At 38.5% G+C, this 57,671-nt stretch carries 52 protein-coding genes and 1 pseudogene (2 of these 53 cut by a window edge); 21 read left to right on the top strand and 32 right to left on the bottom strand.

Annotation, left to right across the window (positions count from 1 at the left end):
- Positions 1-326: the 3' portion of a M28 family metallopeptidase gene (locus tag H4J67_RS07385; protein WP_220471619.1), read on the top strand. Its footprint begins 784 nt before the window's first position; 326 of the gene's 1,110 nt are visible here — the last part of the coding sequence; the start codon falls outside the window, past its left edge; its stop codon occupies positions 324-326.
- 67 nt (positions 327-393) lie between these two features.
- On the opposite strand, the gene H4J67_RS07380 is transcribed toward H4J67_RS07385, so the two are convergent.
- A complete protein-coding gene (locus tag H4J67_RS07380; protein ID WP_182203299.1) occupies positions 394-2,826 on the bottom strand; it encodes a zinc-dependent metalloprotease in 2,433 nt (810 codons plus the stop codon).
- Between the two features lie 226 nt (positions 2,827-3,052).
- Between H4J67_RS07380 and H4J67_RS07375 the strand changes: the two genes are divergently transcribed.
- The 4 genes from H4J67_RS07375 (at position 3,053) to H4J67_RS07360 (ending at position 7,306) form a co-directional block, all read left to right on the top strand.
- Positions 3,053-4,021: a class 1 fructose-bisphosphatase gene (locus H4J67_RS07375; protein WP_182203297.1), complete on the top strand. Its 969-nt coding sequence runs from the start codon at positions 3,053-3,055 to the stop codon at positions 4,019-4,021.
- 478 nt (positions 4,022-4,499) lie between these two features.
- Entirely contained in the window at positions 4,500-5,690 is a 1,191-nt protein-coding gene (gene chrA / locus H4J67_RS07370) for a chromate efflux transporter (RefSeq protein WP_182176427.1), read from the top strand.
- A gap of 153 nt (positions 5,691-5,843) precedes the next feature.
- Positions 5,844-6,764 (top strand): manganese-dependent inorganic pyrophosphatase, encoded by a 921-nt coding sequence (locus H4J67_RS07365; RefSeq protein ID WP_182203295.1) that lies wholly within the window; start codon positions 5,844-5,846, stop codon positions 6,762-6,764.
- A gap of 2 nt (positions 6,765-6,766) precedes the next feature.
- Positions 6,767-7,306 carry a GNAT family N-acetyltransferase gene (locus H4J67_RS07360; RefSeq protein ID WP_182203293.1) on the top strand — a complete coding sequence of 180 codons (540 nt, stop codon included), beginning with the start codon at positions 6,767-6,769 and terminating at the stop codon, positions 7,304-7,306.
- A 433-nt stretch (positions 7,307-7,739) separates the two neighbouring features.
- Here H4J67_RS07360 and fadA read toward each other — a convergent pair whose 3' ends face one another.
- Both fadA and fadB read right to left on the bottom strand, forming a co-directional pair.
- Positions 7,740-8,903: an acetyl-CoA C-acyltransferase FadA gene (gene fadA, locus H4J67_RS07355; RefSeq protein ID WP_182203291.1), complete on the bottom strand. Its 1,164-nt coding sequence runs from the start codon at positions 8,901-8,903 to the stop codon at positions 7,740-7,742.
- A 15-nt stretch (positions 8,904-8,918) separates the two neighbouring features.
- Positions 8,919-11,087, bottom strand: coding sequence for a fatty acid oxidation complex subunit alpha FadB (gene fadB, locus H4J67_RS07350; RefSeq protein WP_182203290.1), 2,169 nt, complete (start codon positions 11,085-11,087; stop codon positions 8,919-8,921).
- Between the two features lie 394 nt (positions 11,088-11,481).
- Here fadB and H4J67_RS07345 point away from each other — a divergent pair, with 394 nt between their 5' ends.
- A complete protein-coding gene (locus H4J67_RS07345) occupies positions 11,482-12,660 on the top strand; it encodes an MFS transporter (RefSeq protein WP_182176432.1) in 1,179 nt (392 codons plus the stop codon).
- Between the two features lie 76 nt (positions 12,661-12,736).
- On the opposite strand, the gene H4J67_RS07340 is transcribed toward H4J67_RS07345, so the two are convergent.
- Positions 12,737-14,959, bottom strand: a complete 2,223-nt coding sequence (locus H4J67_RS07340) for an EAL domain-containing protein (RefSeq protein ID WP_182176433.1) — start codon at positions 14,957-14,959, stop codon at positions 12,737-12,739.
- Between the two features lie 266 nt (positions 14,960-15,225).
- On the opposite strand from H4J67_RS07340, the gene H4J67_RS07335 reads away from it, so the two are divergent.
- Complete coding sequence (locus tag H4J67_RS07335) at positions 15,226-16,140, top strand: TIGR03899 family protein (RefSeq protein WP_182176434.1); 915 nt, start codon at positions 15,226-15,228, stop codon at positions 16,138-16,140.
- Between the two features lie 684 nt (positions 16,141-16,824).
- Here H4J67_RS07335 and H4J67_RS07330 read toward each other — a convergent pair.
- The 4 genes from H4J67_RS07330 to fkpA form a co-directional block, all read right to left on the bottom strand.
- Complete coding sequence (locus tag H4J67_RS07330; protein ID WP_182176435.1) at positions 16,825-17,601, bottom strand: phosphoadenylyl-sulfate reductase; 777 nt, start codon at positions 17,599-17,601, stop codon at positions 16,825-16,827.
- A complete protein-coding gene (cysI, locus tag H4J67_RS07325; protein ID WP_182176436.1) occupies positions 17,594-19,342 on the bottom strand; it encodes an assimilatory sulfite reductase (NADPH) hemoprotein subunit in 1,749 nt (582 codons plus the stop codon). Before cysI ends, H4J67_RS07330 begins: the two co-directional genes overlap by 8 nt.
- Complete coding sequence (locus H4J67_RS07320) at positions 19,342-21,135, bottom strand: assimilatory sulfite reductase (NADPH) flavoprotein subunit (RefSeq protein ID WP_182176437.1); 1,794 nt, start codon at positions 21,133-21,135, stop codon at positions 19,342-19,344. Before H4J67_RS07320 ends, cysI begins: the two co-directional genes overlap by 1 nt.
- Before the next feature lie 638 nt (positions 21,136-21,773).
- The gene (gene fkpA, locus H4J67_RS07315; RefSeq protein WP_070374931.1) at positions 21,774-22,529 is read right to left on the bottom strand and encodes an FKBP-type peptidyl-prolyl cis-trans isomerase; all 756 of its coding nucleotides are present in this window, start codon (positions 22,527-22,529) and stop codon (positions 21,774-21,776) included.
- Between the two features lie 131 nt (positions 22,530-22,660).
- On the opposite strand from fkpA, the gene H4J67_RS07310 reads away from it, so the two are divergent.
- Together H4J67_RS07310 and H4J67_RS07305 are read left to right on the top strand one after the other, a co-directional pair.
- Positions 22,661-23,659: a hypothetical protein gene (locus H4J67_RS07310; RefSeq protein ID WP_310740540.1), complete on the top strand. Its 999-nt coding sequence runs from the start codon at positions 22,661-22,663 to the stop codon at positions 23,657-23,659.
- Positions 23,660-23,671: 12 nt separating this feature from the next.
- Positions 23,672-23,908 carry a SlyX family protein gene (locus H4J67_RS07305; protein WP_182176438.1) on the top strand — a complete coding sequence of 79 codons (237 nt, stop codon included), beginning with the start codon at positions 23,672-23,674 and terminating at the stop codon, positions 23,906-23,908.
- A 67-nt stretch (positions 23,909-23,975) separates the two neighbouring features.
- Here H4J67_RS07305 and H4J67_RS07300 read toward each other — a convergent pair whose 3' ends face one another.
- Positions 23,976-24,170 (bottom strand): YheV family putative zinc ribbon protein, encoded by a 195-nt coding sequence (locus H4J67_RS07300; protein WP_070374933.1) that lies wholly within the window; start codon positions 24,168-24,170, stop codon positions 23,976-23,978.
- 102 nt (positions 24,171-24,272) lie between these two features.
- Here H4J67_RS07300 and H4J67_RS07295 point away from each other — a divergent pair, with 102 nt between their 5' ends.
- From H4J67_RS07295 to H4J67_RS07265, 8 genes are all read left to right on the top strand, one after another.
- Positions 24,273-26,180: an ATP-binding cassette domain-containing protein gene (locus tag H4J67_RS07295; RefSeq protein WP_182203286.1), complete on the top strand. Its 1,908-nt coding sequence runs from the start codon at positions 24,273-24,275 to the stop codon at positions 26,178-26,180.
- A gap of 67 nt (positions 26,181-26,247) precedes the next feature.
- Complete coding sequence (locus H4J67_RS07290; protein ID WP_182203284.1) at positions 26,248-26,970, top strand: tetratricopeptide repeat protein; 723 nt, start codon at positions 26,248-26,250, stop codon at positions 26,968-26,970.
- Between the two features lie 143 nt (positions 26,971-27,113).
- A complete protein-coding gene (locus H4J67_RS07285; RefSeq protein ID WP_310740539.1) occupies positions 27,114-27,254 on the top strand; it encodes a DUF3149 domain-containing protein in 141 nt (46 codons plus the stop codon).
- A 441-nt stretch (positions 27,255-27,695) separates the two neighbouring features.
- Positions 27,696-30,071 carry a heavy metal translocating P-type ATPase gene (locus H4J67_RS07280; protein WP_182203282.1) on the top strand — a complete coding sequence of 792 codons (2,376 nt, stop codon included), beginning with the start codon at positions 27,696-27,698 and terminating at the stop codon, positions 30,069-30,071.
- Between the two features lies 1 nt (position 30,072).
- Positions 30,073-30,207: a MerR family DNA-binding transcriptional regulator gene (locus H4J67_RS20520; protein ID WP_259368519.1), complete on the top strand. Its 135-nt coding sequence runs from the start codon at positions 30,073-30,075 to the stop codon at positions 30,205-30,207.
- Between the two features lie 54 nt (positions 30,208-30,261).
- A complete protein-coding gene (locus H4J67_RS20515) occupies positions 30,262-30,483 on the top strand; it encodes a MerR family DNA-binding protein (RefSeq protein WP_259368518.1) in 222 nt (73 codons plus the stop codon).
- A gap of 340 nt (positions 30,484-30,823) precedes the next feature.
- Entirely contained in the window at positions 30,824-31,807 is a 984-nt protein-coding gene (locus H4J67_RS07270; RefSeq protein ID WP_182176443.1) for a hydrolase, read from the top strand.
- Complete coding sequence (locus H4J67_RS07265; protein WP_182176444.1) at positions 31,804-32,055, top strand: YheU family protein; 252 nt, start codon at positions 31,804-31,806, stop codon at positions 32,053-32,055. Before H4J67_RS07270 ends, H4J67_RS07265 begins: the two co-directional genes overlap by 4 nt.
- A gap of 46 nt (positions 32,056-32,101) precedes the next feature.
- Here the strand turns inward: H4J67_RS07265 and H4J67_RS07260 are convergent, their stop codons facing one another.
- The 3 genes from H4J67_RS07260 to nudE are packed head-to-tail and all read right to left on the bottom strand — an operon-like array spanning position 32,102 to position 34,123.
- Positions 32,102-32,680: a YceI family protein gene (locus H4J67_RS07260; protein WP_182176445.1), complete on the bottom strand. Its 579-nt coding sequence runs from the start codon at positions 32,678-32,680 to the stop codon at positions 32,102-32,104.
- A gap of 28 nt (positions 32,681-32,708) precedes the next feature.
- Positions 32,709-33,533, bottom strand: coding sequence for a 3'(2'),5'-bisphosphate nucleotidase CysQ (gene cysQ, locus H4J67_RS07255; RefSeq protein WP_182176446.1), 825 nt, complete (start codon positions 33,531-33,533; stop codon positions 32,709-32,711).
- A 29-nt stretch (positions 33,534-33,562) separates the two neighbouring features.
- Positions 33,563-34,123 carry an ADP compounds hydrolase NudE gene (nudE, locus tag H4J67_RS07250; protein WP_182176447.1) on the bottom strand — a complete coding sequence of 187 codons (561 nt, stop codon included), beginning with the start codon at positions 34,121-34,123 and terminating at the stop codon, positions 33,563-33,565.
- A 99-nt stretch (positions 34,124-34,222) separates the two neighbouring features.
- Here nudE and yrfG point away from each other — a divergent pair, with 99 nt between their 5' ends.
- Positions 34,223-34,897 carry a GMP/IMP nucleotidase gene (gene yrfG, locus H4J67_RS07245; RefSeq protein ID WP_182176448.1) on the top strand — a complete coding sequence of 225 codons (675 nt, stop codon included), beginning with the start codon at positions 34,223-34,225 and terminating at the stop codon, positions 34,895-34,897.
- Between the two features lie 78 nt (positions 34,898-34,975).
- Here yrfG and H4J67_RS07240 read toward each other — a convergent pair whose 3' ends face one another.
- The 12 genes from H4J67_RS07240 to gspC all read right to left on the bottom strand — a co-directional run bounded on the left by H4J67_RS07240 (position 34,976) and on the right by gspC (position 46,647).
- Positions 34,976-35,719, bottom strand: coding sequence for a type II secretion system protein N (locus tag H4J67_RS07240; protein ID WP_182176449.1), 744 nt, complete (start codon positions 35,717-35,719; stop codon positions 34,976-34,978).
- Positions 35,719-36,189, bottom strand: a complete 471-nt coding sequence (gene gspM / locus H4J67_RS07235) for a type II secretion system protein GspM (RefSeq protein WP_070374943.1) — start codon at positions 36,187-36,189, stop codon at positions 35,719-35,721. Before gspM ends, H4J67_RS07240 begins: the two co-directional genes overlap by 1 nt.
- Positions 36,189-37,520 carry a type II secretion system protein GspL gene (gene gspL / locus H4J67_RS07230; RefSeq protein WP_182203280.1) on the bottom strand — a complete coding sequence of 444 codons (1,332 nt, stop codon included), beginning with the start codon at positions 37,518-37,520 and terminating at the stop codon, positions 36,189-36,191. The genes gspM and gspL overlap by 1 nt, the downstream gene beginning before the upstream one ends.
- Positions 37,520-38,548: a type II secretion system minor pseudopilin GspK gene (gene gspK / locus H4J67_RS07225; protein ID WP_259368517.1), complete on the bottom strand. Its 1,029-nt coding sequence runs from the start codon at positions 38,546-38,548 to the stop codon at positions 37,520-37,522. Before gspK ends, gspL begins: the two co-directional genes overlap by 1 nt.
- 36 nt (positions 38,549-38,584) lie before the next feature.
- Positions 38,585-39,199 (bottom strand): type II secretion system minor pseudopilin GspJ, encoded by a 615-nt coding sequence (gene gspJ, locus H4J67_RS07220; RefSeq protein ID WP_220463354.1) that lies wholly within the window; start codon positions 39,197-39,199, stop codon positions 38,585-38,587.
- Positions 39,200-39,210: 11 nt separating this feature from the next.
- Positions 39,211-39,609, bottom strand: coding sequence for a type II secretion system minor pseudopilin GspI (gspI, locus tag H4J67_RS07215; protein ID WP_182203278.1), 399 nt, complete (start codon positions 39,607-39,609; stop codon positions 39,211-39,213).
- Positions 39,599-40,240 carry a type II secretion system minor pseudopilin GspH gene (gene gspH, locus H4J67_RS07210; RefSeq protein WP_182176453.1) on the bottom strand — a complete coding sequence of 214 codons (642 nt, stop codon included), beginning with the start codon at positions 40,238-40,240 and terminating at the stop codon, positions 39,599-39,601. The genes gspI and gspH overlap by 11 nt, the downstream gene beginning before the upstream one ends.
- A gap of 18 nt (positions 40,241-40,258) precedes the next feature.
- Positions 40,259-40,693: a type II secretion system major pseudopilin GspG gene (gene gspG / locus H4J67_RS07205; RefSeq protein WP_070377070.1), complete on the bottom strand. Its 435-nt coding sequence runs from the start codon at positions 40,691-40,693 to the stop codon at positions 40,259-40,261.
- Positions 40,694-40,715: 22 nt separating this feature from the next.
- Entirely contained in the window at positions 40,716-41,939 is a 1,224-nt protein-coding gene (gene gspF, locus H4J67_RS07200) for a type II secretion system inner membrane protein GspF (RefSeq protein ID WP_070374947.1), read from the bottom strand.
- 13 nt (positions 41,940-41,952) lie between these two features.
- On the bottom strand, positions 41,953-43,509 hold the full coding sequence (gene gspE / locus H4J67_RS07195; protein ID WP_182176454.1) for a type II secretion system ATPase GspE: 1,557 nt from the start codon (positions 43,507-43,509) through the stop codon (positions 41,953-41,955).
- Between the two features lies 1 nt (position 43,510).
- Positions 43,511-45,583: a type II secretion system secretin GspD gene (gspD, locus tag H4J67_RS07190; RefSeq protein ID WP_259368521.1), complete on the bottom strand. Its 2,073-nt coding sequence runs from the start codon at positions 45,581-45,583 to the stop codon at positions 43,511-43,513.
- 110 nt (positions 45,584-45,693) lie between these two features.
- Complete coding sequence (gene gspC / locus H4J67_RS07185) at positions 45,694-46,647, bottom strand: type II secretion system protein GspC (protein WP_182176456.1); 954 nt, start codon at positions 46,645-46,647, stop codon at positions 45,694-45,696.
- Positions 46,648-46,879: 232 nt separating this feature from the next.
- On the opposite strand from gspC, the gene hslR reads away from it, so the two are divergent.
- Both hslR and hslO read left to right on the top strand, forming a co-directional pair.
- Positions 46,880-47,287, top strand: coding sequence for a ribosome-associated heat shock protein Hsp15 (gene hslR, locus H4J67_RS07180; RefSeq protein WP_070374949.1), 408 nt, complete (start codon positions 46,880-46,882; stop codon positions 47,285-47,287).
- 2 nt (positions 47,288-47,289) lie between these two features.
- A complete protein-coding gene (gene hslO / locus H4J67_RS07175; RefSeq protein ID WP_182176457.1) occupies positions 47,290-48,153 on the top strand; it encodes an Hsp33 family molecular chaperone HslO in 864 nt (287 codons plus the stop codon).
- A 42-nt stretch (positions 48,154-48,195) separates the two neighbouring features.
- Here hslO and H4J67_RS07170 read toward each other — a convergent pair whose 3' ends face one another.
- The 5 genes from H4J67_RS07170 to H4J67_RS07150 form a co-directional block, all read right to left on the bottom strand.
- Positions 48,196-48,768, bottom strand: a complete 573-nt coding sequence (locus H4J67_RS07170) for a hypothetical protein (RefSeq protein WP_182176458.1) — start codon at positions 48,766-48,768, stop codon at positions 48,196-48,198.
- 118 nt (positions 48,769-48,886) lie between these two features.
- The gene (locus H4J67_RS07165) at positions 48,887-52,801 is read right to left on the bottom strand and encodes a rhombosortase-dependent M36 family metallopeptidase (RefSeq protein ID WP_182176459.1); all 3,915 of its coding nucleotides are present in this window, start codon (positions 52,799-52,801) and stop codon (positions 48,887-48,889) included.
- Positions 52,802-53,250: 449 nt separating this feature from the next.
- Positions 53,251-54,009 carry a TIGR04219 family outer membrane beta-barrel protein gene (locus tag H4J67_RS07160; RefSeq protein ID WP_182176460.1) on the bottom strand — a complete coding sequence of 253 codons (759 nt, stop codon included), beginning with the start codon at positions 54,007-54,009 and terminating at the stop codon, positions 53,251-53,253.
- Between the two features lie 13 nt (positions 54,010-54,022).
- A complete protein-coding gene (locus H4J67_RS07155; protein WP_182176461.1) occupies positions 54,023-55,015 on the bottom strand; it encodes a DUF2333 family protein in 993 nt (330 codons plus the stop codon).
- A gap of 9 nt (positions 55,016-55,024) precedes the next feature.
- Positions 55,025-55,504, bottom strand: a complete 480-nt coding sequence (locus H4J67_RS07150) for a copper chaperone PCu(A)C (protein ID WP_182176462.1) — start codon at positions 55,502-55,504, stop codon at positions 55,025-55,027.
- A 70-nt stretch (positions 55,505-55,574) separates the two neighbouring features.
- On the opposite strand from H4J67_RS07150, the pseudogene H4J67_RS07145 reads away from it, so the two are divergent.
- A pseudogene (locus H4J67_RS07145) lies at positions 55,575-56,309 on the top strand (enoyl-CoA hydratase/isomerase family protein).
- A gap of 54 nt (positions 56,310-56,363) precedes the next feature.
- Here the strand turns inward: H4J67_RS07145 and H4J67_RS07140 are convergent.
- The 3 genes from H4J67_RS07140 to pspA form a co-directional block, all read right to left on the bottom strand.
- Entirely contained in the window at positions 56,364-56,699 is a 336-nt protein-coding gene (locus H4J67_RS07140) for a hypothetical protein (protein WP_182176463.1), read from the bottom strand.
- A gap of 82 nt (positions 56,700-56,781) precedes the next feature.
- Positions 56,782-56,994, bottom strand: a complete 213-nt coding sequence (locus tag H4J67_RS07135; RefSeq protein WP_182176464.1) for a PspC domain-containing protein — start codon at positions 56,992-56,994, stop codon at positions 56,782-56,784.
- Positions 56,995-57,114: 120 nt separating this feature from the next.
- A protein-coding gene (pspA, locus tag H4J67_RS07130) for a phage shock protein PspA (RefSeq protein WP_182176465.1) crosses the window boundary here: on the bottom strand, positions 57,115-57,671 show its 3' portion. 106 nt of this gene lie beyond the right edge of the window; the window shows 557 of its 663 coding nt (coding positions 107-663); its start codon lies off the right edge, out of view; it ends in the stop codon at positions 57,115-57,117.

The following is a 57,671-nucleotide window of genomic DNA, read 5'->3' as shown; positions in this document are numbered from 1 at the left end:
GGTCTGATCATGCTAGTTTTGCCTGTGCTGGTATTCCTATCGCGTATGTAGAATCAACCAACTTTTCAATTAATGGCCAGAATGGCTTTGATGGTTACTCTCAATCAACCGCAAAAAAATTGTGGACTTGTTATGATAAAAAGAATTTAACAGCTTGTGATAATAAAGCTGAGAAAAACTGGGGAAATATTTGGCATACTCAATTTGACCGTTTAGATAAACTTGATGAAATATTTCCGGGACGTGTTAAGCAGCAGCTTAATAATAATGTTGAGGTGCTAATTGAATTATTAGCTGATCCTGATAAATATTTACCTGCAAAGTAAAAGATAAAATAATCTTTTAAAGTGGTGGGTGGTTTTATTAAGACTCAAGCCACCCACACTTCAATAATTAACTACCAATAGGTGAACCCGGCGGCATGGTAATATTAGCAGCAGGATGAACAAGTTTTCCTTGCTCAAGACTATGGGTGATTTGCGCTGCTAACAACATAAACTGAGCAGCTAAGCGCTTGTACTTTTTAGAGTCATAATTATCATTTAACCATTCTTTTATATTAAGTAAAGCCATATAAACTTCTGCACGCACCTCTGTTACTAAATTTTTGTTATGCCAAAGTGCTAATAAATGCTCAATAACTTGTTGATTAACACGCTGTTGAACCAACAAAGCCAAGCCCTTTTCAGCCGGTACTTTAATTGACTGCTTTATTAAAGCGTCAATCAATTCTTGCACACTCAAGATACGCTTATCTATTACTGACTGTTGTTGTAAACGCGCTAAACGTTGCTCATTTAAAAGCAAAGACACCGTATGTTTAGCACTCGCCTGTGCAGCAGAAACCGGGTCAAAAGTAAGCCCCGTATTACCAGTAAAGCTCTCACGATTACGATAATAACCATAAGCTTTTGGTGGAATAAGTTTCACTATGTGTTCTGGCAAGGTTAATATTTTTGTATCTAGAGTGGCTAACAAAACCTGCAGCGCTTTTCGCTGCTGTTTACCTGAGACTACCTCCAATGGCTTTAGAACATTTTCTTCTCGCAGTTGATAGCGATAGTCTATACCTGAAATTAATTTTGCGGCGGCGGTAACTTGAAAACGATGAAAGTTATAGATGGGCACCAAAACCTCTTCAATTTCTGACAAGGGTCGCCCTAGAGGAATACTATTTAAACCAAAGTCTATGAGCGCTTTTTCACGTATTTTTAAGACTTTATTAAGCTCATCGGCGGCATCTACTCCGTTGTCCCACAAATGTGCGCGGCTATGTGTACTTGAAGAAGAACGCGCATCTGAGTCTGACATATACAGCAAATCTGCTTGTTGCGCACTTGCTATAACTTTCGCTAAATACTCGGCTTCTTGATCAGCCGCTATATCAGCATAACCATAAGCAATAACTGATTTGTCCCAGCGACCAATATCTGTAGCGTAGGCATTTGATAAATCAATTTCGCCATTTTTCAAGGTAATTAACGGGTGAGGATAATCCATTACTGAAGCGCGATTATTAGCACTTGCGGCAAAATTATGCGCGATACCCAAAGTGTGCCCAACTTCATGAGCCGACAATTGACGAATACGTGCTAAAGCCATTTTTTTCATTGGTGAAGTGTCTGTTATAGATGACTTAAAAGGAGATGTTAAGCCCAAAGCGATGAGATAATCTTGACGAACACGTAGAGAGCCCAGCGTGACATGCCCCTTTAATATTTCTCCTGTTCTTGGGTCTATCACTGATGAACCATAAGACCAACCTCTTGTTGCTCGATGTACCCATTGAATAACGTTATAACGAACATCCATAGGGTCTGCGTCGGCTGGTAACATTTTTACCTGAAAAGCATTTTTATAACCGATGGCTGAAAATGCTTGGTCCCACCAACGAGCGCCATCCAGTAAAGCACTTTTTATAGGTTCAGGTACGCCGGCATCTAAATAATAAATAATAGGTTCAACCGCTTCGCTGACCTCAAGATTTCTATCTTTTTTGTTTAAGCGATGACGTGGAATATTACGCTGAATTAACGGTTGGTCGATAGCACTGGCGTAATCGGCATAACTATTTGACCAAAAGCCACTGTAAGGATGAAAAGTACGTGCTTGGTATTTGTCGTCTGGTAATTTAATCAGCGAATGATGTAAGTTCACCGTAACAGCGGTTGAGTCTGGCGTTACTGAGCGTAAGTATTTACCTGCATCCGTTCCTTGGTAAGTCACTGTTGCTTCAAGCTCAGTGTTATTAGGAAAGGCCTTGCTGCGTTTTATGTAGATGCCACTTCGGCTTTCATCAATTTTGAAGTTACCTTGTTGACGTTGTTTAAGTTTACTGGATAATTGATGAATATCAGATAAAAGAAAGGGTGTATAATCAATTAATACTTTTTTACCATCCTTACTTTCTTTGGCAACTTTAAACCCCCAAATAATAGAGCTAGCAAATGCCTCGCTAACGGCTTTTTTTTCTAAGTTGTTTTCAGTATCCGCTCGATAATAAGTATTAAGTTGGCGGAGAAAAACCTTCTCTCCTACTTTTTCAAAGCGTACTAGACGGGTATCACCTAATTGGCCTCTATCAAGCCCAATATCATTAGAACCGACTCCTTGAGGTAAACCGCTTTGAAATAAAAAGTCTTGTTCAAATTGCTGGATCTCTAAATAAACATTGCCCTTTTTTTTATCATGATAAAAAGAAAAATAGCCTTGCTGGTGATCTTTACCTTTAACAAAGTCATTATAACTGATTATTTCTTCGCTGAGCGCGGCTATTGAAAAGGTACTACAAATAAATATTAAAAAGACACCTAGCGTCAGTTTCATCGTTTTTCCCTATTTGATTTTTGGTTCTATAAATATATATTCAAGTCATTCCATTATTTTTGTTATCATTAACCTTACAGGTGAGGTGATGGCTTTCATCGTCACCTCTAACCGTAAAATAATGTAATATGTAGCTGTTATTATTTTTTATTTTACGGTATTAAATAACCAACAATTTTATGACTCAATTTTTAAGAGTCTTACTCTAAATCAATTAGGTAACCCGATGCAACGACTAGCACCAGCTTTACGTCAAGATAATGTTCCACTCGATTTAATTTCGCTGATCAAAACGATTTTAGCGGCAACTAAAGAAATTTCATTTCGTGTTAGCCAAGGTCACTTAAGTGACTTGATGGGTTCAACTTTGGATGAAAATATTCAAGGTGAAGTGCAGAAAGAATTAGATGTTGTTGCAAATGAATTACTTAAAGATATTTTATTAGAGTCTGGCTTTGTTAAGGCTATTTCTTCTGAAGAAGAAGATAGCTCTGTTGCAGGTGAAAAAAATGGTAAGTATCTAGTTTCTTTCGATCCACTTGATGGCAGCTCTAATATCGAAATCAACTCATTAATTGGCACAATTTTCTCTATTCATGAAGCACCAAGTGATATGGATGCTAGTGATCCAGACATGTTTAAGCAAGCGGGTAACAAACAACTTTGTGCGGGTTATGTCTTATATGGTCCGTCAACTATGTTGGTAATGACTACGGGGCGCGGCACACACTTTTATGTACTTGACCGCACCCATGGTGGTTTTTTATTAGTTGAACGTAATGTTCAAGTGCCTACGGACACACAAGAATTTGCTGTTAACATGTCAAATCAACGTTTTTGGCAAGCGCCTATGCAGAATTACATTAGTGATTTACTTGCTGGTGATACCGGCCCTCGTGGCAAAAATTTCAATATGCGTTGGATTGCCGCTATGGTTGGTGACATTCATCGTGTATTAACACGTGGTGGTATTTTTACTTATCCACAAGACAGTAAAAACCCGCAACAACCACACAAGCTACGCTTAATGTATGAAGCGAATCCAATGAGTTTTCTCATTGAACAAGCCGGTGGACTGGCAATGACCAGTGAAGGACGCATTATGGATATGGAACCGAATAGCATTCATCAGCGTGTCGAAGTAATTATGGGCTCAAAAAACGAAGTAGAAGCCTGTCTAGCTTATTACAAATAATCAAAAATTAGCATGCATCAACATGTCGAAGTCCAATTAACAGGTTTCTAAAAACAAAGATGAAGCCTGTCTAGCTTATTACAAATAATCAAAAATTAGCATGCGTCAACATGTCGAAGTCCAATTAACAGGTTTCTAAAAACAAAGATGAAGCCTGTTTAGCTTATTACAAATAATCAAAAATTAGCATGCGTCAACATGTCGAAGTCCAATTAACAGGTTTCTAAAAGCAAAGATGAAGCCTGTTTAGCTTATTACAAATAATAAAAATTAGCATGCATCAACATGTCGAAGTCCAATTAGCAAGTTTCTAAAAACAAAGATGAAGCCTGTTTAGATTATTAAAAGTCACTAACATTTTCTTATGTCGGTAAAAAAGCTCAATTCATTGAGCTTTTTTACCGTTAAATTTAATATTCCCTTCATACTTTTACGATATAATAGTTAATATAATTGACTGGCTTTTAACGACATTGTTATGAAAAAACTATTTGAAGTATTTTGGCGTTTTCTTTTTTTAGGTTGTATCAGTTTTGGTGGACCTGCCGCACATATTGGCTATTTTCAAAAAACATTTGTCGATAAACTAAAGTGGTTAGATCAAACAAGTTATGCAAATTTAATCTCGTTAAGCCAATTTTTACCGGGCCCTGGCTCTAGTCAATTAGGTTTTGCTATTGGATTGAGGCAAGCTGGACTGCCTGGCGGCATTGCCGCATTTATCGGCTTTACCTTACCGTCATTTATTCTTATCTATTTACTCGCCACTAATATTAGCGGCGCTGAACAACCTTGGGTTTTTCATGTTATAAGTGGTTTAAAATTACTGGCTGTGGTGGTAGTGGCTGACGCTTGCTTAACTATGTTTAAAAGTTTCTGTAATAATAACACCCACAGACTTATTGCGGGTATAGCAGCGATTACTTTAATCACGTTACCGAGTTTAACGACGCAAATTTTCATACTGACTATCGCAGCAAGCTTTGGTTTTTTTGTTAATCCATCGTTAAAATCAGTCACCACTGAAGTTGCCCAACCCTCAGCTCTAACCTCAAGACAGTTTAAAATACTGCCATTGATGTTGTTCTTAATCATCGTCTTTGCTTTACCACTAGCAACCGTATTTGGAGCACCGATTGACTCAGCCAAGATCATGGTCTTATTCAATCAGTTTTTTCAAGCGGGTAGTATGGTCTTTGGTGGCGGACACGTCGTCTTGCCACTGTTACAACAAACAATTGGTGAAGCGTTATCGAACGATGTTTTTCTTACCGGTTATGCCGCAGCGCAAGCCGTTCCTGGCCCAATGTTTACCTTAGCGACTTTTCTGGGTGCAGAGCTATTTCCACAAGCCCCTTTAATAGGAGCGACAGTCGCAACCTTAGCAATATTTTTACCTGGATTTTTATTGGTACTCACCTTTGAAAGTACTTGGCAATCATTAGCAACAAAGCCCAAAGTCGCCGGTGCGATTATGGCGGTAAATGCCGCTGTGGTTGGCCTATTATTTTCTGCGCTTTATCACCCTATTTTTACTAGTGCTGTTAGTTCACTATTTGACTTATTTTCTGTGCTTATTGGTTTTTATTTATTACGCATAGTCAAACTGCCTATTATTGTTTTAGTGGTGACATTTGTTGGCGTCGGTTTATTAACGCAATTCTACTAAGTCGGATATTACAGAGTAATAAGCGCCTGAGTGCTATTGATATGATTTAGTGCCGATAATGTAAGCTTTAACTTTTCACCGCCATGGTTTATTTGCTAAAATATCGCCAATGTAAAATATAGCCTCAATATAAACGCTAATACGAGAAAACTTATGCCTAATTATGCTGTTGGACACAAAACACCTGATTCAGATTCAATCTGTTCAGCTATCGCCCTTTCCTATTTAAAAACCACGCTAGGTGAAGAAACCGTCCCAGCTCGTTTAGGAGAGCTTTCACCAGAAACTTTATTTATTTTAGACAAATTTGGTTTTGAGCAACCCGAATTAAAAACAAGTTTTGCAGGCGAAGGTATCTATATTGTTGACCATTCAGACCGTATTCAAGGACCTGATGATATCGATGAAGCGACAATATTAGGTATTATCGACCATCATAAATTAGGCGATATTACTACCTCTACCCCATTAGAAATTTGGGTTCGTCCTGTTGGCTGTACCAATACCATCATTAAAATGATGTACGATTTCTATGATGTAGAAATTCCAAAAAATATTGCTGGTGCAATGATGTGCGCTATTTTGTCTGATACGGTTATTTTTAAATCACCCACCTGTACCACTGCTGATATAAAATGTGTTGAAGCATTAGCTGAAATTGCAGGCATTAGCGACGCAAAAGCCTTGGGTATGGAAATGTTTGAGGTAAAATCTGCCGTATTAGGTACGCCTATACGTGACCTAATTTTACGTGATTTTAAAGACTTTAACATGCATGGCAACTTAGTGGGTATCGGTCAGTTGGAAGTACTTGACCTCGCCATCTTTGATGATATGAAGCTTGAATTATTTGCTGACATTGCAAAATTAAAAGCCGAAGGTAGCCGACACACGGTTCTATTATTACTGACAGACATTATGAAAGAAGGCTCTGAAATGTTAGTTATTAGCGACAATGCTGATTTAACAGAAAAAGCTTATGGCAAACCACTTGTTGACGGTAAAGTATGGTTAGATGGCGTATTGAGCCGTAAAAAACAAGTTGTACCACCTCTACAAGATTCATTAGCTTAAAAATGAAAATCAATAACTCTGCACGGCTAAGCTACAGATTAATGTCTGCTGACGATGCAGAGTTATTGTATCAACTTGACCAAGACCCAGAAGTGATGCGTTTTATCAGTGATGGTAACCCGTCGTCACGCGAGACCATTACAAACGTGTTATTGCCTCGTATGAAAAAATACCTAAGTCCAACTAAAGGTTGGGGATTATGGCAAGTTAATATCACTGAAACGGATCAGTATATTGGCTGGGTACTTGTGCGACCGATGAATTTTTTCTCTGCCTTACCTGAGTTTGATAACCTAGAACTCGGTTGGCGATTTTTTCAAACATCATGGGGTCAAGGTTTTGCCAGTGAAGCGGCTCAACATATTAAAGATGCTTTAGCCATCAATCCTGAATACGAGAAATTTAGCGCCATTGCCGACGAAAATAATCTAGCTTCAATAGGCGTAATGAAAAAAATAGGTATGTCATATCTTAAAACATATCTTCATATTGACCCATTATTTGAATGTAACGTCGCTTACTATCAGCTTCAAAATACCTAACCGTTAATGTTCTACATTAGCAGTCGCCGAATTTCTGTCAGTTCCTGAAAAAGTATTTTAAATAGCTTGTTCTTGCTCGAATAAACCTGAGTAAATTCTGTTCATTTATCTGATAATTTATATGCTAATACCTGAGGTAAAGGCATAATTTTAATGGGTTGATCATCATAAAACCGATAACAACGACTATGCGTTGAGATATCTAACTCAACTTTAATTGTTTCTGACCAAGTATGGTCGCGTTAATTCGTTAATATTGTAAGCAATCGTCCCACATCATTTTCTGTATATTCCCTTTATAATCAATTAATTTATGCACTGAGTAATCAGTAGATATAAAGTGCGATTTTGTCGAGATGCTTTTCAAAACAGGCATAAAAAACTCACCGAAGTGAGTTTTTTTATCTTGATGATATGCCGTTAAATTTTACAATTAAACGCGTTCAATTACCGTTGCAATACCTTGTCCTAAACCAATACACATAGTCGCTAAACCTATGCTGACATCTTGACCTTCCATTAGGTTCAATAAAGTACCCGTGATACGCGAGCCAGAACACCCTAATGGATGACCTAAGGCGATAGCACCACCGTTTAAGTTAATCATATCTTCAGCTCTGTCTTCTAAGCCTAGAGATTTAACACACGATAAAGCTTGCGCCGCAAAGGCTTCGTTAAATTCAGCTAATTCGATATCAGCTAAAGATAAACCTGCACGTTTCAATGCTTTTTTCGTTGCTGGAACAGGACCAAAGCCCATAGTAGACGGATCACAACCTGCAACCGCCATACCACGAATACGTGCACGAGGGGTTAAACCAAGCTCTTTTGCACGATCAGCTGACATCACTAACATTGCTGATGCACCATCAGACAACGCTGAAGAAGTACCTGCCGTTACTGTACCGTTAACTGGATCAAACACTGGGCGTAAACCGGCAAGCGTTTCAATCGTTGTTTCAGGACGAATAACTTCATCATGTTCAACTAAGGTTAACGCGCCCATTGCATCGTGTCCTTGAGTGGCAACAATTTCATTGTCCCAACGACCAGCAAGTTGTGCTTCATAAGCTTTTCTGTGTGAGCGTGCCGCAAAAGCGTCTTGTTGTTCACGGGTAATACCAAACTGCTTACCGAGTAACTCAGCGGTTAAACCCATATTGCCAGCTGCACGAGAAATATACTTACTCAAGGCTGGATCAAAATCGACGTCGTACATCATAGGAACGTGTCCCATGTGCTCAACACCACCAACGATAAAGACATCACCTTGGCCACACATGATGTTAGTTGTTGCATCATGCAAAGCTTGCATTGATGAACCACATAAACGGTTAACCGTTACCGCGCCAACTGTTTTTGGAATGTCAGTTAATAACTGTGCATTACGCGCAATGTTAAAACCTTGTTCTTTAGTTTGCTTAACGTTGCCCCAAATAATATCTTCAATTAATGAAGGGTCTAAATTAGGGTTACGCACTAATAATTGCTGCATTAAATGTGCTGATAAACCTTCAGCACGAACGTTACGAAAAACGCCAGCTTTAGAGCGTCCCATTGGTGTACGAATACAATCTACAATGACTACTTCTTTCATGTTCTTCTCCTTAGCTTATGCTGTTTTTACGTCGGTGTTGAAATAAGATTTACCTGATTTAGCCATTGCGCGTAATCCGTCAGTTACCTGATAAATTTCACCTAAATGCGCATATTTATCAGCCATAGCAATAAAGTTAGTTAAACCTAACGTTTCTAAATAACGAATGGCACCACCTCTAAACGGTGGGAAGCCAATACCGTAAATTAAGCCCATATCAGCTTCAGCGGCAGTATCAACAACACCTTCTTCTAAACAACGCACCACTTCATTGACCATAGGGATCATTAAGCGAGCAATAATGTCTTCACTACTGAATTCTTTTTTGTCTGCACAGGTACTTTCAAACAATGCGTAAGCATCAGCAGAAGCTACTTTTGTTGGACGACCACGCTTGTCTTGACCGTAATCATAAAAGCCTTTGCCATTTTTCTGACCAAGGCGCTTATTACTATATAAAGTGCTTACTGGGTCATTATCGATTTTTGCCATACGCGTAGGAAAGCCAGATGACATGACACCCGTACAGTGATCAGCGGTATCAACACCAACAACATCAAGTAAGTATGCTGGGCCCATTGGCCAACCAAATTGTTTTTCCATAATTTTATCAACAGCTGCAAAATCAACGCCTTCAAGCATTAATTGGCTAAAGCCAGCAAAATATGGGAATAAAACACGGTTGATATAAAAGCCAGGGCAATCGTTAACAACAATCGGTGACTTACCCATTTTAGCGGCGTAAGCAACAACAGCTGCAACAGTTTCTTCAGAAGTTGCTTTACCACGAATAACTTCAACCAATGGCATTTTGTTTACCGGATTAAAGAAATGCATACCACAGAAGTTTTCTGGACGCTTTACACTTTGCGCTAACAAATCGATAGAAATTGTAGAGGTGTTAGAGGTTAAAATCGCATCCTCAGAAAGAAAACTTTCTACTTCAGCAAGTACCATACCTTTTACTTTAGGGTTTTCTACTACGGCTTCAACCACAATATCAACATCTTTAACACTATCGTAGCTAAGTGTTGGTGTGATGTTATTTAACACACCAGCCATAGTCTTAACATTCATGCGACCACGTTCAACTTGTTTCGTTAAAATGCCAGCAGCGGTATTTAAACCTAAATCCAGTGCCGCATCATTAATGTCTTTCATGATGATTGGCGTACCTTTATAGGCAGACTGGTAAGCAATACCACCGCCCATAATGCCAGCACCTAATACAGCGGCTTTATTCACTTGTTTAGTTGCCATTTTAGCGGCTTTCTTTGCCTTGCCTTTAACCACTTGGTCTGCCATAAACAAGCCAATTTGCGCGGTAGCAGCATCAGTTTTAGCAAGTTTAGCAAAGTTAGCATTTTCAATAAGCATCGCTTCTGTTCTACCGAGCAGAGCTGCAGCTTCGATAGTTTTTACCATCATCATTGGTGCAGGGTAATGTTTACCGGCTTTAGCGGCGATCATACCTTTACACGTATTGAAGGTCATAATTGATTCAACAGGGCTAAGTTTTAGCGCGTCGAGTTTCTGTTGACGTTTAGCTTGCCAATTTAACTTGCCTGCCATTGCTTCTTTAAGCATGCTAATAGCCGCTTCACGCAAATGCTCAGGGGCAACAACAGCATCCAATAAACCGACAGCCATAGCTTGTTCTGGTTTAAAGGCTTTACCGGTAGACATCCATTCAACCGCGTTATCAGCGCCAATAATTCTGGGTAAGCGCACTGTGCCACCAAAACCAGGAATAAGACCTAATTTAACCTCAGGTAAACCTATTGAACATGTTGTATCAGCAATACGGTAGTCACAAGCTAAGCTCATTTCACAACCGCCACCTAAAGCAAAACCATTAAGCGCAACAACTGTTGGCAAATTAATGTCTTCAAATGAGTCAAAAACGTCTGAACCACCTTTGATCCAAGGAACAAGTTCCGCTTCTGGCAGTTTAAACATTGCTAAAAATTCAGTGATATCCGCACCAACAATAAAGTTAGACTTTCCAGACGTCACTAAAACGCCTTTCGCATCGCTACAATTATTAATCGCGGCAACCACTTCAATATATTCTTTAAAAGTTTCCTGATCGAACTTATTCACTGAGCCTTGTGCGTCAAATTTAAATTCAACGATGCCGTCATTCAGTAATTCGGCAGAAAGGTTTTGACCTTGAAATAACATGCCTAGTTTCCTCGTTTAGTGGGATAAAATTAGGGTCTGAACTCAATTAAATAATAACTTAACTGATCAGTTTTTATAATAATAGACGATTGAGTGTGCCTTGAAAGAAAAATAAATGCAAATTTTTTAAACAGGCGTTTTAATTAGGTGTATTAATCTATGGTTTTTTAACTAAAACAGAAAGAATGGCTCGCGGTATTGATGTTATCGATCTTGATCACTTATTACACTCCATAAAAATTAATCCCTGTTAATGCCATTACTTTTATCTAATAAATAAAGGTAAAATAGCTAGCGTAACAATATATAGTTTTAAATTTTGATCATATACTGCTGAACTGTAATAATTTGTTTCAATTCAGACTGCATTTACAGCCTCAAATATTGGAAAATAATGTCAATTAAAGAACGCCTGAACAAACCAGAGAATTTATTGCTCGCCATGGCATTTATTATGCCGCTAATATTTAGCGTTTGGATGGTTTTACTCAATAATTTTGTTATCGAAAAGGCCAGTTTTACCGGTAAAGAAATTGGCATTTTACAAAGTCTCCGTGAAATACCTGGATTTCTAGCCTTTACCGTTATTTATGTACTACTGTTTATTAAAGAACAAAAACTAGCCGTTATTTCATTAGCCGTTACCGCTATTGGGGTAATAATGACCGGATTTTTTCCTTCTGTTTTAGGCTTGTATCTCACCACTGTTATTATGTCTATTGGTTTTCATTACTTTGAAACCGTGAACCAATCGTTAACCATGCAATGGATTGATAAAGATAAAACAGCCCACTTTTTAGGGCGTTTATTATCGGTAAAATCAGCTGCATCACTACTCGCTTTTAGCAGTATTTGGTTGATGATAGAAAAGTTCACCTGGTCTTATCAAAGTACTTATGCTTTATTTGGTGGACTCGGCCTAGTGCTCACTATTTGTTTGGCACTTTCTTTTAAAGAGTTTCCCGTTAAGGTCGAACAAGAAAAACGCCTGATACTACGTAAACGTTATTGGTTGTTTTACGCCTTGACCTTCTTTAGTGGTGCGCGTCGGCAAATATTTACTGTATTCGCAGGTTTTTTAATGGTGGAAAAATTTGGCTATAGCGTTGCGGATATCAGTGCATTATTCTTAATAAACTATGTTTTTAATTGGTTATTCGCAGCAAAAATAGGCAAGTTAATCGGCATGATTGGTGAACGTCGGGTGCTTAAATTTGAATATATCGGTTTAATTACTATCTTTATTGCCTATGGTTTTGTCGAAAACTCGACGATTGCAGCAAGCTTATATGTGATAGATCATTTGTTTTTTGCTTTAGCTATTGCAATTAAAACCTACTTCCAAAAAATAGCCAAGCCTGAAGATTTAGCATCAAGTGCTGGTGTTAGTTTTTCCATTAATCATATTGCCGCTGTGGTTATTCCGGCATTGCTTGGTTTAGTGTGGATTTATAACCCGTCATGGGTCTTTTATATTGGTGCAGGCTTTGCTGGTTGTTCTTTGATTTTATCGCACTTTATTCCATGCCATCCAAGGAAAGGCATCGAGTTTAGATACCAAGAAACATCTTAATTATATTAGCTCATAAAAAAGCCGAGACATTATATCTCGGCTTTAATTTATTCAAGCTAGCAACGATCAGTATTTATTACTTATTGTTACGTAAGAAGGTTAAAAACTCATCAGCAGGCATAGGTTTAGCATAAAAGAAACCTTGTACTTCGTCACACCCTTGAGCGATTAAATGCGCTTGTTGTTCTTCCTTTTCGATACCTTCAGCAATAACTTTTAAGTTCATTTGCTTACCGAGATTAATAATCGTATCTGCAATCAATGACTGCCCCGGCTCTGCAATACCCGTAATAAATGAACGGTCGACCTTTAAACGGTCAAGCGGTAGTTTTTGCAAATAACTCATTGATGAATAGCCCGTACCAAAATCATCAAGCGCAATGCTGATACCTTCAGCTTTCAACTTAACTAATGCATCAATAACAACTTGTGGCTCATCCATTAAAATATTTTCAGTGATCTCTAATTCAAGCTTACTTGGTTTAACATCATGATTAATCGTCGCTTGAATGATACTGTCAACGAAGTTATCTCGTTTAAATTGCGGGATAGAAACGTTAACAGAAATACCAACATGTTCGAATTTCTGCTGCTCTAATACCTTTATTTGTTTACAGGCTTGATTAATAACCCAATCACCAATTTCTACAATTAACCCTGAATATTCTGCTAGAGGAATAAACACAGCCGGTGAAATAAATTTTCCTTCGGCGGTTCGCCAGCGCAATAATGCTTCAGCGCCAATAACCTTGCCGGTAATTAAGCTAAGCTGAGGCTGATACCAAAGTTCTAAACGATTATCTGCAAAATCAGTGCGTAATTGCCTAATCATACCTAAACGCCAAAGTGTTTCATCTTCCATTTCTTTTTTGTAATAAACAAAATTTCCGTGATTACTTTTCTTAGCTAGATTCAAGGCGATGTTTATTTGATTAAGAACTTTTACCCCTTGCGAACCGGCACTACTTTTTGAGCACAACCCAAAACATGCCGTTACAGGTAATAGTTGTTCTCCCGCAGTAAACGAACGATGAAATAAAGACATTAACTTGTCAGGGTTTACACTTTCTGCCGGACCAATTACACCAAAAACATCGGCACCCATTCGAGCAAGCTGACAATTTTTTCCTAGTTCTTTCATGCGCTCGGTAACAGCGAGTAACAGCTTATTACCTAAATCTTGTCCTAAGCCATCATTAATATCGCTAAAGTGATTTATATCTATTAAAGCGGCAACAAGATTGGGTTCGTCGGATTGACTAAATTTGTCGAGTAACTTAACAAACTCTAAACGATTTGGCAGCTCAGTCAGCCAGTCACGATAGGCAGCATTACGTAGCTTTTGAAAAAGATGAACATTTTCATAACCGATGGCGACATTGGCTAAAAACACTTCGATTAACTGTATTTGAAGCTCAGTTAACTCTTGCTCAACTTCAAGATAAATAACCGCTCGATGACCACCGCTTGCTAAATAGAGTACCGCAAAGTTACTACCATAATGATTTTGTTTTTGAGTGAAACAGCTACTCATGCGATCATGTGCTGAGTCTCTATCGAAGCATGAAATTTTTTGATTAATCAGTTTGGCGTTATGACCGATTTGACCTAACACATGCAAGCTTAAATCGTCAGAGCCCTCAATAATACCTTGTCCGCGAGCACAAAAAACACTGCAATGGCTTTTACTTAACTTAATTAATTGCGACAACACACCTTCTGCATATTCATGAATACTGTGCAGTTCAAGTAAATGAGCAGTGGCACTAATTATTTTTTCGAGGCCCAAGCGGTTTTGATTGACCGAATGAATTTGTTGATATGAACGAACAGCCGCATAAACGGTAGTCACTAATTTGCGACGAGTTAACTCTGTTTTGGTTTTATAGTCATTGATATCATAATCTTTGATAACACTTTCTTCAGGAGCATAGCCTGGTTGACCGGTTCTCAGAACAATGCGTATATCTTGGCGAGATAAAGTTTCTCGAATATGTTTTACAACATTTAAGCCAGCATCATCCGTTTCCATAACAACATCGAGTAATACCAAAACGATGTCCTCGTGTTCTTCAATAAGCTGACATGCGTCACGCCCAGAGTAAGCATGTATATACTCTAGATTTTTACCTAAGACGACGAGATCTGAGAGTGCTAACTGAGTAACAGAGTGAATTTCGGGATCGTCATCAACAATCAGAACCTTCCACGTTTCAGCACTGCCATCATTTAGAATTTCATCTTCATCACTATCGTCAATAAATAAAAAGTCGTCATTATTATTTTCAGAAGCCTGCATATCGTCCTCAATTAACCAGAAAAACACTACTGATTAAGGTTTTTTTCATATCATATTTTATTATGAATCATATTCCCAATAAACTACATAATAAGAGTCAGTTAAATAATATTCAACCTAGAATTACAATTATATTCATAACTTCAATTGCTTCCTTAATTTATGTTAAGTTTAGATGAATAAAGAGAATATTGCTGATTTTAATTTTCCAGCGTATGCTTAGAAAAAATAGTAATGAAAATAATATATTAGTTACGGTAATTTTTATGAAAGACATCAACGACCCCTCAACTGCACCGCTGGTTATTGCTGAGGAACCGGTTAACACTGAAGTAATAAAAACAACAGAATCTACGGCTAAAAATAGCAGCAATAAAAAAAATGCCGGTGTTTCTTCCCAAATGCAACTGCTTGCCTTAGCTAAAAACTTTGTACTTGATGGTGGCTTAATTTCTTCAGAAAAACAAATGCCATTAGAAGAAAGAACCCAAAAAAGAGCACGAATTACCACATTACGAAAGCAAGAGAATCTTGAAGCTATTATAAAAAAGTCAGTAAATTACTGTTCTGCTACCGAGTTTACCCATAAAGCAGACGCTGATTGGTTTAGTACCTTTACCGAACTCGCCGAAGATGTCAGTAATACCACCATGCAAAATTTGTGGGCAAAAATACTAGCAGGGGAAATATCACAACCCGGTTCATTTTCCACTAAAACCCTCAAAGTTTTTCGTGCCATGAGTATCACGGAAGCGAAATTGTTAGCAAAGGCGTGTAGTTTAGCGGTAACAGAACAAACCAAAAGAAATATACGTATTATTTCAGGAGCCTATCAGACACCTGGCTTACTAAACTTTTTTAATAAAAATAGAGAACAGAATATACCTTTTAACCAATTTTCATTGAGCTATGCTGATTTATTAATTCTAGCCGATAATCATCTGGTTTTTATTCAAGAGACAGAATCTAGCCCAATGAACAAGTCAGAGTCGTTCCATTTTAACTTTAACGGAAAGCCATTAACACTCACCGCAAAAAAATCATCTTGTGTACTGAAGTTTTATAAATTTACACCGATAGGCAGCGAACTAGCACGTCTGATCAGCGATAATATTGATGATGCTTATTTACAGCATTTAAAAAGTGCATTAAGCGAAAACTTTTCAATTATAGAGGGATAAGGATTGGTGGTTTGAGAGCCATCAATCTAGATACTGATAAAACTTCCTATACTGCTACAAGCAAAGTCATTCTGGTATAAGCCCTATCATCCTGCTACCCCCCTTCATCCTAAACTTGTTTCAGGATGACGACAAGAGTGCACATCAGATCCTGCCACTATCGACAGATTTCGTCACTAAGCTTCAAACTCCGAATAAAGTTACCAGCCCCGTCATCTTGCTATAAGCCCTATCATCCTGCTATCACCCCGTCATCCTGAACTTGTTTCAGGATCTGTACTTAAAAATACGAATACAGATACTGAAACAAGTTCAGCATGACGACAAGAGTGCACATCAGACCTTTCTACTATCGAACAGATCTTGTCACTAAACTTCAAGCTTCGAATTCAGATACTGAAACAAGTTCAGCATGACGACAAGAGTACACATCAGATCCTGCCACTATCGAACAAATCGCGTCACTAAACTTCAAGTTTCGAATTCAGAGACTTAAGCAAGTTCAGCATGACGAAAAGAGTGCACATCAGACCCTGCCACTATCTAGTAAATCGAGTCACTAAGCTTCAAGTTCCAAATACAGATACTGAAATGCATTTTTCCCCGACAAAAAGTAGCCAACATAAAAAAGGACAAGCATCTAAGATGTTTGTCCTTAATCGTAAACGTTAAGTTGTGTGTTATTTAAATACCGTCACCGTCAGTATGTAAACCACATTCTCTGGCCATGCCAGAAAACCGGGTTTCACTTTCATTCATACCTAACGTTAATGGCTGTGTACTGTGTGTGTCGCCAACCGATACATAGCCTTGGTCCCATAACGGATGATAGGGCAAGTTATGCTTAGTTAGGTATTCATGTACATCCTTATTACTCCAATCAATAATAGGATGTACTTTAAAACGACCGCGTAAAATACTGACCACAGACAGGCCTTCACGATGCTCTGATTGCTGACGACGCACGCCAGAAAACCATGTCGCGGCATTGAGTTCATGTAAACCACGTTCTAGTGGCTCAACTTTATTACGGCGATTATAAGCTTTAAGTGATGTTTCATCTTTTGCCCATTCTTCGCCATATTTTGCTTGTTGCCATGCGGCACTTTCTGTCGCGCTATAAACGTGTAAATTCAATTTTAAACGTTCGTTGAGCTGTTCAATAAACTGATAAGTTTCAGGAAATAAGTGCCCAGTATCGGTAACAATCACTGGGATATTCGCATCGACTTGCGTCAACATATGCAACATAACTGCAGATTGAATGCCAAAGCTAGAAGACAAAACAAACTGAGATGGTAAATTTTCCATCGACCACTCAACTCGTTCAGTTGCGGTTTGCTGTTCTAATAACTCGTTCCACTGGTTAAGCCAAGGCTTAGGTAAAGAGGCCGGAAAACGGTTATTAATGGGTGCTTTTGCCGCAGCAACCTCAGCACTATTAATAATAGGCTTAGTCATGAAAATCTCGCTTACTATTTTTCACTTCTGCGATAATACCGGTACGGATAGTAAAGTCGCCAAACGCTTCTCTATCGGTGCGCTCTGAAGACCAACGTCCCACTAGCGCATCCATTTCATCAAGAATATCTTGTTCGCTTAAGTTTTCTTTATACATTTTAGGTACTCGCGTTCCCGCCAAGTTGCCACCTAAATGCATATTGTATTTACCTGGACCTTTACCAACTAAACCAATTTCTGCCAACATCGCACGACCACAGCCATTTGGACAACCAGTCACACGTAAAATAATACTTTCATCACTCATATCGTGTTTGGCTAAAATGCTCTCTACGTCGGTAACAAAACCTGGTAAATAGCGTTCTGCCTCAGCCATCGCTAATGGACAGGTTGGAAATGATACACAAGCCATAGAGTCTTTACGTTGCTTTGAAACCGTGTCGTTCATTAAGCCATATTCACGGGCAATTTTTTCAATTTGTGCTTTATCTTCAGTTGCTACACCCGCGACAATTAAGTTTTGGTTGGCGGTCATACGAAAATCACCTTTATGAATTTTCGCGATTTCAGCAACACCTGATTTAAGTGGTTTACCTGGTTTATCAAGTAGGCGACCGTTCTCAATAAATAATGCTAAGTGGTGTCTACCATCAAAACCTTCGACCCAACCGATACGATCGCCACGTTCTGTGAACTCATAAGGACGTGATATTTCAAACGTAATACCAGCACGTTTTTCAACTTCCGATTTAAAAGTCTCTACACCGACTCGGTCAAGCGTGTATTTAGTTTTAGCATTTTTACGATTAACTCGGTTTCCCCAGTCGCGTTGTGTTGTTACAACAGCGGTCGCAACATCTAAAGTATGTGCTAAAGCCACATAGCCAAAATCATCAGCCTTGCGAGGATAAGTTGACTTATCGCCATGGGTCATCGCTAAACCACCACCAACAAGTACATTAAAACCAACTAATTTTCCATCTTTAGCAATAGCGATAAAATTGAGATCATTAGCATGAACGTCGATATCATTTTGTGGCGGAATAACAACCGTCGTTTTAAATTTTCGTGGTAAGTAGTTGCTGCCTAAAATAGGCTCTTGTGTCTCTTTACCTTCAGGGCCTTCAAGCTTTTCGCCATCTAGCCAGATCTCTGCATAAGCACGCGTCTTAGGCAGTAAATGCTCACTAATCTTTATTGCCCATTCATACGCTTCTTGATGAAGTTCTGACTCAATAGGATTAGAAGTACATAAAACATTACGGTTAACATCGCCAGCAGTCGCAATTGAATCGATACCAATACTGTTTAATGTTTGATGCATTAATTTAATATTTGGCTTTAATACACCATGAAATTGAAACGTTTGGCGTGTTGTTAAACGTATACTGCCATATGAGGTACTTTCTTGAGCAAATTTATCAATAGCTAACCACTGCTCTGGCTTAATAATACCGCCAGGCATACGAGCACGCAACATAACGTTATGTAATGGTTCTAACTTTTGCTTGGTGCGTTCACCACGAATATCACGGTCATCTTGCTGATACATACCATGAGTCCTGATAATATGATAATTATCTGCAGTAAAACCACCGGTGACTTGATCTTTTAAGTCATCAACAATTGTTCCTCGTAAAAAATTACTGTCTGCTTTTAAGCGTTCGTTATCAGCCTGTTTACCTTCTACAATTAACGGTCCGGGACCTGTTAATACGATTTCTTTGTTTGTTGTAGTCATTAGTAAACATCCTTTTGGAAACGCTTGGCATTACGTAATTCTTTTAAATAGTTTTGTGCTTGTTCAGTACTCAACTTACCATGCTCAGCAATAATATCCACCAAGGCAAGCTCAACATCTTTTGCCATACGGCTCATATCACCACAAATATATAAATGTGCGCCACGTTCTAACCAAGCAAAAATCTCACTGGCTTTTTCACGTAAACGGTCTTGCACATATATTTTTGCCGCTTGATCACGAGAAAAGGCTAAATCAAGGTGCGTTAACAAGCCTGATTTTAAATAGCCTTGCCATTCCACTTGGTATAAAAAGTCTTGAGTGAAGGTTTGATCACCAAAAAACAGCCAGTTATCACCACTTGCTTCGCTTGCTTCACGTTCTTGCATAAATGCTCTAAAAGGAGCAATACCAGTACCTGGGCCAATCATGATCACAGGAGTATCGCCATTTTCAGGTAAGCGGAAGTTATCGTTGTGTTCAATGAAAACCTTAACTGTGCCGCCTTCGGCTAAGCGTTTACCTAAAAAGCTTGAGGCACCGCCACTTCTTAACTGGTCATTCTCGCTATATTCAACTAGGCCCACTGTTAAGTGTACTTCTTCTTCAACTTCAGCTTGGCTTGAAGCTATGGAATATAAACGTGGAGTAATCTTTCTAAGCGCGTCAACGAAATCTTGTGCGGTTACTTTCGCCGGAGCCGATTTAACTACATCAATAATTTGATGGTTACCCGCATATTCACGCGCAGCATTTTTATCTTCACTCAAGATAAGTAAAGCTTTATCTTGTGATTTATCCGCCCAAAAACTAATAAAATTAGGGGCTGTTTGAGTAATTTCTAATGTTGAAATTAATGCTTGCTCCAATGATAAACGTTCGCCGCCAACATCAATGTTTTCATGACCTGACAAGCCAAGTGTTGCAATAAGTTCAGCGACTAACTCTGTATCATTTTCAAACCACACACCTAAAGCGTCACCGGCTTGGTAGGTGATACCTGAATCGGTTAAATCGATTTCAATATGACGAACATCTTTCGCTGAATCACGACCAGTGATCTTTTGACTTAAACTTAACTCAGCAGCATAAGGCGCCTGTTTAGTATATTCACTAGATGCGCCAAGTGTTGGCATTACCACAACATTGTGGCTATCAATATCATTAACCAACAAGGCTTTTACATCTTTAACAATAGTCTCTGACCATGCTTTTACATCAGCTTCATAATCAACGTCACAGTCAACGCGTGCGGTAATTTTTTTTGCGCCAAGCTTACTTAAGTAATCATCAAAGTCTTTGCCCGTTTGACAAAACAACTCATAGCTAGTATCGCCCAAGGCTAAAACGCTATAGCGTAAATCATCGAGCTTTGGCGCTTTTTTCGAGGCTAAATATTCATGTAAAGCAATCGCATCATCGGGTGCTTCACCTTCGCCATTAGTACTGGTGACAATTAATAAGTGGGTCAGATTTTTAATGCTTTTTGGCTTAAAGTCACTCATACTTTTTAAGTCGACGGTAAGACCTTCTGCTTGTGCTTGTAAGGCTAACGCTTTAGCAACACCTTTAGCATTTCCGGTTTGAGAGCCAAATAAAATAGTTAACACAGGCGCAGGAGAAGCGACAGCTGAAGGGCTAACGCTTAACGATGGTCCTTCAGATTTAGCCGCTAAGTAACCGCTTGCCCATGCAAGTTGCAACTGAGAGTAACTGCCAATAGTGGTTTGTAATGATGAAAGTTGGTCAGCATCTAGCATAGTTTTCTGTAAGTTCTGTTGGTTTGGCAACATAATGTCAATTCGCCCATTAAAATTTAGTAAAATAATAATAGACTGGCTTTGCATAGAATAAAAAGAATAGAAAAGGCTTTTTTATTCCAAAATAGAATAAGAATACTCTGATATTGACTTTTTATATCAGTTTAATTTTCAAGTTATTATTTTCATTATCTTTTATCTAAAATATGACCGCACTAATAATAATTAAAAGAGTAAATGATTTCATCGAAAAAGTGGAGGCATAATTATTGATGCTGGGGGTGGTTGGCTTGGCCATTGCCGCAAAACTGAGTGAGACGCTTAATAATATACTTATCCTTGATAAACAGTCGTTTTAGCGAAGAAACCAGTAGTCGAAATAGTGAAGTTATTCATGTGGGCATTTATTAGCCGCAGGGAAGTTTAAAAGGCTTAGTATGTTTAGCATCGACTCACTGAGGTTAACCTCGAATTTAGCTACCGCAGAATATGTTTATGAAAAACGCGCTATATAATACTTATCTGTTTAAAAATGAACGAGCAATACATCAAAAGAATTTAATGATTAAGTGTATAAATAATAAAGATAGGCTTTATATTTTCTGTTGGGAAATTTAATTAAAAAGCCAATTGCTTACACAATTGGCTCCCTTAACACTAGAGTAATAATATTACTGAGTGATTTCTTCTGGTTCAGCTGATTTTTGAATGTCTAATAATTCAATTTCAAACTGTAATACTGAGTTGCCAGGAATACGTGGCGGATTGCCATTTTTTCCGTAAGCTAAATCAGATGGAATAGTAAAAGTGTACTTTGAACCCACTGACATTAACTGTACGCCTTCTGTCCAACCGCTGATAACACGATTTAAAGGGAATACTGCTGGTTCATTGCGTTCATATGAACTATCAAAAGTCTCACCGTTTAAGAAAGTACCTTTATAGTGAACCGTTACTGTATCAGTAGCGCTAGGTTTATCACCTTCACCTTCAGTTACAACAAGGTATTGAATACCTGATTCAGTAACTTGTACACCTTCTTTCTTAGCATTTTCTTCTAAGAATTTCATGCCTTCAGCAATTGCCGCTTCAGATTCAGCGTCTGCTGCTGCTAATTGCTTTGCTTTCATTTGCTCATCAAGGCTCATTAATAGAGCTTGGATTTCTTCTTTCTCAATGATTGATTTGCCAGCAAGACTGTCCATGAAACCGCGAGTAATTAATGCTTGATCAAGTGGTACACCCAACTTCTCATGTTGATCAAGATTCTTTTGCATGTACATACCAATTGAAGCACCTAAACTGTAAGCTTGTTTTTGCATTTCAGTTTCTAAAACAGGTGCTGTTTCGGTTGGTTTTACACTTTCTTGACAGCCAAACACTGACACAAGTGCAATAGCTAACATAGTTGGCTTAAATAATTTCATTTTTTCTCCGTTAACGTAACCTAGTACTCAGTTGGAGGAAGTCCCCCTAAGCCATTGATTAAATATTATGTATTGTTAGACAATGCGGCTTATACTAACGATAAATTAACTAAGAAAAAAGTATTAATATTGTGATTAAGTGTAATAACAAGCTAACACTGCTTTTCATCTGTCTATTTTCCTTATTGAACAGTGCTTGCCAGCCTGCAGAGGACAAGCCTGTACAGCGCTGGCAGCATGCTACAGATGGTGCTTATGCAGCTAATATTTCTAATGATGGCAAATACAGTGTTGTCTCTTCTATTTATCATGGCTTAAGTTTATGGGACATAGAAGAAAATGCATTAAAATACAGCTGGTCACAACAGCAAGATAGTAGCGATAATTTAGTGCTGTTAGCCGATATATCCAATAATAATAGTCATGCATTGACCGCAAATCGAGAAGCATTTTCGTTGTGGAATATAGCAACAGGCCAATCAGAAGGTTATTGGAAAGTACGTGAGTCAACGATTCGTGATATTGCCTTGTCCAATAATGGTGACTTTATTTTACTCGGTAAAAGTAATGGCACCGTTGTTCACATTACCATGAGCAATGGCCGTCGCTTAGAGTTCTTAGGTCATACAGAAAAAATTAATGCGGTTGATATGCTCCCCAATGGCCGTATCGCCATTTCAGGAGGCAATGATTACGTAGCTTATGTATGGGATACAGAAAGTGGGCAGGTTATTTACCGATTTAATCATCCAAGTCGCGTTACTATGGTGGCTCTAGACCCTAAAGGTCGGTTTGCTTTTACTGCTGACAGTAAAAAATCTTCAAACATATGGGATTTAAAAACAGGTAAACGCGTTAGCCAACTTCAATACTATAACCGCCACGAAATATTTAGCTCAGTAAGGTTTTCTGATGATGGTACTCAACTATTAACCGGAGCCCCAACTCGAAAAGTTAGCCTGTGGAGCATACAAACCGGAGAGCGACTTGACAGCTGGCGAGTTACGCCAAAAGAAAGTATACGTGCTGCAGGCGCGGTAGTGTATAGTGTCGCCTTTCGAGGAAAGAACCAAATAATCACCGAAAGTTCATCAGGATACGCTGAGCTTTGGCAAAGAAAGTCGCGTTAGGTACCCCAAATTATGACAACAGAAATACAAAAAAAAATCATCGAATTACAAGAAAATGTTGAAGCGCTGCAATCTCGTAATGCCTTTCAAGACGATGTTATTGAACAGTTGAATAATGAACTTACTGTTCATCAATTAGAAATTTCAGACATTAGGGCACAGCTAAAGTTAATCGCAAGTCGCGTTCAAGATAATAATCCGGGTCAAAATCAGTCGCAAGATATCGAACCGCCACCGCCACATTATTAAATTTCAACCTGAACTTTCATTCAAATATTTACCAAGCTGAAATATTTCAGCTTGGTAAAATAACGATTTATTCTTGCTTAAAAATACCAATCACTTGCTCTTGTGGGCGAATTTCTTTAACGACATGCTCTTCTGGCTGTGACATTTGATGCCCACAGCTAACACAAGTGACTTTTTCAACATTATTTTCTTTTGTTAATCCCATGGTGTCCATAGCATTACATTTTGGGCAAATAGCGCCAGCAATAAATCTTTTTTTCATGTGTTTCAATCCAAATAAAATCGAGTTGTATCATTTTACCTTGAATCTTGTCGATAGGAAAAGGACAATAGCAACCTAAATTAAAATGAGTAATAACACACAATGATCATAGCCACCGACTTAAGCTTAGATAGAGGCGCTAAAAACCTCATAAAATCATCAAGCTTTACTATTCATCCTAATCACAAAGTTGGCTTAGTTGGCGCTAATGGCTGTGGAAAATCTTCTTTATTTGCTGCCTTATTAGGTGAGTTACAGCCCGACAGAGGTGATGTAAATATGCCTTCAGGCTGGGATGTCGCAACAGTAAAACAAGAAACCCCCGCCCTCGAGCAATCCGCCTTAGATTATGTGATGGACGGAGATAAAGAATTTCGTCAACTTGAGCAACAACTTGAGAAAGCTCGATTAAATGATGATGGCAACCAAGAAGCATTAATTCTCAACCATATTGATGCCATAAATGGCTACAGTTTACCCGCTCGTGCCAGCGAGTTACTTCATGGTTTAGGTTTTTTACAAGAACAACTGGGTGATGCCGTAAAGGATTTTTCTGGTGGTTGGCGCATGCGTCTTAACTTGGCTCAAGCGTTAATTAGCCGCGCAGATCTACTCTTACTCGATGAACCCACTAACCATCTAGATTTGGATGCGGTAATTTGGTTACAGCGTTGGTTAAAACGCTTTACCGGTACTTTAGTGCTTATTTCACATGATCGTGATTTTCTAGATGACGTTATTGAACAAATTCTTCATATTGAACATCAACAAGCAAAATTATATTCGGGTAATTATAGCGCCTTTGAGCGTCAACGCGCGGAACATTTAGCACAACAAGATGCTCAATTTCAAAAACAACAAAAAGAAGTGGCTCACTTAACCTCATTCGTTGATCGCTTTAGAGCAAAAGCCAGTAAAGCAAAACAAGCTCAGAGTCGTTTAAAGCGTTTACAAAAATTACCTGACTTAGCACCTGCACATGTCGATAGCCAGTTTACCTTCAGTTTCAAAACACCGGAAACATTGCCTTATCCGTTATTAGCATTAAAAGAGACAACCTGTGGCTATAATCCAGAAACCATTATTTTACATGATGTCGGTCTCACGCTTGTACCCGGTAGTAGAATCGGTCTTTTGGGACGAAATGGCGCGGGTAAGTCAACATTAATAAAGTCATTAGCTGGCGATATTGCCTTAATTAAAGGCGAGCGTTATTGCGCCCAAGACTTAACTGTTGGTTACTTCTCTCAACATCAGCTTGAACAATTACATATGCAAAGTAGTGCGATTGATCATATTGTTCGTGCTAAACCTGAGACTACAGAGCTACAAGCGCGCAATTTTTTAGGTAGCTTTGGTTTTACTGGCGACCAAGCACTCTCTCCGGTAAGTACCATGTCAGGTGGAGAAAAAGCACGTCTGGTATTGGCGTTAATTGTTAATGAAAAGCCGCAATTACTCCTCCTCGATGAACCAACTAACCATCTTGATTTAGAAATGCGTCAAGCACTCGTCTTTGCTTTACAAGATTTTGAAGGGGCTATTATTTTGATTGCCCACGATCGCTTTTTATTAGAGTCGTGTGTTGATGAGTTTTTCTTAGTTGCCAATGGCCAAGTTAGCGAGTTCTCGGGTGATATTGATGACTATCAACAATGGCTTAATGAAGACAAAAAACAAACACTGAAAAATACTAAACCCGCAAAATCTCTTGAGGTTGTTGATAAAAAACAATTACGCAAAGACCAAGCTGAATTACGTAAAAAAGCATCTCCGCTGCGAAAACAAGCTGATAAATACGAGAAGAAAGTGCAGCTGCTGCAAACTGAATTAGCTGAAGTTGAAGGAGTATTAGCCGAAAGTGAGATATATCAAAGTGAACATAAAGCACGCTTAGGCTTACTCATTAAGCAACAAGCTAAACTCAAAGCAGATGTTGAAGAAAATGAAATGTATTGGCTCGAATTAGAAGAGCAAATTGAAGAAATTATGTTACAGGCTTCACTGTAAAAATTAATCATTAAATTATATTACTTGCTACACTTAAAAATCATACGATTAAAATAATGAGAACGTTATGAAAAAAACAATATTCGCCCTTTTTTGTCTATCTATAGTAAGCAGTGTTTCGAGCTTTGCTTATCAAGGTGATCTTGACCAAGGCATTTATGAATTAAACCGTGGCGATTTTAAAGCGGCTATAAATGAATTTGAACCCTTAGTTGCTCAGGAATATTCTCCTGCGCAGTATCAAATGGCGCTTATTTATTTAAATGGTTACGGCGTTGCAAAAGATCCCAAAAAAGCATTGGAATTAATGTCCTTAGCCGCTTCACAAAATCACCCCGACGCACTATTTAGTTTGTCGCTGATGTATTCTGAGGGAGTCATCGTTAAAAAAGATTTAAAAACCGCTTTTGCACTGATGGAAAGAGCAGCGATTAGAGACTCTGTAGCCGCACAATTTAATCTTGGTGTTATGTACTTCAATGGTACAGGTACATATAAAGACTATCCAAAAGCCGCACGTTGGTATGAGACTGCGGCAAAGCAAAATTACGCTCTAGCCCAGTTTAATTTAGCACTGATGTATTTTGAGGGCTTGGGTGTTGAGAAAAGTGTAGAGATGTCTTTTATATGGAATATTATTTCCGCCAGTAATGGTTATAAAAATGCAGGAAAAAGTCGTGATATGGACTCCTTAAAACTCAGTAATTTAGAAATAGCTCAGGCAAGGGAAAAGGCTGACCGACTTTATCAACAAATTATCGAACAAGAAGCATTAAAAGCTAAACAATAAAACCTTAACTCAAAAAAATAAGACAATAATCTAAGGGGCAAATTCAAGGTTCATTGATCTATATCACAACCATAAAGTAACCCATGATTTACAATGGCTATAACATTACGTTATAGCCATTTTTTTATAACTCAATTATTTTTATGGAGTCTGTTATGAAATTTTTCGATATGATTATTAATGATCCTGTTGTACTTTATTCTTTTGGTGGATTAGTCATTCTCTTAGGTATTTGTGCTTTTTATATTTATTATTTCCTTAAAAAAATCAATGAGAACAATTAGTTAATATCTTTACAAGTTAAATAAAGTTGCAACCGTCTAAATTAAGGTGTTAACCGTTAAATAAAGCCAGCAACTGAAATTGTTACGTTTAAGCACCAAAACTATCTTTAAAAAGGTTAATTAAACGTTGAAATCGCTAATTTATAAAATATAACCCTAAGGGCAGTAGCTGCCAAAGGGGAGTCTGTAGCAACCTAAAGTTTTGTAGGCGTATATATTTAATGTTTAATAAGAAAACGAATGTTAAAGTTTTAACCTCAGGTATCGCTGATCTAAAGAAGCAGCCATTAAGATTGTTCTACTCCTCCTTAAAATGCAGTGATTGTAGTTAAATTATAAATTGTCACTTATAACATTTTTTATACTAAAACATTTGACCCTACCACCGTGGTAAGCTTTGACCTCAACTTAGTTCTAAAATTCAATTAAGGTGAGAAGCTTATGAATACAACTACACAATTCAAAATTGACGGTATGACCTGTGCTTCATGTGTCGGTCGTGTTGAAAAGGCGTTACACAAAGTCGTTGGCGTGACAGATGTTACAGTCAACCTAGCTACAGATATGGCGACGATTCAAGGTACCGCCAGTTATAGTGAATTAATTACTGCTGTTATTGAGGCTGGTTATCAAGTGCCTGTAAAGGTAAAGCAATTTGGTATTGGAAAGATGAGTTGCTCGTCTTGTGTGAAGCGGGTCGAACAAGCATTGTTAAAAGTAACCGGTATGGTCAGTGCGTCGGTCAATTTAGCCACCGAGCACGTACAAGTAAAAACTTTATCCTTTGTAACTGATGAACAACTAGCCCAAGCCGTAACACAAGTCGGTTACCTTTTTATCCCGTTGAACAATAACAGCGTGATAGAAAAGCCCAGTCAACATCAACCTTTTTATACCAAAGCATGGTGGCCCGTATTGGGAGCAGGCCTACTTACCTTGCCACTGGTGTTACCCATGTTAAGTATGCTGTTTTCGCAACAGTGGATGTTACCACCTTTTTGGCAATGGTTGTTAGCTACGCCAGTACAATTCTATTTTGGCGCTCGCTTTTATCGTGCAGGCTGGGGGGCATTAAAAGCTGGCATGGGCAACATGGATCTTCTTGTCTCCATAGGTACCAGTGCAGCCTACGGACTATCTTTGTATTTGTGGTGGAGTTTTGATAGCGCTCATGGCATGCCACACTTGTATTTTGAAAGTAGTAGCGCAGTAATCACCTTGGTTGTGCTGGGCAAATATTTAGAACACAAAGCAAAACGCCGAACAACTGATGCACTTAGAGCATTGGAAAATTTGAAACCTGTTGAGGCAACAGTGCAGCGCTTTGGTAAATGGCAGAAAGTGGCCGCTTCATCAGTACAAACAGGTGAAAAAGTAAAAGTAATCCCCGGCGAAAGTGTGCCTGTTGATGGTGAAATATTACAGGGGAAGAGTCATCTCGATGAAGCGTTAATTAGTGGTGAATCAATTCCGTTAAGTAAAAAAGAAGGTGATGTTGTCACGGGTGGCTCACTTAACTTGGACGGTATTTTGGAGATCCGTGCCACTAATGTTGGTAGCGAATCTACTTTATCTAAGATCATTGAATTAGTAGAACAAGCCCAAGGAGCAAAAGCCCCCGTACAGGCAATAGTAGATAAAGTTAGTAGTATCTTCATTCCTGTTGTGTTGCTGGTCGCACTTACCACCTTATTGGTGTCAGGTTTAGTATTTGATGACTGGACAGATGGCATTCTCAATGCGGTAGCCGTTTTAGTGATTGCCTGTCCATGTGCACTTGGTTTAGCAACTCCCGCAGCCATAATGGCAGGTACAGGAACCGCTGCCAGATTAGGCGTATTGGTTAAAGATGCTGTTGCGTTAGAGCAAGCAAAAGAAATAAATTTAGTAGTATTTGATAAAACAGGCACCTTGACCCAAGGCAAACCTGTTGTAAATGAGATGAAGGTCATCAGTGGTAGTGAAGAAACCGTTTTGCAGTTGGCTTATTCCTTACAAATAAATAGTGAGCACCCATTAGGCAAGGCCGTGGTTGAAAAAGCATTAACCAACGAAACACAACCAATACCTGTTGAGGAATTTCAAGTTGTCGCGGGTTATGGTGTCAAAGGCAACATCGATGACAATTTAGTCTTGATGGGCAGTAGTCATTGGATGCAAGAGTTAGGGGTGAAACTTCCAACCGAACATATAAAAACACCAGGTACTTCTGTTTCTTGGTTGGCTAGTCAGCAGCAAGATAAGATAACATTACTTGGGCTGTTTTGTTTTAGTGATAAATTGAAGTCTGATGCGCTAAAGGCTGTGAAGCTATTACAACAACAAGGTATAAAGGTTGCTATGCTTACCGGTGACAATAAAGCGAGTGCAACATCGGTAGCGACAAAATTACAGTTAGACGATTTTAAAGCTGAGGTGCTGCCTGCAGATAAAGCAAAATATATCCTGCAATATCAAGAGCAAGGTTATCAGGTTGCCATGGTTGGTGATGGCATTAATGATGCGCCAGCGATAGCCCAAGCAGATTTAGGTATGGCAATGGCGTCTGGTACTGATGTTGCCGTTAGCGCAGCTTCTTTCATGTTAATGCGTAGTAAACCAAGCCTAGTACCCACGGCATTGATCATTGCAAGGCTGACTTATCGTAAAATACAGCAAAACCTTTTTTGGGCATTTATCTTTAATGCTGTGGGAATTCCACTAGCAGCCTTTGGTTATCTTGACCCCATTATTGCCGGAGCAGCGATGGCATTTAGTAGCTTATTTGTCCTCAGTAACGCATTGTTATTGCAACGTTGGACTCTTAAGAAGAAATAACATGGAGAAACTTGTCACCATAGGCAAAGCCTCTAGTTTAACGGGGGTGTCGGCCAAAATGATCCAATACTATGAAGAAATTGGTGTATTGAAAAAAGCGAGTCGTACCGATGCAGGTTATCGACTTTATAACTAAGCGCACATACAACAATTGGGATTTATCCGTCGTTCGAGAAACTTAGGCTTCTCCATGATTGAGATTCAGTCGCTGCTCAAGTTCTGGCTTGATACTGATAGAGAAAGTCGACACGTGAAGCAACTAGCGCTGAGCCATTTACAGGAGATAAATGAAAAAATATTGGAGCTAGAGCAAATGAGCGCAATATTACAAAAACTAGCTGATAAATGTCATGGTGACGATAACCCTGACTGCGCTATTTTAGAAGGTTTAGCTCAACTTTCATCTGAATAACTAAGAATAATTGTTTTTTGTTATACTAACAGCACTTGTCTATGTTGATTGTTATGCATTATCCGCACAATTAATCTTAAATACTGAGGTGCGCTTATTAACTTATCTATTAATCAATCTTCCTCTACGCTCAATGTAATTGAGCGTCAAAAAAAATCACGTGAAGAAATTGATGAAAAGTATCGCAATGGTATTGCTCATTAATCAACGAGTATAATACAACAAGTTTATGGTGGCGTTTAGCCTTGTAAGCTTTTTTTTAGCCTAAAAATATCTATTTATTTTCAATTCACATACAATAATAAAACTAATAAACCACAACAGACCACTATAACTTTAAATGTTTACTCAAAGTCAATTCACTCCAGCTTGGTGGCTACACAATCCTCATTGCCAAACTATTATTGCAAAATTTTTAAGATCTAGAAAACAGCTAGAAACTTGCAATGAAACAGTGGAGTTACCTGATGGCGACTTTATTGATTTGGCATGGACCGATAAACCTAAACTTAATGAAACTCGTCCTTTGGTGGTTGTTCTTCATGGTTTAGAAGGTTCAGTTAACAGTCATTATGCTAAAGGAATGTTATCGGCTATTAAAGAGAAGCAGTGGGTCGGAGTGCTGATGCATTTTAGAGGCTGTAGTGGACGAGTCAATAGAAAAGCCCGTTCGTATCATAGTGGCGACACTGATGATATTAGTTATTTAACGCAATTTTTAAAGAAAAAATATCCACAACTTCCAATGACCATTATTGGCTTTTCTTTAGGAGGCAATGTACTAGCGCGTTATTTAGCAAAAGAACCTAATAACCCTTATCAAGCTGCGGCAATCATTTGTGCCCCTTTACACTTGGCCAGCTGCAGCAAGCGGATTAACCAAGGCTTTTCGCGTATATATCAAAAATATCTAGTGGGCATGCTCAAAGACAGTATTAAGGATAAAATGGACAGTAATCTAATTTCTGCTCCGCTATCGCAAAGACTGGCCCATAAGCTCGATGAAATTAAGACCATTTGGCAATTCGATCAACTGGTAACAGCCCCTATTAACGGTTTTGAGAGCGCTGAAGATTATTATCATCAGGCGAGTGGACGTTTTATTTTGGATAAAATTAAACAACCCTGCTTAATTATTCATTCAAATGACGACCCCTTCTTATGTGATGAAAATACCCGTGATATTAGCAGTATTCCCAATAACATATGTTTTGAGGTCAGTAAAAAAGGGGGTCATGTTGGTTTTATCAATGGTAATAATCCCTTAAGACCACAGTTTTGGCTAGAACATCGTGTTCCAAATTTTTTAGAGAGCTACCTATGATAATCCCCTACAAAGATCTACAACCCGATACGCTAACAGGTATTATTCGAGAGTTTGTTTTACGTGAAGGTACCGAATATGGTGCGGACGATGTGCCTTTGTCGGAAAAAGTAGCGCAAGTAAAGATACAACTTGCTAATGGTAGTGCGTTTTTAGTTTATTCAGAGCTTCATGATACGGTAAATATTTTACCCATTGATCAGTTTGAACAACAACAAAACGAGCAAGAACAGGAACAAACGCAATAGTTATTTTATAGTAACGAACACCCTATAGATGTTCGTTACTCATTTGCTATTGAGTGAAAGTTAAGACAAAACTTACCGGCACGGCGTAAGCAATGCTTGGTAGATTTGCTAATGATTTTAATTTATTAATACCTGCCACTAACGCAAAGTCTTCGGCTTTAATGATAGCTGGCTTTAAGGTGCTCACTAGCATATTATTTGCTGATAGCTTAGCCACCATAACATTCAATGTAAGTTCTTGCTGTTGACCATGTAAATTCAGGCTACCCGTAAGTGACATTTGCTGACTTGAACCGATAGTTATCGCATTAATGTCTGCAAGGTTAAGTTGCGCACTAAAGCTCGCTTGTGAAAAAGTTGCGGTTTCAAAGAAAAACTCCGCCATTCTTTGATCACGTATCGCAATATTAGTGTCAACACTGCTTAAATCAATGGTCACATTTGCTAAACCACTATTGTTGATAACACCCGTAAACTCTTTAAAGCTATGACTTTCAGCCACAGTTCCTTTTTTAATCGACACAAAAGTTAACGATGAATTTTTAGAGTCCAACTGCCAAGCACTATAGGCTGGTGCAGCAAGCAGGAGTGAAAGGCTTAAAATAAAAGTAGATATAATACGCATAATAGGTCCTTTGAAAATAAAATAAAAATTAAGAGCGTCGCGCTCTATGTGGAGTCACAATACTTTGCCACGGAATATTACTGGCACCTAAAGTCATAAAGTCAGGGTTCATTAATCCTTCCCGTTGATTGTAGGTTAACGGTAAAAACTCACTATCAATTATTGAGCCACCCGCTTGTTCGATAATACAATGACTCGCTCCTGTATCCCACTCACCTGTGGGACCAATACGTAAGTAACAATCTGCACTACCTTCAGCAATTAGACAGTTTTTAAGTGAGCAACTGCCTAATGCTACGTATTCAAACGCAAAGTTTTCATTGTTAAGGTATTGCCCCATTAGGCTGAGCTCTTGTCGGCGGCTTACCGCCACCTTAATTTTGCGTTTACCATCATATTTAGCGACATGAATTTGCTGGCTACCGGTATGGTTTTCTTTAAAAGCGCCAAGCTTATTTTGTCCATAGTAGGTCAGTTGGTGATCAGGTGCGTGAATAACACCAATACTTGGCCAGCCATTTTCCACCAAAGCAACATTAACGGCGAAATCGCCACTGCCTTTAATAAACTCACCCGTCCCATCAATAGGGTCGAGTAGCCAATATCGAGACCAATTTTTTCTTTGACTAAGCGCTAATGCACCAACTTCTTCAGAAATAATAGGAATGCCGGGTGCCAAGCGTGACAGCTCTTGCATCAATACATCGTTAGCCGCATAGTCAGCACTAGTAACGGGGCTATTATCTTCTTTAATTTCTGACGTGTAATTGCCCGACTTGTAATGCTTAGTAACTTCTAGGCCTGCTTTTTTTGCACTTTCTATCGCGATGGCGAGTAACGTTTCATTGTTCATTAATCTTCACTTACTTTTTCTTTTGAGTATTATTTTAAAATATTCTTAACTAAATCTTTTACCAGCATTAGAGCGGCTATGCTTCTTGCTTCATTAAAGTCAGGTTGGGCAAGTAATGATTGATAATCGGCAAGTTTCCATGAGATAACTTCTAGTTCTTCAGGTTCATCACCGGGGAGTTTTTCTGCATATAAACTTTCAGCAAGAAAAATTTCCATTGAGGCAGAGAAAAAAGCCGGAGCTGTTGCGACTCGATGCACATGGGTGAATTTATTTGCCCCATAGCCAACTTCTTCTTTTAACTCTCGATTAGCAGCGTGCTCTGCGCTTTCGCCTTCATCAATAAGTCCTTTCGGGAAACCAAGCTCATATGTATGGGTGCCAGCACAATATTCACGTACTAATAAAAACGTTTCATCGTCTAACATAGGTACAATTAATACAGCGCCTCGACCGTAGCCTTGCATGCGTTCATATTCTCGCTGTACGCCGTTGCTGAAGGTGAGATCTACTTGTTCTATAGCAAACAAGCGACTCTTAGCAACTTGCTTACGTTGTGTGACTTTGGGAAGTGTTAAACTGTTGCTCATGGTAGCGAAACCTAAGAGTAAAATATTAGTAATATAGTTTTAGAATAGCACGTTAACTTTAGATATAATTAATAATTAATCGCTCTTAGGAAAAATAATATGCTTAATTGGTCAAAAATTTCTACCGTACTTTTAGATATGGATGGAACGATTTTAGATTTACATTTTGACAACCATTTCTGGCTCCATCATTTACCACTACGTTACAGTGAGCACGCAAAGATTTCACTTGAGCAAGCAAAAGAAAACTTAGCAAGCCATTATGAAAGAGTTGCTGGGACAATTGACTGGTACTGTTTAGACTACTGGGCTGAACAAACCCAATTACCGATTCAAGCCTTAAAACGTGAAGTACAACACTTAATTAGCTTACGCCATGATGCTCATGATTTTATGGTGGCATTAAGAGAGAGTGGAAGAGAAATAATACTGGTTACTAATGCTCACCCAGATAGCTTATTGCTTAAAATTGAACGCACGCAACTCGATAAGTATTTTGATGTTTTATATTCTACGCATGAATTTGGTGTGACCAAAGAGTCGCAATTGTTATGGCAGCGTCTTCAAGAGAAGCAAGGGTTTAGCCTAGAGAATACTTTGTTTGTTGATGATAGTATCAATATTTTAGCATCGGCTCAACGCTATGGTTTTGAACATTTATTAGCGGTTGAAAACCCCGATAGTCAGAAAACGCCGCATATTGTTAACGATTACCCATCTACATCAGACTTTAGAACATTAATTGATGAAATAAAGAAATATCCCATTAAGTAATGGCTATTATTCATCCTGACGTAAGCCAGGATGAAATAGGTTTAGCTTAAGTAACGATTTATCACCGTATAAAATGGCTTAAAAGTTCAATCGATAGCGCCCTTGGTTATCCGCTTTGCCAATAAAGGACAGCAGTGGCTTTAATTTTTCAGGGAAGTTAGCACCCGGCTTTAAATAACCATTGCCAGAAGCTCTATTGATATTATGCAGATAAGCGGTAAACGTGAGTCCGAGGTCATTTTCAGGGGCAATGATAAACGCAAGCGCGCCTTTTTCACAAGCCAACTCAGCAGATAACGTACCTAGATTTGCCTTTTCTGATAATGCGGTGATGGCTGCCTTATTCCATTTTATTAAGCCCTTCATTTGCTGACAAACAGGTTTGCCAAGTATAAATTCATCAACACTGAGTTCAATAAGGTTGTGGGCTTGCATCGGGATAGCTAGATTAAGCTTTTCCGTAATTTGTTGCGCGGCTACCGTGATATCAAGATTAGTAATTTTTATCTGCTTAAGCAATTGGCTTGCGGTCAACCTACCTTCTGGTCCACTGACTAAGGCACCGCCAAAAGTTAACTTAATTGTCGGGTCAAGCATCAATAATGAGAGGAAACTCAACTCACTGCTGACATTGTTAATGTCGACATTGTCTATGCGGACTTGTTTTGCATAACTTTGCCACACTGTGCCAGAGAGCTGAGATACTTGACTGTTTTTTGGTAAATTAATAAAACTAACCACCCAAGCAGCAGGCATAGTTACAATTAAAAAAATCAAATATAAACTAAAGAACATTGCTCCGTAAACAAACCACTTTTTCATTAGCCTTTTCCTAATTGTAAGCGACGAACTCTAACAACGCCGTTGCGATCAGCTTTACTTAAATCAATACTTTTCACTAATAAACCTTCATTATTGGCTAGAAATTCAAGCCAACTAAGTAACTGTGTAAACGGGACTTCATCAATCCATACTTGTAAGTCTTCACCTTGAGGTTGCAAGCGAGCTATCGAAATATTATTACGACCGGCACTGCTGTTAACAATACTAGAAAGGCTGGCATTGCTGGCTGAAGATGCGACTCTTTTTTGTGACTGTTGATAGCGCAGAGTATTTTCTTGCACCCAGGTATAAAGCGCTTGTTGGCGCATAATTTTTTGTTGAGTTTTATCAGTATTAGTAACCAATGGTTGCCACACTGCGCTGTAAAATAAAAACAGCACTACAACAAAGCTCATCATAGCAACGAGTCGTTGCTCAGAGCTTTTTAATTGTTGCCACCACGTTTTCATTATCGCCCCTTACTTGTGTTTGTTGATTGTTGATTATCATTACTGGTTATGCTAAATGAGCCAGAAATTTGATCACCTTGATTATTTTGCGCGCCCATAGATACCGTCAGGTTACTCTCTTCAAGAGCGATTTTTAACTTATCAAAATACTGATAATCACTGGCAATTGCCTGCATACGAATCTCATTGCGCTTACCATCAAACTTCAACGTTTGGGGTTTTATTTCAGGTACTAAAGCTAACGCTGGTTGCACTTGAGTTAAGATAGCTAAAAAGCCACTTTCTCCACTAGCCCCGCCTACTTCTTTGAGTTTCTGCTCAAGTTGGGAGCGAATAGTTGAGACTCGGACTCGCTTAGTTTTTGGAAAAGCCTTTTTATAGGTACTAATGATTTGCTCTTCAATTTCAGCCTGTTGACTATGAAGCTGTATTAATTCGGCACCTTTAATGCCGACATTAAGCAATAAAGCGAAGATGGCAATACCTGCGGCCAAAAACCAACTTTTTAGCACGGGTGAGCGCTGTTCTTTAACTTTAAAATCACCCTGTAGTAAGTTGAACTTACCTGCTTTTTCATGATTATATGTGGCGGCTAATAACGCCAAAGGCAGCTCTTCAGGCATCGCGTTGATGGTCAGTTTAGCGATGGTTTCAGGTAATATTGAATAAGCATTTAACGAGAAACTGTTGGGTACCTCATTGTTGCTTCCATTGTCCGTTACTGATTTTTGCTCACTGTTAATTTTCTCTGCTGTTTGAGTACCACTGAGTGACTGACTAATTAACGGCCAAGTGTTGCTGTCTATGGTGATCCCTTGCCATTGTCCTTGGCGTATAAGTATTTGCTCACCTAAGACAATAGCACTAACAACATTGACTTCATTAGTCAGTGGCATTGCAAGTACATCTGGGATCATTTTTTTACAGGTAATATCTGCACTTTTTAACCACCCTTGCCATAATGCCAACTGAGCAGATTCGATAATTGCAACAAAGCAATTGTGTGCACTACCAACAATTTTGATATCACTATAAGCGAAAAATAGCTCATCAACATCTTGTGCTAATTCATCTTCAAGCATATACGGCACAGCTAGGCGCATCGCTTTTGATGATTTACTGGGTACTGTTAAACTTTTCAAACTGATATCACTGGTTGGCACAAACGTAATGACTTCACGTTGTTTGGCTTTCTCAGCTAATTGCTCTAACGCATGGGCATTGGGGAGTTCACCACTGGCAATAATGCCTTCTTGATCGTCACTGAATATTAACCAGTGCACTACGTCTTTTGCGTTAGTACCTAATCGGATATATAACTTTTCGGTCATTACTCTCGTCCTATGGTACGACTCACTACGGAGATATTATTATTGCTTTCAACTTTCATTAAAGTGCTCAACGCGAAGTAACTGTCATTAAAACTAGCGATACTTTTTAGTTTAAAATAATGACTAACAACATCAAACTGCTCTTTTTGATCATTGGTTATTTTTGTATTTTTTGATATATCGGGTAAATTGAAAAACTCATCTCGTGTTTTAAAACCAGCACCCTCTCGGCTAGCCAAGGCATTTTCTGCATCCGCTAAAGGAATACCTAAAAAAGCCTCCAACAATTCAGGTTGGTCACTTCTGATGGTGTTTATATTTATTTTATGAAGATTATTATTAGGTATTACGCAAGCATACTCTTTTAATTTATTAATAACCGGCACAGTAAAGTGTTCAATTAAGCGTAGTTCAGTAATACTGGCCAAATAATAATTAGCGGGTAAGTAAGGAAACTCTTTTGCGGAGTAATCATTATCTTCAGCACCACCAGCACTGGCTATAGCGCTGTTTTGATCAAGCCAGTCCACTAATGCATCGGTCATATATTCAGCATCAAACTGACTAACACCTTCAACATTAAGCGACATAATTAATTTTTGGAAAGCCTCTTCTATTGGACGCCTTCGAGTGCCTGCAGGAATAGCATTATCATCAGGCCTTAAAGCATTTAAATTAAAACAGGCTTGCATATCAAAAATTTCGCCGGTGATTTGTCCAAAGTCAACAGGATAACTTGTTTCGCCTTGAGCCCAAATTTGCTCTAAATGCGTAACGTCTTTTTCATCTTCAAAAACATTGATTAATATTCTTTTTGCAAACGCTTCTGCGCCCATCGCATACCAATAAGCCTGCTGATTTAGCGTAACATTATTAGTACGTTGCATCTGCAACTGCAAGCGCGCAGTCATCTGTGTGGCTAATACGGCGGCTAACGAAACGATAAGTAAAACAGTAATTAACGCCACTCCGGTCACTTTTTTAGCGGTCAACTTACTCATATCCGCACTGCAATGAGAGTTTTTCATTAGGCCTCCCATAACGAAGAGCACAATACATAAGCTTTAAATTGAGACATCATCACCCGCCACTAAAAATTCTCGTCTTATAAGCCCATAATCTTTAGTTATTAGCTCAACAGCAATCGCTTGAGGTAAACTTTTATTTTTAATTTGTTTTTGCCATTTTTTGTCATAAAAAAACTCAAAATTTAGTCCTTCAATCTCGGTGATTAACTTTCTTCTTTTAGGCTCTTGCCCTTGGATAGCATCAACAAAATTGAAATGAAGTCGCTCGAAGGTTCCCTCATTTAATTGATAAGCGACAGATTGCATATTGCTACGCGGTAATAGTAGACCTGGATTTGTCCATCCGTTGCGAACAAAAGCTAAGGTACTTTCGCCATTTGAAAAACTATTACTGTCAGTATATAAAAAATCTTGCTGGGGAGCTTCGCCATTTAATCGAATACTGCGTTTAGCAATTTGCAGTAAATCACGCTCGATAAGTAAGAAGCCTCGCTGTAATTCATTAACGCGTGTGGTACGAATTTCAGATGACTCATTACCTTTTAATACTGTATTAAAAATAGTAAAACTACTCATGCTAATCATTGAAAAAATAGCGATAGCGATTAAAACTTCTAACAAGGTAAAGCCATTATTCGTTGGCTTATTCAAACAAATTTTCACTACGGCTGACTCTTTGAAATATAGGTAACCATACTGGTGATCGCTAACTTTTCATCTTCTTTATTGCGAATTTCAATCGTGATAGCACGCATATTCTTATTTTCTGTTTTAAGCACTTTTTGTAGCCAAAACCATTCTTGGCCAGCCATTTCTACGGTACCTTTTTTGTTATTTTTTGGTGGCCATGTTGGGTCTAATGTCATCGCAACTAATTGATTTGAGGCCACCCAATTGGCTAATACTTTATTTTCTAAATGACTTAAATTCTTAAAGTTATTGTCTGCTGCACTTAACAACGCAATACCCGCAATTGAAAAAATAGCCATTGCTAACATGACTTCAATTAAAGTAAAGCCCAATGAAGCCGTTTTAATGACCCATTTCACCTTATTCATCATCAAAGAGTGGCCCTTCAACAGTTATCGGTGTGGTGTATAAACCGGTCGCCTTAAAATAAAGCTTGGCTTCAGTGTAATTGTTTTTAACAAATTGAAAACGCAGACTAAACGGTGTTATTTCGCCGCCTGAGAGTATGTAAATCTGGGGAATGAGAATTTTTTTTTCTATATTATTACCGTCATCATCTTTACCTACGTCTTCATCTAAATCATTCTCTTTATTAGCCGCTTGCAACTCATTAAATACTTCAGTATCAAATAATTGTGGTTCTTCGATTGGCAAATCATCAAGTTGTAAAATCAACTCAACACCTTCAGGTAATTTATAACGACTGAATAATTCATTATCAGAGATATCCGACCACGTTATGCCGTCGTAACCTAAAAACTGATAACCTTTTTTGCCAATAACTAAGCCTAATTCAATATTATTTAGCATGCCATATTCAGCAGCAATATTGAAAACGCCGGCAAAACGTTTGCTCGTGAGTTCGAGTGTTTCTTCGGCTTTATCACCTGAAGCACTAAACTGAACAACCGAAACCATTAAACCCACCAGCACAATAACCAACATCACTTCAATTAAAGTGAAACCGTTAACTACTGTGCTGTTTTTGGAATAATGCTTCATATTAAGAGTTCACCAAAACTACTGGTAGTCGCCAAGGTTCCAGTTGCCAATATCGTCTTCTGTACCAGGTTCACCGTCGGGTCCCATAGTAAAAATATCAATATCACCATTTTCGCCTGGATTTAATAGTTGGTAGGCATTGCCCCAAGGATCGTCAGGTAAACGTTTAACATAACCCCCGTTTGGGAAACGACGCGGTAAAGGTTCAACGTCAGTTTCTTCAACTAAAGCTTCTAAGCCTTGCTCAGTCGTTGGATAGTTATAGTTATCCATTTTGTACATACTTAACGACGTTTCTAATGCATTAATATCTTGTACTGATTTTTGAAGTTTTGCGGTATCCATATTGCCCATCAAGTTTTGGACAACAACACTGCCTAACAAACCTAAAATAACAATAACAACCATCACTTCCAATAAAGTAAAGCCACCTTGTTTATTTTTCACTTTCATTGGTTGAATTTTTTTGTTCACATTAACCTCCTACTAAGGTATTTAACTGAAGAATTGGCTGTAAAATAGCCATAACTATAAAAAGAACGATACCTGCCATAGCGATCATCAAGGCGGGCTCAAAAGCTTTTAGCGATATATTCATCAACGCTTCAAACTCCCTGTCTTGGTTGTCTGCTGACCGGCCAAGCATATGTTCTAACTTGCCACTTTTTTCACCACTGGCAATCATATGAAGCATCATCGGTGGAAATAATTTCGTTTGCTCTAAAGAAACGCGTAAACTTGCCCCTTCGCGCACTTTATCGGCCGACTCTTTAACGCATTGCTTAATGTATAAGTTTTCTAAAACTTCACCTGATATTTTCATGCTTTCCAGTAAAGGAACAGCACTGGCGGTTAAGATACTTAAGGTACGAGCAAACCGAGCGGTATTAATACCACGAATGATTTTGCCTAGCCCTGGAAAGCTAATCACCTTACGGTGAAAGGCAAACTTGAAGCTGGCCTTTTTCATTAAATGATTAAAGCCACCTATGAGTAAGGCAATCAAAATAAGGATATACAAACCATTATCTCTTAAAAAATCACTGGTACTAATTAAAAACTGAGTCGTTGCAGGTAAATTTGCGCCCATATGGTCAAACTGGCCAACAATTTTAGGGACTACCGCTGTTAACAGTATCGCGATAACGCCTATGGCTACGACCGTCATAATAACGGGGTAAATAAGCGCTTGAATGATTTGTGAACGTAAGTGTTCGCGTTGCTCGGTGTAATCGGCTAAGCGGTTTAAAACCGTATCTAAGAAACCAGATTTTTCACCTGCAGCAACCATTGCTCGATATAAGTGACTAAAAACATGCGGAAACTCAGCCATACTCTCGGCTAAACCATAACCTTCGGTTACTTTTGTTCGCACCGCCATAATCATACTTTTCATACTATTTTTTTCACATTGTTCGCCAACGGCAAGCAAAGATTCTTCAATCGGTAAACCCGACTCAACTAATGTTGCCAACTGGCGTGTGATTAAAGCAAGTTCAGCAACAGATACTTTTGTTCGTCCGCCAAACCGTGGTTTATTGGCGGCTTGCTTAGTTTTTTGTAAGCTTGGCGTTACTTCAGTGGGCATTAAGCCTTTGTCACGTAATAAGCCACGCGCTTGTCTGGGCGTATCACCTTCGATAACACCCTTTACCGTTTTACCACGGCTATTTACTGCTTGATAATCAAAAGCTGCCATAATAAAACTCTAGTTAATCTTCTTTGGTAACACGCAAAACTTCTTCGAGTGTTGTTTGTCCGGTCAGCACTTTATCAAAGCCGTCACGGCGTATACTTGGTGTATTTTGGCGAATAAACTTTTCAATAGCCTGCTCACCTTTACCATTATGAATAAGCTCGCGTACTTTATCGTCGACAACAATAAGTTCATGAATACCCATACGTCCTTTATAGCCCTTTTGGCTACATTCACTACAACCAACTGCGCGATAAATATGCTGGGTGTTGTCTTGAGGTAACTCAAGTAATTTTAGCTCTGGGCCATCAGGTAAATGGCTTTCTTTACAATGCGGGCACAATGTTCTCACGAGTCGTTGTGCTAAGACTCCCAAGAGACTCGATGAGAGTAAAAATGACTCTACGCCCATATCTTCCATACGAGTAATGGCACCAGCGGCACTGTTAGTATGCAGTGTCGACATCACTAAGTGACCGGTTAAACTCGCTTGCACGCCAATTTGAGCGGTTTCTAAATCGCGTATTTCACCGACCATAACAACATCGGGATCTTGGCGAAGTATCGCCCGTAACCCGCGAGCAAAGGTCATATCAACTTTGGTATTAACTTGTGTTTGTCCAATACCTTCAATGGCGTACTCGATGGGATCTTCAACCGTTAAAACGTTACGCTCTTTAGAATCAATTTGGCTCAGTCCCGCATAAAGCGTGGTACTTTTACCCGATCCCGTAGGACCCGTAACTAAAATAATGCCATGGGGTTTTTCGATGAGTTTTGAAAACTTTATTCGGTTGGCAAGTGTCATGCCTAAATCTTCTAAATCGAGACGAACCGAGTTCTTATCAAGTAAACGAAGTACCACACGCTCACCATGGCCCGTTGGCATTGTTGAAACACGTACATCAACAGCACGACCGGCAATGCGCAAAGAAATACGACCATCTTGTGGTATGCGTTTTTCAGCAATGTCGAGTTTTGCCATAACCTTGATACGAGAAACTAATAATGAAGCAAGTTTACGATTAGGCTTTAATACTTCACGTAAAACGCCATCAACACGAAAACGAATTTGTAGCGCTAATTCAAAAGTTTCAATATGAATATCAGAAGCATTTTCTTTTATTGCTTCACTCAACATCGCATTGATCAATTTGATGATTGGCGCATCATCTTCATTTTCGAGCAGATCTTCTGTCTCTGTCATCTCGTCAGCGAGAGAATACAAGTCAACTTCGTTGCCAATATCTTCCATCATCTGTTGAGCTTCTGAAGAGTCTCGTTGATATGAAATAGTTAATAATTGTTCAAATTCATCTAACGAATGAAATTCAATAGCAAAGGGACTTTTTAAGACCCGACGCACTTCTAATACTGCCGCACTGTTAACATTGGCTAAGCAATGTAAGGTGTATTGGTCGTTACTTTTACTAATGAGTACATGATGACGTTTGGCAAAATTAAAAGGCAAACGGCTGATCTGCACTTTTACTTCTTCTGCCTCTTGACCATTACCTGCAACATTTAAAGTCACTACGTTGTCTGTGTCTTCTCTCTTTTCAATATCAGCCATATTATTGGTCTTTTTTGTCTGAAGTTGATGAGTCATCACCCTCGTTTTTAACGACAGGCGGTAATAAGCTAGAGTCTTTAGACTGACTTTCTTTCATGTATTCATCGAATGAAGGAGGTAAAGTCAGTTGGTCATTCCATTCAGGTAACAATGGCATTTTTTCATCGCTCATTAATGACAAACCTTCTTCTTGCTTACGTATTTCAGTCGCACGAATATAGTTATACTTTTCTTTACTAATTTCATTCATCAACTTGCCATCACGAATAATCGTTGGGCGAATAAAGACCATTAAATTACGTTTACGCGTTGAGGTTGTTGTTGATTTAAATAAGTGCCCAATAAAAGGTATGTCACCTAATAAAGGTACTTTTTGTTCACTTTCTTGAACGTCTTCATCAATCAAGCCACCCAGTACCACGGTTGCGCCAGAATCGGCCATCACTACCGTTTTAATTTCGCGTTTGTTGATAGAAATATCTACCCCCGTAGCGCCACTCACCGAAGAGACTTCTTGCTCTATGGTTAACTGCACACCACTGCCTTCATTCACTTGTGGGGTAACGGTTAGTTTTATACCAACTTCCTGGCGTTCAACGGTTTGAAATGGATTACCGTTATTGCTACCCGCAGTAGAGCCAGTAAGAATAGGAATTTCTTGTCCAACTAAAAAGTGCGCTTCTTCATTATCGAGTGTAGTGATACTTGGCGTAGCAAGAATATTGGAATTAGTGTCATTACTCACCGCTTGTATGATTGCGCCCCAGCCATTTTTCATAATACCAAACATACCACCGCTTACAGAGCCAAGTAAGGTTGCGGCTAATGAATAGTCACCTTTAATATCGTCTTGATTAGGATTAATCGTTGTGGCACCACTTTCAGAAGTCACGGTAGAACCTTTAGTGCCTGGTGTTGGTTGAGCTGCCTCAGCAGCCGCTGCAACAGCACTTATGGGCGCAGGACCATTATTGAACTGGGTAAAACCACCATCTTCGCTGAACCATTGCACACCTAAACTAATACCATCACTTTCAAAAACTTCGACGATTATCGCTTCAACAAGCACTTGTGCACGACGAACGTCTAATTTGCGGATGACTTCCTCAAGTGAACGTAACATGTCTTGCTGAGCGGTAATAACCAAGGTATTGGTGTCTTCATGAGCGTCAATACTGACATTACGTTTTTTACTGCTTTGTTTACTCGTTTGCGCGCCAGCGTTTTCGGCTTCAATTGATTTACTGACCCCTTCAAGTACTTTGACTAAGTCTTCAGCTTTTGAGTATTTCAAATAGTAAACACGGGTATTACCATTGGTTTCTAATTCACTGTCTAAGCGGGAAATTAACTTAGCGACACGCGAACGGGCTTGAGATTCACCGCTAACAATTACACTATTGGTGCGCTCGTCAGCCACTATTTTAGGGATAAGGAAGGTTGGCGTACCAGATTTTCCTTGATCAGATTTATGCATGGCTTCAACAATACGCACCATTTCTGCCGCCGATGCATATTGCAGTTTAATAATTTGTACGTCTTGATCGCCAGCTTTGTCGACACGCTCAATAATATTGACTAAACGATTAACAACCGCAGCAGTGCCCGTTAGCATGATGACATTAGCGGGATCATAATTGACCACGTTACCGCCACCGGCTTGATCTGAAAGTTGACGAAGTAAAGGGGTTAATTCACGTACTGTGACATTTTTAACTTCGACAACTCGAGTCACCATTTCATCACCCACACCAGGGTTTTCATTACCAACAACCGGTATTGATGAAGTTTTAGCGTCTTTATTACGAATAACTTTTACAACATTATTGTCCATTTCAACAGCAGAAAAACCATACACTTCAAGCACATTTAAGAACACTTGATAATATTGTTTTTCGGTAAGTTGATCTTGGGTACGTAATGTCACTTTACCTCGAACGTTAGGGTCAACGATCATGGTTTTTTTCAGGTTTTTACCAACTATATTGATAAATTCGTCAATTTCAGTACCTTTAAAGTTTGGCGAGTACTTAGCCGCATGTATATCAGCACTAAATAATAAAGTATTCATCATCACAACAGTTAAACCTGTTGCTAACAATCCTTTATACCAAGGGGCGCGAAGAGTCTTGCGCAAGGAAAAATTTTTCATAACTTAATTCTCAATTTTGGTCAGTAAAGGTATTAACCACCGATACTAAATAATATTTCGTTCAATTCACCATTACGATCGATTAATAGTGATACTTCTTTATCTTGTTTTAATGCAGCAAGTGCTTGTGCGGCTTCGCTTGGCACCGTTAAATCATAACCATTCATTTGAATTGCGATATCACCAGATTTCAGCCCTGAATTTTGAAAAAAATCAGCGTTTTTACCCGGCAACAATCTGTAACCGACTATTTTGCCACTTTTACGTTTTGGCGATATTTTTAAATAATCGGTAATTTTACTTGGGTCGGTATTAATTTCGTCTTTAAATGACTCTGCACTTTTACTCAGCATCTTATTTGTTCTTCGATCAATGACATTAGGTGATGTTAGTCGACTATTTAATTCTCGAGTTTTAGCTGGAGATATTGCCGATTTATTTACTACCTTTTGTTGTGTTTTTTCATTGTAATCAAATCCATCAAGCATCAATGTTTCAAGCTTTCCGGCATGCTTTAAAAGCACTCGGTCACGAAAAACACTATCGAGCACCGCACGTGTTCCGGTAATGGTTTCACCCGGACTATAGGTGTCTTGCTTACCAGCATTTTCAATGACCGCCGCGGAGGTAGTTTTGTCATCACTTGCTACTGCCCCTGATAGCGTTAAACGCAACTGTGTTTGAGGTGCATTTTCCACTTCAACCGTTTCAATTGTATCTATACTGTCTGTGTATAAGCCAAATAAGTTTAATGTTTTTAAATTTGTTAAACTGATATCAGCTTTTTCAGTGTTCTGTATTGCTACTTTTACGCTAACATTTGAAGACGCATGGTATTGGCCACTTGGCGCAACAAGCCAAGTAAGCTGTGCAAAAACATACGCAATGTAAGCTAACAAAAATGCACTGATCACCTTAGCTATTTTTTGCTGAGGTAATTGTGAAGAGAAGTCGACTACACTAGAAAAATTTGAAGGTAATTGCATGGTTATCTTTATAGAAATTTAAATTAATTTTCATTATTATACCGTGATAGTACTTGAGCTAGACATTATCAACAAGGGTAAGATGATGATTAAAATATTTATTAACAATTTTGTGCTGTTATGTGCAAACTAATATTGCCAGTTCAGCGATAGACTCAGTTAAAAGACTAGACATTATAAGCAATTATGATATTTTCGCCGCGACATATATTTATAGGAAGATGGTAAGTAGATGAAACATAATTCACCTCTCACTGAAAACACTTCAACCCGTCTCGATAAGTGGTTATGGGCTGCTCGTTTTTACAAAACACGTGCCATTGCCAAACAAATGATTGATGGTGGTAAAGTGTTCTATAATGGTCAACGAACAAAGTCGGGTAAAGTCGTTGCTTTAGGAGACAAAGTTGTCTTACGCCAGAGTTATGAAGAACGAGAAATTATTGTTGTGGCGCTGGCAGATAAACGTCGAGATGCGAGTTTTGCGCAAACTCTTTACCAAGAAACGCCCAACAGTATTACCACTCGTGAAAAAAATGCCTTAGCACGTAAACAAGGTACTTTACTTAGCCCCGCTAGTGATACCAAACCCGATAAAAAACAACGTCGACAATTAATACAATTTAAAGAAAGGATCTAACTGTGACTGTTAAAACTGATGTTTTAAATCGCTATTTATTTGATGGTAAGCATGCTCGTGGAGAGCTTGTACAACTGACTAAAGCTTATCAAGAAATTATTGCTTTGCATGAATACCCTCCGGGCGTGCAAGCCTTGTTAGGTGAATTAGTTGCCGCCACTTGCTTGCTTACTGCTACTTTAAAGTTTGAGGGTGAAATTACCGTTCAATTACAGGGCGATGGCCCCATTAGTTATATGTCCGTTAATGGTGACGATAAACAAAATATGCGTGGCATAGCCCGTTTAGCTGAGCCAACTGCTGGTATAGGCTTAAAAGAACTAATAGGTAAAGGTACGATGGTTATTACTATACGTCCTGAAAAAGGCGAACCTTACCAAGGAGTTGTTGCACTAGATAAAGATAATTTAGCTGATTGTTTAGCACATTACTTTGAAGTTTCTGAACAAATACCCACAAAAATCTGGTTATTTAATAATGCTGACAATACTCAAGTTGCTGGTAGCTTGATACAACTGCTTCCTGATAGTGATAGCAAGGAAACTCAGCTTAGTGATTTTGAACACTTGTGCCAACTAACCAATACAATAAAAGCAGATGAGATCTTTTCGTTAGACGCTGAAGACTTATTGTATCGTTTGTATCATCAAGAGGAGGTTCGTTTATTTGAACCTCAATCGGTTAATTATCAATGCAGTTGTTCTGAGGAAAAATGTTTAACGGCTATTTCTCAAGTTTCACCAAGCGAATTGATAAGCATTATAGAAGAGCAAGGTTGCGTATCGATGACTTGTGAATATTGTTTAACAACGTATAAGTTTGATGAACCAAAACTTGCACACTTTATTCATGAGCCCAAGCACTAGTTTACCCTTAGACTTAACGTCTTAATTCTACCTGTTCGCCTTTTAGCGCTCTTCTGCTAATGGGCGACCCACTTTACCACTGTAATCTATTTCTATTTCTACCCGCTCAAACTGCTTTGCTGCTAAAAGTGATTTATAATAACCTAAGAGTTCGACGCCCTCTTCTGGCGTTAATCGATAAGTACTTTTAGCTATTTCATTAATATTTGCGGTATTGTCATAGCTTGTTAAGCTGGCTAAGTTTTTAACAATGACCACAAAAGTGCCCTTTATCGTACCCGTTTCTGACATTAATAAATTAACAACTTTAGCGCCATTAGTCAGCTTATCTGTTTGTAGTTCAAATTTCTGTTCGTTGAGCATTAAGTATTTATTTTCTGAATTTGTCAGTTTTTTAAAAACGTTGTTATTTTTTAAACTTTCATTACTTTCACTTAAACCGCTACTAGTGGCCCGTGCAAGTGTTTCATTAGTTGTAGCAACTGATGTGTTTGACTTTAAAGAAGCAGCTTCTTTATCGCTGGTTTTTTTCTCTAGTGGTTGTACGACTTCTCTTTTATCTGAACAAGCCATTAAAAAAGTGACACTAAGGGCGATGACACTAAGGTTATGCATATTTCCTTCCTTTTTATTTACAGTCATAATTAAGTGATAAACATTTAGTTATAAAAAAAGCTGATTGAATGACCAATCAGCTTTATTTTTACTTGTTGTTACTACTTGTTGTTACTACTTACTTTTTACGGCGACGTAATAACGCTAAAGGTAATAGCAAGAAGGCTAATAAGCCAGTTGAACCACCGCTAGAATTTTTTCTAGCCGGAACCATACTAGGCATATCATTAACCACTACAGAGAAACTCTGGGTAGCATCGACAGTACCATCATTAACACTTGCTACAAATGTTAGTGTTTCACTACCAGATTCAATACTAGGAGAAGTGAAAGATATGGCGGCTGTGTTTGAGCCCGCTAATGTCACTGTTGGACCAGAGGTTTGTTCCCAGCTGTATGTTAATGCATCACCATTAGGATCTGTAGCTTCAACACTCATGCTAACAGAGATACCTTCTCTAACAATGCGCTCTACATCAGTAACAGCTGTTACAATCGGTGCACGGTTATCACAAGCAACACTATCACCCGCAACTACATCACTGAAAATCGAGCTATTTACATTGTCAAATTGAACACCATCAATCAACCAACCTAAGTTATTTGCTGTAAAATCACTTACTGCGCGGAAACGGAATTTAACTTCATTACCATTTAGTGCTTCACCAAAAGATACGCCTTCATAACCAGCTGCGAAGTCCGTAAAGCTCAGACGTTCAGATAATGCTGTACCAGCTTCAGTGAAAATCGGATTCCCGTTGTAACCATCACCTAAGAAAGTACCACCCATCTCAGTAACATCAGCCCAGTCACCACCGTTAACACTTACTTCAACAACACCGCCATCCCAATTAGCTTCGAAGTCATAGTAATGGAACCAGTTAATAACAAAATCACCATCGAAACCAACGCTAAATGCTCTTGTTTCATAAGCGACATCTGATTCAAAGCCATTATTATTGATAAATAAATACTGTTGTCCTAGAACGCCACCAAGAGCACCGGCAAATCTTGTATCTAAATATCCAGTACCGACAGCAGCTTCACCACCACCCATAACATTTTCCATAAAGTCGTGCTGTGATGATAATGTTTCCATATCATCAACAGTAGAAGAACCTACTGGTGCGCGATCTTTAAAGTCATAATTAACCTTTGTAGTAAACGAATAATCGTTAACAACATCGGCTTTAAGTCCAGGGAAAGTAACTTTGAATTCAACGTCTTCTGCCATACTTGCATCATTCAACGTAAATTCGATAGGTGAACTTGTAGCTGATCCAGTTACACCTAGACTATCAAAAGTTACCACACCTTCATTTGCAAATGTTACATCTTGATCGCCTACGACTTCAATTTGTGCGGTAATATTTTCATAAGTCTCACTACCACGGTTTTCAATAGTAAAGCTAACTGTTGCAGTTTCACCTTTATCAAGCACGCTATCTTTAGAACAGTAACCTGAAGTAAGTCCTTCATAGTTAGTATTTAACATATGAGTATTTGCAGAGAATGAACTTAATGTTGTTGCATAAGACTCTACCGCGCCTGCATGGTCAGTAGCGAATCGGCTTGGCGACTTAGCTCCTAATCCCATACCACGTTTTGCAAATGCTGCAAGCATAAGGTTGTAATCTTCTACATCGTTTGCATATGCTGCTGACAATATAGCATCTCGACCTTCAGTGAATGTAGGCGCCATTGGCATCATTTTATAACCAGCTACTACATAATCTTTAATTAAGTTCTTAGCTTCATCAAAAGTATGACGCTCGTCATTAACCATGCTAATAAAAGATTCCCAAATCATATTAGAAAATATAGAACCCGGAGAATGCACTAAATCAGGGTAAAGGGCTATATCGCCAAATGTAGATGGGTTAATTGTTGTGTCTGTTGAGTAAGGGTAAGGGCGGATGCCATCCACAAAACTAGCAACATACGTTATAGCAGCGTAACCACCATCATATTCTTCATTGCCTAAAACTAGGTTATCACTTGCGTCTGTTGTAAGCATCAATGCATGAAAATCACCAAAACCTTCACCCATAGAGCGTGCTTGTTGGCTACTTAATCCTGAACTATTACCCACTAAACGGTTACTGATATAGTGACCCCATTCGTGAGCAACAATTGCGTTATCCCATGTACTATCTTTGAATACGCGCGACAGGTCATTTCTGAACATATCAACAGATACTTTTTCATCTGCATCTAATAATGCGTAGATTGCTGCGCCATCGCTAAAGTTAATACCAAAGCTAGGAATAGTTACAGCATCGTTGCCTCCCCCCATAGGAGCAGGTGTACCATCATTACTGTTATTAGCAATAAATACTGCAATAGCGCCAGCAGCTTGAGCATTAAGAACTTTATCTGTAAATGCACAAGCGCCACGATCGATAACAGCGATTTTACCAGCAAGGTCAGCGCCATTAATGGCCGCTTCACAACCATCATTTATTGGAGCAGTTGCATCTTCTAGACGAACCAAATCACCTGATAAATCAAAAGTTTCTGCACCAAAACTAGCGATTTGAAGAACAGATATCATTCCTATATCTGCATGTGAAGTAACGGTGGCACCATAGTCATTGCCATTTACCGCTTGTGTTGTTTCCCAAAGATACATCTGCATGCGTGGTGAGCCACCATCCGCAGGTGTTGACATGTTTGCATTGTTAAAACCAGAGTTATCTTGAACCTCTACGTTTAATGCATCTCCTTCTTCACCACCTCGACCGTAGTTTAATGTCTGAGCATTACCAGCAAGCTCATCAAATCCATGATCATAATAGTCATCATGTAAATAGTTATTTACGTAGAATAAGTTAACAATCGCCGCTTTACGGTTTCCAACTGAATATTCGGCTTCAGAAACATCATATTTATAATCAAAGGTATTACTACTGGTCACTTCTGCCATGTAATCACCGTTGCTAAAACCTTGAGGTGCAATAGCATCCACATAAGCGGTAACATTGTTACCCATGGTCATAGTTGCATCATCAGCTAACCAAGCATCACCAGTACTGATAGGTCCGTGACTTGTGCTTATCATAGTTGCATTTAAGTATTCTTGTGTAATAAACGCACTTCGGTCGCTTCCTTCAGGGGCTGGCATAACTTCACCATGAGGGCTATCCCATGGCTTACCTTCAGCGTCGGCAAAAACGCGATAATTAAAATCAGCTGCATGGCTAGTTAAGTTATTCTTAAATAAAACCTCACCGGTTTTAGCAGCAACAACATAGCCATAATACTCTGATTCGCGACTGTCTATTTCGCCTGTTTCTACTTCAACGTAGTGAGCAGCAACAATTTTATTTTTATGTTCAAAAAATACTTTTTTAGCGCGTGGTTCGCCAAGTATTATTTTTTGAGAAGACGTATTAGCGACAGCAAATTTTTCGTACTTATCAGTTGATTTTTTGTTTGTTAATTTAATCGTAGCACTATCGCCACCCATCGCCAAAAACACGGCTTTAACAGAACTAGCGGCGTCATCAAAAGCAGAGTCGACACTTTTCAACAATAGATTTGATGATTTAACAGCCTTGTCACTTGCTAAGTAACCCGATGAAGCGACTAAATTGAATTCGCGATCCATCATGATATTGTATTCACGATTAAAAACTTCAATACCTGCAATTTCTTGCTTATATTTAGCAATTTTTGCGCCACGACCAATATCATGGATATTCGCTAATATAGGCACAGCTAGGCTTGGCTTTGACTCAGATAAACCGGTAAGTTGCTTCAAATAAAAATCTGCAGCAAAAGCATTCTGATGCTCTGCAGAAACTGCCATCATATTTGGGAGAGAATTTTTTGCACTTGCCCACTGAAAAGTATTTTTACCTAATTGAGCATCAAATTGATTACTCATACCACTGATAGTAGCTACTTGGTTTGACACAACTGGAGCAGGTGCATTTAAAAAAGCGCCTGTATCTGAAGCTACAGCTCCCATAGAAGCAGAAACTATTGCAGCACCTACGAATGTGGCTATGATTGATTTATTAAATTTCATACGATTCCCTAACTATATTTTTATTATTAACCCATAAATTGGGTACTGAAACATATTATTTTTAACCCACTACGTAGGCTCTATGTTAATTTATCACATTTATGTAACAATAAAGCAATCATTTAGCTTAAAAAATACAAAAAAAAAGTAAAATATACGTTACGTTAATGTAACAAACGCTCATAAGTCAATCACTTGTGAAAAAAGCGTAACAACTACTATTTGTTAATAAATAGTAGCTAATAAGTACACATATATAATATCTCAAACAAGTAACTGATTGGATAGTAGTGATTTATTTATACTAGATTTACCATAACATCACTGAGGGTCTTTAACAGAAGAGTGGTATAAACGCTTATTTTTGCAACAAAAAAAACGCTAATTTTATAATTAGCGCCTTTATCTGTTAAAAAGTTCAGCTTTGTGGAACAAGTCCAATTAAAACCTTAAAAGTGCACAACAACACCTGCAAAAGCACCTTTAAATTCGATATTTGTATACAAGTCATCTAAATCTTCAAGTTCAAATTTAACCGCTTTATAGCCCAGTGTTAAATTTACATCAACCGCTAAGTTATCAATAAGCTCGTAGCTCAAACCGACTTGGTAGTCGTATATAGTATGATCGTCAATCGATAATAAATTACCATTGGCAAAAAGATTAAAACTCGTGCCGGGTAAGCCGATAATTGTTGAAACATAAAGCATAGGTACGATTTCTGTAACAGCTAATGTTCCTTCAACTGATGTACCACCAATAGCTGATGCAACCGTTATATCGCCATCAAAATCACGACCGGTTAAACCGATATCAAAAGAGAAAAGACCGTTATCAAAAATTTCATAATATAAGGTATAGTCAATATAACTAATATCGAAGGTGCTACCGACAGCGGTGCCAGCGTCGAATGTGTTACCAGAAAAGTCAAAATCCTGCGACAAAACTGTTGCGCCATCAGTATCTAACGTTGTTGAGGCTATCATTAGATTGGGGATTAAAGGGATCGGATGTTCTAGGGCAATATAAAATGAACCTTGCTCTTTATCTTCTAAATTAAAATCAACTAAGCCAGTTTGTTCACCAAAAGTACCTGTTGCTTCATTACTCCATATTGAGCCACCAATATAAAGTCCGGCAATAGTATCAGCCATTGCTGATGTTGAAAGTAACCCGGTAACAAGTACTGCTAATGCTGTTTTTTTCATGTTGAACCCTTTATTATCCTTGACTTAATAAGTCATTTAAATCGATTAGTGCTGCGTTAGCACGAGAAATATAATTTGCCATTACTAAAGAATGATTAGCTAATAAACCAAAGCCATCACCATTAAGGATCATTGGACTCCATATAGATTCTTGGCTTGCTTCTAATTCTCGAATAATTTGCTGTACACTTACCTTAGCATTTTTCTTCTCTAATACATCATTAAAATCAATTTCTACGGCGCGTAAAAAGTGAAGTAACGCCCAACACGCACCACGTGCTTCATAAAATTCATTATCAATTTTCCACCAGCTGGTTTTTAAGACAACGCTTGACTGCGCAGATGTTGATTGCTGAGCAACACTATCACCAGCTAAGTCGGTATTTAGCTGTTCTCGGCCAACACTCGCACTTAATCGTTGAGAGTAGCTACCCAAACGTTTATTCACTTCTTGGATCCAGTCACGTAAATTATCTGAGCGAGCATAAAATTGCGCTGTTTGACTGTTAACATCACCTAACGCTTTGCGATAGGCATACAATTCGTTAATTGCTTTATTGTATTCACTTTCAGCACTTGGCATCGCCCAACTTTTGTGATCGATATTATATTGAGGCTGAGCAACTTTTAAGTGTTTATTTTCTATTGATTGTGACTGAGAGCGGCTAAACTCTTGACGCATAACAAGCGCCATATCACGCGACATTTCAAGCGCACCAAGCTCCCAAGCTGGGATGTTGTCTAAAAATACCGAGGGTGGCAAAGCATCATTTGACAGATAACCGCCAGGTTTATTTAATAATGTCTCGGTTACTCTAATAAGTGCAGTTGTTGTGGTGTAACCGACAACAGGTTTTATACCAGCTGCCGTTGCATCTTTCGTTGCTTCAGCTCTAATATCAAGCTGTTCAGGTTCAAAACTCCAATAAACGCCGAGAAAATAGCCTGAGAGGATGATAGCAAAAAAAAGGGTGACAAAAGTTTTGCCTGAAAAATTAGTCGTCATGTTGAGCTCCTAATGGTGTTGTTTTTTAGCTGGTTTTTCTTGTTTAATACTTCGCACTGGAATGGTTACGACAAGATCCTTTTGCTGCTTAAAGTGCAATGTTAATGAAAGTTCCTCTTCAGGTAACAAGGCTTTTTTAACGTTAAATATCATTAAGTGATAGCCCATAGGCTGCAATACCACTTTATTATTCCCTTCGATTGTCAATTGTTCAACTTGTCGCATCATCATCATACCATCACTCATGGTGTGTTGATGAATTTCAATTCTATCGGAAAACAAGCCACTGACTCCTGTTAAAATTAGTGCCTCATCATTTTTATTTTCAATCGACATATAAGCTGAAGTTATACTGGTTCCAGGTATGCTAGCTCTCACATAAGGCCCGTCAATAATAATATTACTATCGTGTTCAACAGCAAAAACGTCGCTATTGTTACTGAGTAATGTAAAAGATAATACAATGGCTATAAAACATATTTTATTCATTTCTCGCTATACTTCCTTTTTTAGACAGATTATTTTTATTGCCTTAACATTGTAACTAAGCTGGAGCAAAATGGATAACTTAATTATTAGCCAAGAAAACAATCATGTTTTCACCGTGACTCTTAACCGTAAACATAAAAAAAATGCACTTAATCAAAGTATGTATATCGACTTATGTGCTGCTCTAAAATATGCGAGCGAAAATTCAACTATCCACTGTGTGCTTATTCAAGGCGATGAAAACTGTTTTTGTGCAGGTAATGATTGGGATGACTTTTTATAATGCTCACAAGATAATGAATTATTAGCATTAGATTTTGTACAAGCACTAACAATATTTGATAAACCTCTTATTGCCGCACTTGCTGGCCCGGCAATAGGTATTGGCACTACCTTGTTGTTACATTGCGACATGGTCATAGCGGCAAACAATAGTAAATTTAAATTACCCTTTACTCAGTTAGGTCTATCTCCTGAAGCTGGCTCTAGCCTGTTGTTACCCCTGCGTATTGGTCATAACAAAGCGTTTGAACTTTTAGTACTTGGCAAGCAATTTACTGCCGAACAAGCACTAGATTACGGTCTTATTAATCAAATATGCATACCGGAAGATTTACTAAAAATAGGTAGCGATATTGCTAATACTATTGCTAAATTACCTCATGATTCTCTCATGACCAGTAGAAAATTGATGAAACAACATGCTCAATTGACTATGCAACAGGTCATTGATAACGAAGCTAAAGAATTTAAACGTTTAGTAAAAACGCAGCAATGTAAAAATATTTTAGCGCAATTTTTTTAAAAAAATAAAGCTTAAAGATGAAATAGTCAGCCAAAATTTGCGGGGGTTTCATCTTTAGGCGATTTGTTTTTTGTCCCCTGCCATTAACCAAATAACAACAGCAATAAAAATAACGGGCCAAAATATACCAATCATCACCAAGGCCGCCGCACCAAAAATCATCATACCGATAAAAATTAATGAACCAAACACACTCATAACAATTGCAAATGCCACCATGACAAGAATAACCATAATAATTGCTGAAACACTAATCGCTTTTAAAGGATCAATGAGTTCATCACCAACATGAAGGTCGACATTAAACATTTCTATAAAACTTATTCCTAATGCATAGGTTAAAAATAAGGTTGCAAAAATTGCTAATGTTAATGATTTAAAAAATGACATAATTCCTCCTGCTTACTTAGTTTTACGCACAGCTATCGGTAAATATTATTTACTCGCTATCGCTTTAAGTTAATACTGCCCATTAATGCTTTGTGGGTAATAGTATCGCCGCGACCACATAAGCAACACCGCTAGCTAACGGAAATATAAGCAAAGCACCAATAGCGGCAATACGAACAGCTATTCTTGGTAAGTCATAATATTTTGCGATGCCCGCACAAACGCCTGATAATTTTTTATGGGCAACATCTTTTGTTAAAGTTTTTTTCACTGAATACTCACGTTGATAGCTCATTATTTATTCCTTAATTCTAACCGCTGTTTTGTAAAAAAAGTTAATACGGGAGCAAGACACATGATCATTATGAAATAACTACTGTGATGTATCATGTAATGCCCCCTAATTTTTTGTCACTTAGCCATTTACAACTTGCTTTTTTAAATCGGCTAATTCTTGTTCAATAGATTCATCTGTTTCTAAATCACGAAACTGGCTGGCGAGATCTTTATTCTCGGTAAAGTCATAAGACTCTAATTCAGCTTCTACTCGGTCAATTTTTTGTTGGTAGCGTTCAAATTTATTGATGGCTTCATCTATGTTGTAGACAATCGCTCTTTCACGCACTTTTAAACGTACTTCAACTGACTCTTGACGCAATGCAAAAGCGTCTTGCTTACGTTTAGCTTCTTGAAGTTTTTCTTGTAAACGTTGACCGTCTTCTTGTACTGCACTCAAAAAAATCTCTAGTTGCGCTAAGTCATCATGGAATTCATTGACTTGTACTGAACATTTTTGCTTTTCATGGAGCGCAGACTTCGCAAGATCATCACGCCCTTTATTAATGGCTAATGCGGCTTTTTCTTGCCAATTATTAATACTGGCTTCTAGTGATGCTATTTTACGCATTAAGGTTTTCTTTTCTGCTATATTTTTTGCTGCAGTAGAGCGTACTTCAACCAAGGTTTCTTCCA

This window comes from Colwellia sp. BRX10-4, from assembly GCF_014077465.1.
Classification (GTDB): domain Bacteria; phylum Pseudomonadota; class Gammaproteobacteria; order Enterobacterales; family Alteromonadaceae; genus Colwellia_A.
Note: the sequence above shows the minus strand (reverse complement) of the source record. Positions and strands in the feature narration are given on the sequence as shown.

Coding starts and splice junctions, on each gene's coding strand:
- H4J67_RS07295 (WP_182203286.1), top strand. CDS start 24,273: ATGATCATAGCCACCGACTTAAGCTTAGATAGAGGCGCTAAAAACCTC.
- fkpA (WP_070374931.1), bottom strand. CDS start 22,529: ATGAAATTATTTAAGCCAACTATGTTAGCTATTGCACTTGTGTCAGTG.
- H4J67_RS07330 (WP_182176435.1), bottom strand. CDS start 17,601: ATGACTAAGCCTATTATTAATAGTGCTGAGGTTGCTGCGGCAAAAGCA.
- gspD (WP_259368521.1), bottom strand. CDS start 45,583: ATGATGAATACTTTATTATTTAGTGCTGATATACATGCGGCTAAGTAC.
- H4J67_RS07265 (WP_182176444.1), top strand. CDS start 31,804: ATGATAATCCCCTACAAAGATCTACAACCCGATACGCTAACAGGTATT.
- gspM (WP_070374943.1), bottom strand. CDS start 36,189: ATGAAAACGTGGTGGCAACAATTAAAAAGCTCTGAGCAACGACTCGTT.
- H4J67_RS07270 (WP_182176443.1), top strand. CDS start 30,824: ATGTTTACTCAAAGTCAATTCACTCCAGCTTGGTGGCTACACAATCCT.
- gspL (WP_182203280.1), bottom strand. CDS start 37,520: ATGACCGAAAAGTTATATATCCGATTAGGTACTAACGCAAAAGACGTA.
- gspG (WP_070377070.1), bottom strand. CDS start 40,693: ATGAAAGTGAAAAATAAACAAGGTGGCTTTACTTTATTGGAAGTGATG.
- H4J67_RS07285 (WP_310740539.1), top strand. CDS start 27,114: ATGGAGTCTGTTATGAAATTTTTCGATATGATTATTAATGATCCTGTT.
- H4J67_RS07360 (WP_182203293.1), top strand. CDS start 6,767: ATGAAAATCAATAACTCTGCACGGCTAAGCTACAGATTAATGTCTGCT.
- yrfG (WP_182176448.1), top strand. CDS start 34,223: ATGCTTAATTGGTCAAAAATTTCTACCGTACTTTTAGATATGGATGGA.
- fadB (WP_182203290.1), bottom strand. CDS start 11,087: ATGTTATTTCAAGGTCAAAACCTTTCTGCCGAATTACTGAATGACGGC.
- gspC (WP_182176456.1), bottom strand. CDS start 46,647: ATGCAATTACCTTCAAATTTTTCTAGTGTAGTCGACTTCTCTTCACAA.
- H4J67_RS20520 (WP_259368519.1), top strand. CDS start 30,073: ATGGAGAAACTTGTCACCATAGGCAAAGCCTCTAGTTTAACGGGGGTG.
- H4J67_RS07135 (WP_182176464.1), bottom strand. CDS start 56,994: ATGAGCTATCAACGTGAGTATTCAGTGAAAAAAACTTTAACAAAAGAT.
- H4J67_RS07375 (WP_182203297.1), top strand. CDS start 3,053: ATGCAACGACTAGCACCAGCTTTACGTCAAGATAATGTTCCACTCGAT.
- H4J67_RS20515 (WP_259368518.1), top strand. CDS start 30,262: ATGATTGAGATTCAGTCGCTGCTCAAGTTCTGGCTTGATACTGATAGA.
- H4J67_RS07305 (WP_182176438.1), top strand. CDS start 23,672: ATGACAACAGAAATACAAAAAAAAATCATCGAATTACAAGAAAATGTT.
- fadA (WP_182203291.1), bottom strand. CDS start 8,903: ATGAAAGAAGTAGTCATTGTAGATTGTATTCGTACACCAATGGGACGC.
- H4J67_RS07380 (WP_182203299.1), bottom strand. CDS start 2,826: ATGAAACTGACGCTAGGTGTCTTTTTAATATTTATTTGTAGTACCTTT.
- gspK (WP_259368517.1), bottom strand. CDS start 38,548: ATGAAAAACTCTCATTGCAGTGCGGATATGAGTAAGTTGACCGCTAAA.
- cysI (WP_182176436.1), bottom strand. CDS start 19,342: ATGACTACAACAAACAAAGAAATCGTATTAACAGGTCCCGGACCGTTA.
- H4J67_RS07160 (WP_182176460.1), bottom strand. CDS start 54,009: ATGAAAAAAACAGCATTAGCAGTACTTGTTACCGGGTTACTTTCAACA.
- H4J67_RS07260 (WP_182176445.1), bottom strand. CDS start 32,680: ATGCGTATTATATCTACTTTTATTTTAAGCCTTTCACTCCTGCTTGCT.
- chrA (WP_182176427.1), top strand. CDS start 4,500: ATGAAAAAACTATTTGAAGTATTTTGGCGTTTTCTTTTTTTAGGTTGT.
- H4J67_RS07170 (WP_182176458.1), bottom strand. CDS start 48,768: ATGCATAACCTTAGTGTCATCGCCCTTAGTGTCACTTTTTTAATGGCT.
- H4J67_RS07165 (WP_182176459.1), bottom strand. CDS start 52,801: ATGAAATTTAATAAATCAATCATAGCCACATTCGTAGGTGCTGCAATA.
- H4J67_RS07365 (WP_182203295.1), top strand. CDS start 5,844: ATGCCTAATTATGCTGTTGGACACAAAACACCTGATTCAGATTCAATC.
- H4J67_RS07240 (WP_182176449.1), bottom strand. CDS start 35,719: ATGAAAAAGTGGTTTGTTTACGGAGCAATGTTCTTTAGTTTATATTTG.
- H4J67_RS07320 (WP_182176437.1), bottom strand. CDS start 21,135: ATGTTGCCAAACCAACAGAACTTACAGAAAACTATGCTAGATGCTGAC.
- nudE (WP_182176447.1), bottom strand. CDS start 34,123: ATGAGCAACAGTTTAACACTTCCCAAAGTCACACAACGTAAGCAAGTT.
- H4J67_RS07280 (WP_182203282.1), top strand. CDS start 27,696: ATGAATACAACTACACAATTCAAAATTGACGGTATGACCTGTGCTTCA.
- H4J67_RS07345 (WP_182176432.1), top strand. CDS start 11,482: ATGTCAATTAAAGAACGCCTGAACAAACCAGAGAATTTATTGCTCGCC.
- H4J67_RS07340 (WP_182176433.1), bottom strand. CDS start 14,959: ATGCAGGCTTCTGAAAATAATAATGACGACTTTTTATTTATTGACGAT.
- H4J67_RS07150 (WP_182176462.1), bottom strand. CDS start 55,504: ATGAATAAAATATGTTTTATAGCCATTGTATTATCTTTTACATTACTC.
- hslR (WP_070374949.1), top strand. CDS start 46,880: ATGAAACATAATTCACCTCTCACTGAAAACACTTCAACCCGTCTCGAT.
- H4J67_RS07335 (WP_182176434.1), top strand. CDS start 15,226: ATGAAAGACATCAACGACCCCTCAACTGCACCGCTGGTTATTGCTGAG.
- gspF (WP_070374947.1), bottom strand. CDS start 41,939: ATGGCAGCTTTTGATTATCAAGCAGTAAATAGCCGTGGTAAAACGGTA.
- gspH (WP_182176453.1), bottom strand. CDS start 40,240: ATGAAGCATTATTCCAAAAACAGCACAGTAGTTAACGGTTTCACTTTA.
- H4J67_RS07300 (WP_070374933.1), bottom strand. CDS start 24,170: ATGAAAAAAAGATTTATTGCTGGCGCTATTTGCCCAAAATGTAATGCT.
- gspE (WP_182176454.1), bottom strand. CDS start 43,509: ATGGCTGATATTGAAAAGAGAGAAGACACAGACAACGTAGTGACTTTA.
- H4J67_RS07290 (WP_182203284.1), top strand. CDS start 26,248: ATGAAAAAAACAATATTCGCCCTTTTTTGTCTATCTATAGTAAGCAGT.
- H4J67_RS07140 (WP_182176463.1), bottom strand. CDS start 56,699: ATGTCATTTTTTAAATCATTAACATTAGCAATTTTTGCAACCTTATTT.
- H4J67_RS07155 (WP_182176461.1), bottom strand. CDS start 55,015: ATGACGACTAATTTTTCAGGCAAAACTTTTGTCACCCTTTTTTTTGCT.
- gspI (WP_182203278.1), bottom strand. CDS start 39,609: ATGATGAATAAGGTGAAATGGGTCATTAAAACGGCTTCATTGGGCTTT.
- cysQ (WP_182176446.1), bottom strand. CDS start 33,533: ATGAACAATGAAACGTTACTCGCCATCGCGATAGAAAGTGCAAAAAAA.